This window comes from Nonomuraea sp. NPDC026600, assembly GCF_040638335.1.
In the GTDB taxonomy this organism is placed as follows: Bacteria; Actinomycetota; Actinomycetes; order Streptosporangiales; family Streptosporangiaceae; genus Nonomuraea.
The window spans coordinates 224974-278873 of sequence record NZ_JBEZYD010000010.1; the positions used below are offsets into that span (position 1 = coordinate 224974).

The window sequence follows — 53900 nt, forward strand, 5'->3', positions numbered from 1 at the left end:
GTGGCCACGGGCAGCGGCATCGGCCCGTGCCTGCCGCACCTGCTGTCCCGCGACACGCCGTCGCGGCTGGTCTGGTCGACACGGCGCCCCCGCACGACATACGGCGACGAACTGGTGGAGGAGATCCTCGCCGTGCAGCCAGACGCGGTCGTCTGGGACACCGATGCCAAAGGCAAGCCCGACCTGCTGGCCCTGGCCTACCGGGTGTACGTGGAGTTCGACGCCGAGGCGATCATCTGCATCTCCAACAAGAAGACCACATGGCACCTCGTCGAACAACTTGAGATGCGGGGTGTCCCCGCGTACGGAGCGATCTGGGATTCCTGACCTGACAGCGCATGCTCTCTGGAGGACGATCCATGGCTTTCCGAACACTGACGGTCGACGACAACGATGAGATCGTGACGCTCGCCATTGACAGGCCCGGCGTGCTCAACGCCCTGTCCCGGCAGACCCTCACCGAGCTGAAACGCTTCCTCACCGGCCTGACCGGCTTCCGCGGGATGATCCTCACCGGTTCGGGAGAACGCGCCTTCGTCGCCGGTGCCGACATCCGGGAGATGGCGGCGATGACGCCGGAAGAGGGCGAGGAATTCGGCAGGCTGGGCCAGGAGGTCACCCGGCTGATCGAGGCGGCGCCGTTCCCGGTGATCGCCTGCGTGAATGGGTACGCGCTCGGGGGCGGGTGTGAGCTGGCCATGGCCTGCGACTACATCTACGCGACGGCGGACGCCGTATTCGGCCAGCCGGAGGTACGGCTCGGGCTGATCCCCGCCTTCGGCGGATGCGTGCGGCTGCAACGTCACGTCGCCCCCGGCCGGGCCAGGGAGATGATCTACACGGGCCGCAACGTCGATGCCGGGGAGGCCCTGCGGATCGGCCTGGTCAACCGGGTGTTCGTGACCAGGGAGGAGATGCTGGAGGCGGCGTACGAGTCGTTGGCGCTGGTCTCAGCGAACTCACCGATCGCCGTGGCGTTGTGCAAGGAGGCCGTCAACGACTCGCGCGGCCGGGAGATCGGCGCCGCGCTCGACATCGAGGCGCACGCCTTCCGCCGCACGTTCACCAGTGAGGACATGCGCGAGGGCACCCAAGCCTTCCTGAGCAAGCGAAAGCCCGTTTTCCCGGGAAAGTAACCCCCTTCTCACATGGGTGTGGACATGACCGACGCGCATGCGGCACTCCTGCGGGCACTGTACGACGAGCACGCGCCCGCGCTGTGGCGCTTCGTTGTCCGCTTGACCGGCGACAACCAGTTCGCCCATGACGTCGTCCAAGAAACGCTGCTACGAGCGTGGAAGAGTCCGGAGGTCTTCCACAAGGGTGAGACGGCGTCGCGCGCCTGGCTGTACACCGTGGCCAGGAACGTGGTGATCGACCATAGCCGCAGCGCTCGGGTACGCCGGGAGGTCGGCACCGACCGGCTCCCCGAAACGTCCAGCGCCGACCAGATAGACGCCACACTCGACGCCTGGCTGGTCACCGACGCCCTCGCGCAACTGTCGGAGAACCACAGAACCGTCATCGTGCGCACCTACTATGGCGGCGAATCCGTCGCCGAACTCGCCGACGAGCTCGACCTGCCGCCCGGCACGGTGAAATCGAGACTGCACTACGCTCTCAGGGCCCTGCGACTCGCGCTGCAGGAAAGGGGGGTTACCACTCATTGATGGCCTCAACGGATCCGTACTCGGAATGGGACGCGGCGTACGTCATCGGGGCCCTGTCACCCCGCGAACGACTCGAGTACGAAGAGCACCTGAGCGGATGCGCCGCCTGCTCGCAGGCGGTCGCCTCGCTCGCCGGCATACCCGGCATCCTCTCGACCGTCCCGGCGGATCGCGCCCTGCACCCGCCGCACGCCGACCCCTCGCCTGCCGAGGTGCCGGCGAGTCTGCTGCCCGAGCTGATGAACTCCAGCCGGCGGGCCCGGCGGTGGGGCCGGATACGTGCCACCGCGGTCGCCATCGCGGCGGCCCTTGCCGGGGTGATGGCGTCCCCGCTCCTGCCCGAGCGGCAAGAGGCCGCCCTGCCGATGCAGGCGTCCCCGCTCCTGCCCGAGCGGCAGGAGGCCGCCCTGCCGATGCTGCAGACGATTCCCAGCCCTGTCACCGCCGAGGTGCGCGTCATCCAGGAACCCTGGGGCACCCGAGTGGAGTTGACCTGCCGTTACGCCATGCCCGCCGACCCGGCCCCGCCCAAGACGTTCGAGTACGCCATGTACGTCACCGACCTTCTGGGCAGCAGTACCAGGCTTGCCACCTGGATGGCGTCGCCCAACACCACGACTATGCCCGTCGGCACGACCGGGCTGACCATGAAGCAAATCAGGAGCATCGACGTCCGGCTTACCAAGAACGGGCGCATCCTCCTCGACAGGCACCTGTAGCGGCCGACTCCAAGGGCGACGCTCCAGTGAGCGACGCCCCGAGGCTCCCGGGGCGACGTCTCTGGGCCGGCCGATAAGGCCATCCGCGCAGGTCATCCGGCTTGCACGGCTACCACCTACGCTGCCTGGCCGATCTGCCGGTCGGCGGCGTGAAGTGATACCCCCTCCGTGGACGATGACGTGGGTGATTGAGCCCGCAGGCAACGCGCGGTACCTCTTGTACAACTCGGCGACGGTCACCGCGACGGGCGTCACGGCAGTCCCAGAGCCCTTGGGGCACATGGCCCGCTAGCTCCCCAAGGACACCACGGTGCACGCCGGCGCGTCGTTGCCGTTCCTGCTCATCCGCGCATACCAGGAGTCGACGCCGAATGAGCTGTGGCTCACTTTAGAAGAGGGCCGGTGGCCCGGATGGGGAGTCACCGGCAGGATTGGCCTTCCGAGGCTTGGTAGGCCTATGCCTGGACGCGCGGTACGCATCGACCGACTTGCGGGAAGATCTCCACACGCCATCCGGGCCCTGCACCGCGTTGAGGCGCCCCCGCTGGGCGGCCTGGCGTAGAGCGTGGATGCTGAACTCCTCGTCGACCAACGCGGCGAGTGGCACAAGCCTGGCAGGGCCAGCCACGTTGGGGACGATGAAGCGGTTGAGGTTGTCTTCCATGGCGCGAGCGATGAGTTCCCCCAACGCTCCGTAGTCGCCAGCATCAGCCCGGCGGAGGGCGGTGAGGTAGCTCTCGCGCTGTTTCTTGAACACGATGATCGGCGGGTAGCCGAGACGTACCAGGACGAGGTTGAGCACAAGGCGACCGGTGCGTCCGTTGCCGTCTATGAACGGGTGGATGCGCTCAAAGGAGTTGTGGATCCTGGCGAGTCCCTCTGGTAGCGGGTGGCCAAGATCCTCCTTGGCCTCCAGCTTTCTGCCCAGCTCGCAGACATCGTCCGCCCATCCCTGAATCTCGCTGGCGACGAGCATCCAGGAAGGCGGCGTCATCCCCTCCGCGAATGGGTGGATGTCGTGTTCGCGAAAGTTCCCGGGCCTTTCGCGATCAGAGGCCTCGGGGTGCGGGTCGATGTCCCAGACAGGGGTCATGGCCGTGTGGTGGATGTGGCGTAGCTCGCTGAGGCTGAGCAAGTGGCCGTCATTCCATACCTCGGGTTCCAGCGCTTGACCGTAGACCCATTTGGCGGCGTCCGCGTAGCCTTTGACTTCGTTGTACTCGCGGAGGGGCTTGGCACCCACGGCTCGTCCTTGATCGAGCAGTGCCTGCACTTCCTTGAGCACCAGGGTGTTGCCTTCAAGAGCGGTGGAGTGGTGGGCCTCGAGGTGCCAGATATCGGACCAGATCTCTTGGGCTTCGGTAGGGCTGGGCAGGCCGCCGAGGCGCTGGTTAAGTTCCTGGATGGCACGGTCGAGTCGTTCGTAGAATGTGGCCCGGCTCGGACGACCTCTCCCTGCCACTGAATCCCCCGTGTAGACGCTAAATCCGAAGTTTGATAAGCCATCCTAAGACCTAATTGAACTAATCAAACTCGACGCTCCATGGTGCATCGCACGTCCAACGCCGTCCTCCGAAGGGGCTCCAACAGTCGCCGAGCTGGCCTGCCACCTTCACCCAACGCGCGTGGGCCCTTGAGCACCGTGGATGGACCGGGGAGCCCTTGGCAGGCCACATCATCCACGAGCAAGCGGCCACGGCGCCTTCGCCAAGGCCGTCGATGAGCGATGGGAGCCACCCGCTGTCAGCAAGGGTGTTAGCAAGATCTCGACATTGTCCTGACAAACAGGAAACCCCTGACGGCATAACGCCTGTTCAGGGGCTTCCTCTTGTAGAGCCGACGAGGGGAATCGAACCCCTGACCTTCTGTTTACAAGTCCCCAAAGGATCTTCACTGGCGTTCGCAGGCGTCCGCCACCTCGTCTGGCGGCATCCTCACCGTTCGCCTCTGTCCGCCGCAGTTCGTAATCGTCCACTCGGGTGGCTCCCAAAGTGGCTCCCAGAAACCTCGGTGGATCACCTGCTTGCAAATCGGTCTGATCTTCGATTACCACGGCCTCGACCTGGGCGACCGGCAGTCCGCCAGTGACCGTGACTAACCCCTGTTGACCGGCCTTAATGGCACGCTAATGGCACGGCGATCACGTGTGTGGTCACAGGCTCTGTTCTGCCGGACCTCTGTCCTACGGTGTGCGGTCACCGTATTTTTCGATGATCGAACTGAGCGAGCGTGAGCCTGACGGCATCTCCTGCACCAGTGGATCCGGTGAGGTGAAGCCAGTGTGTACGGATCGCATCCATTCGTCGTCGACCACAGCCTGGCATAGCGCTTCGGCGGTGATGAGCGTGGCGAGACCATAACTGTTCTCCCAGGTCTCCCGACCCGCTGGGCTGGCAGCGATCCATTGCTCGACGCTGGCGAGATCAGGAACTGGATACCAGTCCCAATCACTCATGTCGAACTTGACCACCAGGCCGCTTTCCGTCCGATAAGAGACCAAGGCTGGGGCTTCATCGATCCATACAGCGCTCAGGCAGGGGCCGTACTGCGCCAGAATGGGAAGAGCCCCCTCGGTGACAGAATCGACGCGGTAGTCCATGATGACGGTGCCATTGCCGAGGCGCCCGATGAGCATGTCGACGTCGTCTGCGTTGAAGCGTGCCGGCTGAGTGCTCTCGGGTGAGATGTCGTACGCCGCCAGGACGTCGTCAATCTTGGTGGCGGAACACCACGTCAAGTCGACGACCAGCCGGGTTCGCAGGCGAAACCACTCGCGGTAGGTTGAGTCGATCACGGACGTTTCCTCTCAGCTGACACCGCCATGGGCACGCTCAATGATCTTTGCGCATCCACGTGCCGTCCGCCGCCGAACCGCGATCAGCCACGTTGCTCGGTGAGCCAGGGTGAGGAACGAACCCTGGATCGTCGATCGCCCCCAAGCACGTACGGCGTCCAGCCATCCAGTGGCGATCGTAGGGCTGCGTCTGTGCGGCGGTGCGGCAACCCCTGCCGGAGCGTTCGGTTGGTACGGCGCGGCAGGCGTGCGGTGCCCGGCCCGGTTCCCGCCGCCGTCCGGGACCGGCCCCCAGGCCGCACGCCCGGACGGCGGGCGGGCGGAGGGCCGGGGGTACGGCGGCGCGCCGCGCCGCCGCTTGATCCCTACAAGAGCAATTCGGCAATTCGGCAGACCTGCGGGCAGGCCCGCGTCGCGTTCAGTCGAGCAGTTCCGGGCGGCGGCTGGTGAGGGCTCTGCGGGCGGTCACGAGTCGTTCGTGGAACTGCCCGGCGAGGGCTTCTCGTCGGTAGCGCTGCCGTAGTACGCGGTCGAGGTCTCCGGCGCGATTGACGAGGTCGGTGAGGGATCGTCGGTCGATGTCGAAGGCGACCATTCCCTCGTCAACAGCCGCGTCGAGGTCACCGCGTCGGGCGTACACAATCCCAAGGTCTATATGGGCGTCAGCGACGCGCATGGGAGCGTTGGAGGTGCCGTCTGGGCGGGTGTGCATCTGGATGGTTTCGCGGGCGTGTTCTTCGGCCCGGTCGTCGTCGGCGAGCCAGGTGTAGCAGGTGGCTGCGTAGAACACCCACTTGGCGTGGTCGAACACGAAGTGGTGATCCGGGTGGTCGGGCATGGGCAGGCTGCCGAGGACTTCGGCTCCGCGGGTGAGGGCGCGGTCGGCTTCGCGGCGGTCACCGATGCGGGCCAGGCCGCGAGCTTCTTGCAGGGTGAGTTGGACCATGGCGCTGCTGGTGCCGGCTACGGCCTGGCCGGTCCTGGCGGCGGTGACGACGTCTTCGTAGCGGCCTTCGACCAGGGCGAACCACGCCGACATCTCGTGCGCCCAGCCTATGAGCTCACCGTGCCCCACCTGGCGGCCCATCTCGAAAGCGGCACGTCGGGCGGTCTCGGCCTCTTCCCGCTCCCCCAGGTCGTAGTGCACGCACCCCAGCAGGGCAGTGAGCCAGCCGGAGATCACGAGCAACTCGCGGTGCTGGTCAAGGGTGAGACGCCCGGCGAGGAGGTGGTTGATCTGGGCGAGGCGCTTTTGTGTGCGGTCACGCAGGGTGCCTGCGGGCACGACCGGATAGGCGCGGCACAGGAGATCGACGGCCTCGGCTAGAGCCTCCAGTGTGCCCGTTCCCACGTCGGACGCTTGGAGCTGCTGGGCAAGCTGCATCGTCCCGTACAGGTCGGCTTCGGCCCGCAGCGCATCGGCCGGCATCACGGTCGCTTCGATGAGACGGCTGCCTGCCTGCTTGTTGGGCGTGAACCCGAGCGCTTCCGGCTGCACGCCGGTCAGTTGCGTCAGTGCCAGCCGGTAGGGGGTGTGCGGCCACTTGACTTCGCCGGCCTCCCAGCGTCGGACCCGTTCCACGTCGCATAGCAGATGCTCGGCGATGCCTACCGGTGTGGCGTTGATCCGATCCGCCATCTCCGCGCGGGAGAGGTGGTTCTCGTTGCGCCAGGCGCGAAGCCGAACGTTCGGGATGTAGTCGGGCATCTGCGGGTCTTCCTCCCGGCTGGGGGCTCGAAAGGGGGAACAAGGGGGACCGTTCAGGGGTCCTGCTGAGACGCGGTTGCCGGTGGACTTGTCATCAAGCAACCACGGTACGTCACGCGGCCTCCCGCCACAGGGAACGCCGGATGAACGAGGAGATGGTGACGGTGATCCGGCCAGACGAGACCAGCGAGACGTCGCCCTGCCATGCCTGCCGGGGGCGCGGGAGCAAGCTGCGCGACTCGCGTCGCGCGCTCCTCATCGGCGACAGCAACGGAGACGAGATCTCCAGAGGGGAGCGGCAGTGTCTCGACTGCCTCGGAACCGGCCGGGCCGAAAGGAGCGGGAGATGAATTCGATCATGGCGGCGGCAACGGCCGGCTTCACGCACAACGACGAAGAGGGCGACATGCTCATCCGACTGCGTGACCAGCTCACCAACCTCGGCGTCAATGCCGAACTGCGAGACAACAACAGTGCGCTCATGGTGCACCGGCCGCAACTGGGGCTGCCGGTGTGGGTGTTCGTCGGGTACGGCGGGGCCTACTACTCCTGGCAGAGCGCCGAGAAGCGCCACCCGACCAGCGATCCAGCGGGCGCGGCAAACGTCCTGGCGGACTACATCGCCAGGCGATGACGGGCGCGACGAGGCAGGCATGGGCCCCCAGCCGGAGGGGGCGGGTGCTCATCGTTCCTGCCTCGTCGCGTCTTCTCTCCCGGCAGGCAGTTTCAGTGGCATCCCCCGCGGCGTCCTTCCCGGCCCGGCTGCTGTGCTGTCTGCCGGGTTTCTTGCGTACGGCTTCCGCTTGGGCCAACGGCGTGGACACGCGGCGGCAAGCCGGATACGCTCAAACTTGGTAAAACAACCTGTCAGCTGTTGGACGGTCATGATGTCGCTAGAGTCCGTGCCGCCGAAGTATGCGCAGCTTGTGCAGACTCTTCAACGGCGCATCGAGGCTGGAGACTACCCACCGGGCACGCTCCTCCCCAGCGAGAACCAACTCATCCAAGAGTTCAGCGTCTCCCGTCCCACCATCGTCGCCGCCCTTCGTGTGCTGCGCGAGCAGGGCTGGATCGAGTCCCAGCAGGGCAAGGGCCGCTTCGTACGCGGCCGTCCAGCCATGGCCTCCCACGAACAGAAACGCCCCGGACAGGCATACCTCACCAAGCCAGAAACCGAATCCACCGGCGAAATCGTCGAAGTGGGCGCGGTGCCCGTACCGAATCGGGTCGGGGTCTTGCTCGACATACCGCCCAAGAGCAAAGTATTCGTTCGTCGGCGGTTGATCACACGCGATGGCGAACCAACCGAGATGGTGGCGCTCTGGCTACCGTTGGAACTCTCCGAAGGAACGGACCTCACCAGCGGCGAGCCATTGCGACAAGGCTTCCGCGAGCATCTCCAAGCGCGCAAGGACGTCCGCTTCGATCACATCGTGGAGCAGATCACCGCCCGCATGCCCTCGGCCGACGAGGCCAAGCAACTGGCCATGCCAAAAAACAGGCCCCTCCTGGCCGTCTTCGGCGCCGTCCGTGACGCCTCCGGCCGGCCCTTGGCGGTCGTCGAGGTTCTCCTTCCGGCCGACCGGCACGAACTGGAAGACGCCTACCCGATCGCATAGGAATCCATCCGGCTCGACACGCGAGGCCATCGATCCGTTTCGCTCTACATGCAGCGCCAGTCCCAGTCCCAGTCATGGGAGTCGTACACCTCGACAATGACTCGGCGTCCGCCGGCAGGTCCCTCGTCTTCGAAGAACAGGGAGATCATCGCCTTTTCCTCGGCGCCCGCGATCGATGCGCTGCCATAGTGGCGATGGATCTCCTGCGGCGTCAGCGCAGTCTGCAGCGTGATCCTTACGCGATAGTCACAGTAGGCTCCGCTCCCCTTGGCCAGGTTCTTCCCGAAGGTCACGTCACGATCCATCGGAAAGACGTCTCCGGTACGTGGCGGAAGAGGATAGGCGAGGACACGCTCGTACAAGGCTTCGAGGCGGGCGTTGTCCCGCCACACGGGCATCATGACCAAGACGAACACCGCGGCAATCAGCGCGAACACAGCCGTCAGGGGGATCCACAGACTTCGTTTCATGAAGTCGAACCGTAAGGCCCTACGGCAGCCGCACCTACGCCAAATCGGGATCTATCACACCTGAATGGCTCGCCTCGTTCCGGGCGCTCACTCAACCTGCGACGCCCAAGTTCACCTAGGAACTTGACCTACCAAGCTAAACAGAGTCACTCTCGGATCACTCGATAGATTAAGTGTCTGTCAGCCAAGAGAGGACTCCGGCGCGTCGCTCATGCTCCCCAGGACACTCCGCTTCACGTCGTCTCCGCAGTCCTCGGCCACGCGAGCATCGCGATCACCAAGGACATCTACGGACACCTGCTGGAGGGCGACCGCCGCGCCGCGACCGAAGCCATTTCCAGTGCTCTCCTGGGGAAACAGTCCCCGATGGCTCCCAAGGTGGCTCCCAAAGACACCGAAGACACCGGTTGAAGATCGGAAAGCAGAAGGCCCCTGACGGCGTAATGCCTGTTCAGGGGCCTTTCAGTTGCAGATCCGACGAGGGGAATCGAACCCCTGACCTTCTGTTTACAAGCGCAGGGCAGAAGGCCCGTCGATGCGCTACTGGCCTGCTCGAGTGGTGATCGTCGACAGCCGGCATGCGGTCGGGTGAGACGGTGTTGCTGTACGCGGTGCTGTACAGCAGGAAAGAAGCGTCTCCAGCACCGACTCGACCCTTGAATCGTAGGGCGATCGAGCCCTAGGAACACAAGCTGGGCTTCCCTCATCGTGAGTCAGCCGCTGGTCATCCGCAGATCGCCGGCCCAACTCTCTGCGACCACAGTCCCCGAGTCGAACACGAACTCCGCTCCCACCCGCTCGGCGCCGTCCACTCCGCCGCCGAATCGCTCGACAACGCGGATGAGTCGTTCGCCGATGTGCCCCACGAAGGGAATGTCATCCGGGGCGGCGATCACATCGACGCGGCTGCCCAGCTCTTCTATCGCGTAGTTCAGTCCTGGTTCGCCTCGCTCGATCCGAAACGACCAATCGGCGGCTACTTCGACGCCGATGATCACCGACTCCAAGCGAAGCCACACATCGATGACTTCAGGGGTGTTGGTTCCACGCACGAGCTGGGCGATTACCACTCCGATCAGACGCTTGTCCGCCAGACCCGCAAGATCCATGAAATCGGCTGCCTTGCTCTAGTCTCAGTTCCGGGGGGCGATCTATGCCAGGGTACGCGCACCTGAACGGGGTACCCGACGACCGGTAGCAACCGACGCAGTCGGTCTGCGACAGTGATCGCCTCAGCCATCGACAGCAAGTCCGGAAGCGGGCATCGGCACGGCCTCGACCACTTCGATGCGAAGCCACCTAGCCATGATCGTCAACAGGGACGATATTGCCCGTAACCTGCTTCGAGAGTCTCCGAAAGTCCGTGAGCATCCCAGGGCGTGTGCCTCGATCGTCACTCAGTGTGTCACTCAGCAACAACGGGCCCCAGCGCCCGCCCCGTTTCTCTAGCTCAACTGGGACCGCCTCGGTAATCTGGCGTGAATCATCCATGATGCGTCAAACCAGCGGAGAGCATGCGATGTTGTTGCACTGCAGGCGAGTATATCTACTAGCCAGACATCCAATCACTTTCATATGTCTCATAATCACATTGTGCTCCTGCGGCACATTATGGTTTCACAAGACGCTAGAGGTTGACCCTGCAGCCATAAACGATGCTCGCCAGATTGGTGCAGTAGTCCTGCACACCAAATCGGAATACACCTACAAGAACAGTACGCAGATCGACGAAATTTTGGTCATGGACGTTGGAGCATCGGACTTCATGGAAGCCGAGGCAGAAGCGCACTCGCGCCTGATTCAGCAAGGATGGACCGACCTGGGAGCCCACAATGTGGAGTCACGCAAATGGAGATATGTGATTGTGTCGCTTGATTCATTGGATGGCCTGGACGCATATGGCGCCACTCTGCAGGCCGAGATAGAGAAGGCGGTCCAGGCAGCCTCAAAAGAGGCTGGCTCTCTGGTGATCGTGGACCTAGCTCCAATGGAGTAGAGCCAGGCTGACCAATGATTTGGCTCCTGAGGCTGGGTTGGCCTCCGCCCCCGCACTCGCCTCCTGATCACCTCGTACGCCGTCGACTCATCGCCGAGCGGCAGCGGGCCGGGGACGGAGTGTAAAGCTCGGCTTCGCGTGTACGTTCGCCGGTCACCGTTCCTCGATCATGCGTTGTCCTGCGGTCAGAGCCGGGCTTGATATGGAGGAACCGGTCTGCCGGGCTTGCCTGAGTCGATGGTGTGCGAGGCGATCAGCCCCCAGCCACTCATCAACGTTCAGGGCCGTGTGACGATCACCTCGGTGCCGGAGCACTCCCGCCCGAGGCATGCTTTTTGGCCTTTGCTGCTGGCCCGATGGCTGACTTCCTGGATCATGACGACTAGAGTCCTCGACGATCCCCGAGTCATAAGGGGAATCACTACTGCCAGTGGCTGGAAATCGAAGGACACGTTCCTGATGAGAACTACCCTTGCAGGGCTCCCCATGTGGCAGCCGCTCTTTCAAGTCGTCAGGTTGACCATGGCTTTCATGTTTGCCATCCCACTTCTCTCTGGTTGCCGCTCCGAGTTTTTCCCAAGCGAATCACGGGCTGCCTCCGGAGTCGTCGCCGACCTGCGTAGCGCGGGAAAGGTGCTGGCGGCGACCACGACCGAGTGGTACTGGGACGGTCACACCGACATCACCGATGTCCTGGTCGTCGACGTCGGCGCTTCAAGTTCCCGGGGTGCCTTCGACAAGGCGTTGAGCCTCTTACGAAAGCGCGGTTGGGAGGTCAGCGATCCGTCGGTCCTTGGACGCACACAGATGAAGTCGGATAAGTGGGAAGGCGCGTGGGTAGCGGTCGCGCCACTGGCCGGCTACGAGGTCGAGGCTCCAGATGGGTCAAATGAACAACTCGACACTCTGAACGAGGCACTCTTCAACAGACTCCAGGAGCAGAACAGATCGGGGCGCTTGGTGGTCCTGGAAGCCCACCCTGATCCAGACAGCTGATCCTGGACCTTGTCCTCGGCCTCCGCCGTGGCGAAGTTCTCGGGCTGGCGCGGGACTGCGTGGACCTCGTCGGTGAAGAGCTCCACATCGTCCGCCAGCTCGCCAGAGTCGGGGCCAACTCCTACACCGCGACAAGACCAAGACCGACGACTCGTCTGCCTCGCTTCCACTTCTCGGCCTGTGCATCTCGGCTCTGAAGCAGCGTTGCGAGTTGCAAGAGCAGGCCCGCAAGGAGGCTGGCACTAAGTGGAAGGACTCAGACCTGGTGTCCAGCACTCGGTACGGCACGCCCATCGAACCGCGCAACCTCAACCGTGCCTTCGACTCTCACTGCAAGAACGCCGATGTCCCACGCATCCGCGTCCACGACACCCGCCACACCTGCGCCTCGCTCCTGGCCGCTCTCAATGTCCGTCCACGCGTGGCGATGCGGATCCTCAGGCACTCACAGATCAGCGTGACCATGAACGTCTACACTCAGATCCCAAGCCCTGAGACCCGCAAGGCACTCGACCGGCTCAACGCCAGGCTTGCTAACGGTGATCAAGGCCAGGACCACAAACGCTAACGCGGTTGCTGTACCGCACTGCTCTATAGAGATCAAAAGGCCCCTTCCAAGTGCTGGAAAGGGCCTTTGAGCTGCAGAGCCGACGAGGGGAATCGAACCCCTGACCTTCTGTTTACAAGACAGATGCTCTGCCGATTGAGCTACGTCGGCGCGGCCTATCAGTGTAGACGGTCAACGGCGCCGATGACGAGCGACCTCGTACAACGCCACGCCGGCCGCCACCCCCGCGTTCAACGACTCCGCAGCCGCCCGCATAGGAATCCGTGCCACAACGTCGCAATGCTCCCGCACCAGCCGCGACAAGCCCTTGCCCTCGGACCCCACCACGATCACCAGCGGCTCGCCCAGCAGGTCGACATCACCGATGTCCGCACTGCCTTCGCCGTCGAGCCCGATCACGAACAGTCCAGCCTCCCGATACTCCCGCAACGCGGCCGTGAGGTTGGCCGCCCGCGCCACGCGCAGGTTGGCCAGCGTACCCGCGGACGTCTTCCACGCCCCGCCCGTCACGCCAGCCGAACGCCGCGACGGAATCAGCATCCCGTGCGCCCCGAAGGCAGTCGCTGAACGCGCGATAGCGCCTAGGTTGCGCGGATCGGTGACCCCGTCGAGCGCTATGACCAACGGCACTTCTGCCGCGTCCTGCGCCAATTCGATCAGTTCAGAAGGGTGCGCGTAGTCGTAAGCGGGGATCTGGAGCACGATCCCCTGGTGAACGGCACCCTCAGTGAGCCGGTCAAGCTTTTCGCGGGTCGATTCGAGCAGCGCGATGCCTCGCTCCGTCGCGACCTTGATCGCGTCGCGTACGCGGTCATCGGCCTCGATGCGCTGCGCGACATACAGCGCGTTGGCCGGCACCCCGGCGACCAGCGCCTCGAGCACCGGGTTGCGTCCGCCGATGTGTTCGGGCGCGTCCTCGGAACGCCGCTGCCGAGCCGGGCCGGGCCGCTGCCCACCTCGCTCTTCACGGGCGACCCGCTCGGTACGGGCCTTGTCCTTGAACCAGTGACGCATCTCCGCAGGCGGGGTGGAACCCTTGCCCTCGAGCCCGCGGCGCCCCTGCCCACCGGTGCCCTTGGACGGGCCCTTCTTCTTCGCGGGCCTGCCCGATGCCCTACCCCCAGCTGCCATGGCATCAAGGGTACTCGGGCCACCACCCACCTCACGCCTCACTCAAGATCACAACCCCTAGAACACGCTCTCGTACGCGTACGACCTGCATGCCCAGAACTGCAGGACCGGCACCTGACCTTGCTCCAGTGATGTCGTGCGCTATGAACCCTGGTGCGCTGTACAGCTGTTGCTGTGAGGTACGCACAGGGCGACGGGTTGACCGCTGCCAAGAGGACAGCCGCGGCCAGACAGCCGCGGCCGGGCACGGGTCCGGGGAGACGACGGCCCACTGCAGGATCGGCCGCAGGTGATCGATGGCCGCCCCAACGACACCAGGCTGGTTCTCGACTGTCACATGGAGCGCTCAGTCTGCTGTGCGGGTGACCTGGCTTGGTGCGCGGCAACGACCATGACGATGACGGAGGTCAGGGCGATGCCGGCGCCGACGTACAGCGGCGCGGCATAGCCGAGGCCCGCGGTGATGGCCAGGCCCCCGAGCCAGGCGCCAAGGGCGTTGCCGATGTTGGACGCGGACACGTTGGCGCTGGCGGCCAGTGCCGCCCCGTGGGCGAAGTCGGTGACGCGAATGATCATGCCGGGCACACTGGCGAACCCGAACAGCCCCATCAGAAACACCAGTACCACCGACGCGGTGGCACTGCCGGCCAGCAGACCGAACATGCCCAGGGTGATCGTGAGTCCGAGTAAGGCGAGGACCAGAGCGCGGTCACGGTCCCGGTCGGCCGCTCGCCCGCCGATCAGGTTCCCGACGACCAGACCGACGCCGTACACCATCAGCAACCAGGCGACATCCGCCGAGGAGAAGCCGCCGACCTCGGTGAACGTGTAGGCGATGTAGCTGAACGCGCCGAACATCCCGCCATAGCTGAGCGCGGTGGCCGTCAGGGTCAGCCAGACCTGCCAAGACCGGAACGCACGAAACTGCGCCCGCAAGCCGCTGGGCGGTATCGGATCGGAGTCGCCCGTCGCTGTCGGCCGCCGCGTCTCTCCCGCCCAGCCGGGAACGAAAGCGGCGATTCCCGCCAGCGCGAGCACGCCGATTCCGGTGACCGCCCAGAAGGCCGCTCTCCAGCCCCAGCGTTCACCGACCAGCGCGCCGAACGGCACGCCCAGCACGTTCGCCACCGTCAGCCCGGCGAACATGACCGCCACCGCGCGGGCCTTCTTCTCCGGCGCGACCAGACTGCGAGCGACCAGCGAACCGATACCGAAGAACGAACCGTGGCACAACGCCGCGACGATCCGCCCAAACAGCATCACCGGATAGCTCGGCGCGACAGCGGACAACAGGTTGCCGATGACGAACAACGCCACCAAGCCGACCAGGATCCCCTTACGAGGCAACCGCGCCGTCGCCGCGGTCAGCGCGATCGCGCCGATCGCGACGCTCAACGCGTACCCGGAGATCAGCCAGCCCGCTGCCGCCTCGGACACCGCGAAACTCGACGCCACCTGCGGCAGCAGCCCGGCGATCAAGAACTCGGTCAGCCCGATGCCGAAACCGCCGAGTGCCAGCGCGATAAGTCCCCTCGGCATCCGTCGCTCTCCGATCGCGCGCCCAACAAGTCACGGGATACGGCGCTTCCTACCGTGGCGGGTGGATCGCCCGGATCCCGAAACGCACACATTTAGCCCGATTCCGGACCGCGCGGCGCCGAGGCCCCACTATGTCATCACGGGGTGCGAAGAGTTCGTACGGGCGTCCGTCGCCTGAAATACACGGATTCACGAAGTACGCGGAGCAGCACATCACAGCCCCCCGAATCACGAGCAGCGAACCACCCGACTAATCCCTGAATCCCCAGCTAAGAAGCCCCTTGCCCACCCGTCCGAGCCTCCGGCTGAGGGAACCGGAACAGCCCGTGCAACCTTCCCAAAGCCGGAAGATCACCAAATGCCCGAGCAGCCCCGCTCTTGATCGCGTCACCAAGCGTCGTCTTCCCCTCCCCCATCTCCACCAGAACATCGTCATCCATCTCAATAACCGCATCCGGCCGCTGAGCGGGTCCGTGTACCGTCTCGATCGTCCCGTCATCGATCCGAGCGTGAAAAACCTCATCGCCGACCCGGAACTCGTACACCGTCCGCATCCCCACCGCCGCCTCCGGATCAAAGCCGACCCGCAACGCCAGCACCGCCCACCCTGCGTGGAACGCCTCCCCTTCGCGACGCTCCCCCATCGCCCACTTCATGCCCCACCGCGCCAGAGCCAGCACCGCAGGCGCCAGCTCTTCACCGGCTTCGGTCAGGGCGTAAGCAGGTGTACGTGCCGGCGCAGGCAACACGATCTTGCGCACCAGCCCCTCGCGCTCGAGATGCTTCATCCGAGCCGCCAGCAGCCCGGTGCCCAGTCCGCGAAGGCTGTGCTGCAGATCCCCGAACCGCTTCGGCCCGGTCAGCAGCTCGCGCACGAGCAGCAGCGTCCACCGCTCGCCGACGAGGTCCAGGGTCCGGGCAGTGGCACAGAACTGGTTGTACGATCGCTGATCCACTTCAACATTCTAAGCTTCGAGCTTCCTGTTTCTGAACCTCGCACTCAGAAGTACGCCAGCAACAGCACCCGGATCAGTGAGCATCACATCATGCGGCCCGTCCAGCGCGACGGTCCGATACCCGACCGCCTCGGCGAACCTGTCGAAGGCGAAAGTCTGCGGCCTGCAGTAGACCGCCGTCCCAGGAACCCGATCGACGGCCCCGGTCAGGCGCGTGCCTTCGATGAAGGTACGCAGCGGCTGCGGACGCAACCGTTCCTGGAGCCACTGAGCGTCGTCCGGATCGGTGATGCCGAAGAGCGCCGGCACGGGAGCGGGCACCTGCCAGCCCTCAGGCGAACTCCTGGCAGAGGTACGAGCCGAGGCCCCCTGACCGGTGGGCTCCGCCGAATCCTGGACGAACTTCACGAACCCTTCGGGAGCCAGGCTGAACATGCTGTCCCCATCTGCCCCAGCCCAGCCCTCAACCATGATCACATGGTCAACGAGTTCGGGACGGAGGTCGGCTGCCTGCCGCACCACCAACCCCGCGTAACTGTGCCCAACCAGCACCACACCGCCACCAGCATGCGCATCAGCCACGTGCTGGGTCTCACGGATGTCAGCGTCGTGATGACCCTCACGAACACCAGCGTTGCGACGCGTCTCAGGACCAGTGCCGACGCCCGTGCCCGTGCCCATGCCCGTGTCGGCGCCCATACCCGTGCCGGTGCCGGTGCCCATGCCGGCGCCAGTGCCCATGCCGGCGCCAGTGCCCACCCCGGTGCCGGTGCCAGTGCCCACCCTGGTGCCAGTGCCCGCAGCGGCGAGTGCGGCGACGACCTGTGCCACATGGTCGTGCAACCCCACGTCCCGACCGTACGCGAGGTCAGGAACGATGGTTCGCGCTCCAGCACGTCCGAGCAACGGAATGACGCGATCCCAAGCCCAGGGACCATGCCAAGCACCGGCGACCAGCACAAAGGTGGTCACGAGCAGACCTCCACATGCAGCCTCGGCAGCACCCGCTCGGCGAACTCCTCCAAGGCCCCGCGATAGTCATCGACCGCGAACCGGATCACCACATGCCGCACCCCAGCCAACGCATACGAGTTCAACCAATCGACCGCATCATCCGCAGATCCCGCGAACGTGGCCTGAATGGACTCGATGAACTCGAGCGGCGCGTTGTAGTACCGCTCAATACTGGTCCGCAGTCGGCCTCGCGCCCGCTCGGGGTCCTCATCGAGACAGACCGTCGCATACAACGCAGGCGTGACCACGCCCACCCTCTCACCCAAACCAGGCTCGACCAAGGACCCCGCCTCGCTCGGCACAGGGCAGTGCGGAAGTGACCCACCGACAACCGCATGGACTCCAGAAGCCGCCGCCTCACCCGCAACAGGGCCGCTCGGAAGCGCCACATCGGCAGTCGCGTGAGCGCCGCGAGTCGACGACTCGCCGGACGCGGGACCGCGCAGGCGTGCCACCTCCTGGACCACGCCCCATTCATCGGCGTACGTCTGGCTTGTCGGCGGATAAGGGAGCCACCCATCGGCCAGTCGTCCCACGCGCCGCAGCGCAGCCGCGCCGCTTCCCGCCAGCCAGATCGGCGGCCCTCCTACCTGTGCGGGCTTGGGTTCCAGCGTCACGTCGTGGAAGGCGAAATGCGTCCCCTGGTACGACACCGTCGCACCCGCCCCGTGTTCGATGACCTCGGCCACTTCGAATGCGCGGTCGCTGCGGCCCGAGTACTCGAAGTCGATGACACGGACGTCGGTCCCGTCCCACAGGTAGTTGGCCAGGTTGGCGTCACCGGTGCCGAACACCGCAGTGCCCAGCCGCGCCAGCAGCTCCGCCAACCTCGGTTGTTCCACCCAGTTCGCCGCCTCGCGAAGCGCGTCCGCGACCGCGTCTGCGGACGCGGTCGTGGACGCGGGCGTGAGCGTGAGCGTGGACGCGGGGTCTCCGTCAGAAGGCGCCGTCGCGGACCACGCTCGCACTTGCTGGAGGTGTTCTACCGGATGGCCGGCACGCGCGGGGAGCCGCTCCAGCACGGGCTGAGGGACCGCCTGCTGGACTCTCGTGACGGCCTCGGCCAATGCGCCGGCCAAGTGCCCCCGGATCGGTTCGTGCACGGAGGCACCGCCATGTCGAGACATCACCACCGTCGGCGGATCAGCAGCCAAATCGGCGGTCAGCGGGGCGGGCGCCAGACCGGGCGCGTACTGGTTGAGCAACTCCAGGGCGCGCCATTCCCGCTCGGGCTGGCCATGGTCCGTCGAACGGTATCGCTTGACGACCACATCGAACCGCACGTCGATCGAGTGAGTGCTCGCCCGGCCGCCCATGCACCTGCTGATCCTGCTGATCCTGCCGAGGGCTACGGAGAGGGCTAGCGGGACAGCTCCCAACGAGCCCCATGCGGAGTGTCCTCCACCGTGACCCCGGCCGCCGCCAACTGGTCCCTGATCGCGTCGGCCGCCGCATAGTCCTTACGCGCCCGAGCCGCCTTACGCTGCTCCAGCGCCACAGCGACGAGCGCGTCGACCACCGGCTTGAGGTCGGACTTCGCGGAGCGCCACTGCGGTGAACGCGGATCGAGACCCAGCACGTCGAGCATGTTCTGGGTTTCGGCCAGGAGCCGGGCCACCGCTTCCTTGTCGCCTCTGGACAGTGCCACGTTGCCCTCGCGCACCACCTCGTGCACGACCGCGAGCGCCTGCGGGGTGCCCAGGTCGTCGTCGAGCGCGTCGGTGAACGCCTGGGGCAGCGGCGCGTCGGCGTCGACGTCGTGGATCACTTCGGCGGCTCGGGTCACGAAGCCCTCGATGCGCTGGTAGGCGGCCGCGGCCTCCCGCAGCGCCTCCTCCGAGTAGTCGATCGGCGAACGGTAGTGCGGTGCCGCGAGGTAGTAACGCAGCTCCACCGGGCGCACCTTCTGCACCATCTCCGGGATCAGCAGCGAGTTGCCGAGCGACTTGCTCATCTTCTCGGCGCCGATCTTGACCAGGCCGTTGTGCATCCAGTAGCGGGCGAAGCCGTCGCCGGCCGCCTGGGACTGGGCGAGCTCGTTTTCGTGGTGCGGGAAGATCAGGTCGAGGCCGCCGCCGTGGATGTCGAACGTCGCGTCGAGGTATTTGGTCGCCATGGCCGAGCACTCCAGGTGCCAGCCGGGACGGCCGAGGCCCCAGGGGGTCGGCCAGGTCGGCTCGCCGGGCTTGGCGCCCTTCCAGAGGGCGAAGTCGCGCGGGTCGCGCTTGCACGACTCGTCGTCGGTGTCGGCCGCCGGTCGCATGTTGGCCAGCTTCTGGTTGGAGAGCGTGCCGTAGCGGTCCTCGTAGGAGACGACGTCGAAGTAGACGTCGCCGCCCGACGCGTAGGCGTGGCCGCGGTCGATGAGCCGCTGCATCAGGACGATCATCTCGGGCACGTGACCGGTCGCGCGGGGCTCGACGGTCGGGGGCAGGCAGCCGAGAGTGTCGTACGCCCAGGTGAAGGCGCGCTGGTTGCGCTCGGCGACCGTGAACCAGGGGACGCCCTCCTCGGCGGCCACCCGAATGATCTTGTCGTCGATATCGGTGACGTTGCGGCAGAACGTCACCTCATATCCGCAACGCATCAGCCAGCGGCGCAACACGTCGAAGTTGACCCCCGAGCGGATGTGCCCGACGTGCGGGGGAGCCTGCACGGTCGCCCCACACAGGTAGATCGACGCCCGGCCGGCTTCGACCGGAACGAATTGGCGAGTGGCGCGTGCGCTGGTGTCGTAGATGTGCAGGCTCACGAAAGAAAGGCTAACGCCTACGCCACCATCGCAGGCCCTTTAATCACTCACGCATGGTGACCTTCTCTGGCCTTATCCGGACAATTAGTCGCTCAACTCCTGGCTTGTCCTCCCAGGGCTTACCGGTGTACTTGACCGAGAGCTCCTGGATGAGGTCGCCCGCGGGGTCGTCCTCCATGGTCACGTGACCGCGCACCTCGGCGTAGCGGTATGGGTTCGCCGGGTCGATGATGAGCAGGCTGGCCCGGGGGTCGCGGTCGAAGTTGCGCGGCTTGCGCCGGCCCTTGGCGGTGGAGAAAAGCACGTCGTCTCCATCCGTACGCACCCATACGACCGTCGACTGCGGCCCGCCGTCGGGATTGAGGCTGGTCACCGTCGCGTAGTTGGGCCCGTCGAACAGCTCGCGCACGCCCTCTGAGAGCTCGGCCATGTATCTCCCTTGATCGGTCCTGACCACCATTCTTCTGTAGGCTCGAACCGCCATGGACGTGACTCCCCCTTCTACGCTCCGACGCCTGGGCATCGCCCTCGCCGGTCTCGCGGTGGCCGGCCTCACGGCGGTCGCCTGCGTGCTCTCCTTCGACGACCTGCGGGCACTGGCCATCCGCGGCCAGTCCCGACCCGACCTCGCCTTCCTCTATCCGGCCGGCTTCGACGCGCTCCTGGTCGTCGCGCTGATCGGCGTCCTCCTGCTGCGCTCGGCCCATCTGCTGGTACGCGCCCAGGCGGCGGTCGTGCTGGTCCTGCTCATCGTGGCCGCCGCCGCGTCGAACGTCGCGCCGGCGCTCCAGATCCAGTTCGACGTACCACCTCTCGCGGTGGGGGTGGCGGTCGCCCCGTGGGTCATGCTGGCGCTCGCCCTCTGGCTGTGGTTACTGCTCATCAAGCACGTTCAGGGCCGCAGGACGTCCATGGACGACGATGACGACGGTACGGCCGAGCAGGACATCGTGCCCTTCCACCGGGGCCGCCCCGCCGACACGCCGCCGCCGCTCACCAAACCGCTGCACCCCGTGCTGGAGACCACACCGGTCGTCGGCCCCACAGCCGCTCCAGAAACCCCGCCCATCTCCGCCCAGGTGACCCGCTGGCCCGCCACCCCGGACCGGGAGCCGGACACCGCACCGGCGCAGCAGCCGGCACGCAGCCCCGAACCGACCCGCCAGACGGAACGGGCCCAGCAGGCAGAGCGGGCCCAGCAGACGGAGCGGGCCCAGCAGACGGAGCGGGCCCACCGGTCAGAACGCGACGCCGGGCCGGGAGCCCGCTCCGGGGCGCGTGGCGAGCCTGACGCCCTGGAGCCGGAGTTCGAGGACCGTCGCGAGCGTGAGGCGCTGACAGAGTCGGCAGCGCCACCACGCCCGCAGCGCGACCGGTCGCCTGAGCCGGATCCCCGCGCTCAGGCCCGCAGAGGGGACGATGCCCAGCGAGCGAGTCCGGCCTCGCGGGCTACCGCGCCGTGGCAAGAGCCAGAGCCGAGCAGCCGTACCGAGCCAGGCGCCCGCACTGAGCCAGGCGGATGGACTGAGCCGAGCGCACGCACCGAGCCAGGTGAACACACCGAGCCAGGCGGATGGACTGAGCCGGGCGCACGCACCGAGCCAGGTGAACACACCGAGCCAGGTGAACGCATGGAGGCGGGCGGGCGCGCGGGATCGAGCGGGCGCACAGGGTCGCAATCCGCCGACGCTCCCACGCGGGCGCCAAAGCTCCGCCGTGGCCTCCGCAAGCGCGCTCAGGAACCCACCTTCGAAGAACCCCGCCCGGACCCGGAACCCCGCCCCAGCCCAGCGCCCGAGCCAGCCCCGGAGACAAACCACCGTGAGGCAGGCCACCGCGAGGCAGGCCACCGCGACGCAGGCCACCGCGACGCAGGACCCGAGACAGGCGGAGAATCACGGCCCGACACTGCCCGGGAACCACGGCCAGAAGCCGCAGCCCACACCCCACAGCCAGAAGCAGAGCCGGAGCCTGAGTTGAAGCGCCCCGTGCGCTGGGGTGATCGGATCAAGCCGACCGACGTCCTGGTCCACCCCCGCACCCCCACCGTCTCCGACCGAGACACCGACACCCAACCGGTCCGCGTCTTCAGCGACATCCCGGACACCCCAGCCCGCACCAGCCAGACCGCCGAGCCGGCCGCGCCCGCCAACCCCGACCCCGACCACGGCCCGGAAGCCGCCGACCCCGCCGAGGACGCCACCGCCCGATCCAGTCCGCTGGAAGACCGGGACCTGGAGGACACCGCCCCGCACCCGGTCATAGAAGACGACGCCCCCTCAGGCAGGCTCCGCAGCACCCCCCTCCCCCCGGAGGGATGAGCCGAGGACGCAGAAGACCCGCCCGGTGTGAGCACCGGGCGGGTCTTCGCGTACCGTCCCGCGCCGAAGGGGATTCGGCACAGTCGCGGAACCGTCTAGCCATCGTCTAAACGTTCGTACCACTGCCCCGCTTCAGCCCAGCCACGAGCCCGACGCCGACAATGGCGAGAACGACCTGCATGACCAGTTCGATCCAGTCGATGCCATTGGTGGTGGCGACGCCGAGGACCTGGGCGATGAGTGTGCCCACCAGGGCGGCGACGATACCGACGACGATGGTGAGGATCCACCCGATGGCCTGTCTGCCGGGAAGCAGCAGACGACCGAGGGCGCCGATCACGGCGCCGATCACGATGGCGCCAAGGATGGACTGGATTGTCATGACCAAACCTCCCAGTGAGAGTGAGCCGTTCACTCTCGAGGGAGATCAGTACCCGGCCATGGACGAATATTCGCGGTTGACGCGAAACGGCAGGTCAGATCGGAGTTCCTCCGGTTCGGCCGGTTCTCCCGGTGGTTATCTTGGTGACGATCAGGACTCCGATGACGGCCAGGACGAGCTGGAGTATGTGTTCGATCCAGTCGATGCCCCTGGTGTCGGCCCAGCCGAATGCCTGGGCGACGAGCGTGCCGACCAGAGCCGCCACGATGCCGACGATCAGCGTCAGGCCTATGGACATGTTCTGCTTGCCGGGCACTATCAGCCGGGCCAGCGCTCCGACAATGGCGCCGATGACGACCGCGGATACAATCGCGCCGATCATGTGTTGCTCCCCCCGAAGACGTTCCACATGTCTACGAAGGACTTACCCGACATATCGGGAAGCTACCCATGGGAAGGCGGCGATCCGTACCGCGCCAGTAACGGACCGCCGCCCCGTTCGACTCGGCGGGCCGGAGGCAGCACCCGCCGGGATACCCTCAACGGATCCCGCAAGAAGACGCGGCAGTGCGGCTGAAGGTTGACCAAGCGCTGGAGAAGAACAAGCGCTAGAGCAGAACGAGCGCGGTCGCGATGGCCGCCACCCCTTCGCCGCGCCCGGTCAGCCCGAGCCCGTCGGTGGTGGTCGCGCTGACGCTCACAGGCGCCCCCAGAGCGGCGCTGAGCGCCTTCTCGGCCTCTGTACGCCGAGGAGCCAGCTTGGGCCGGTTACCGATGACCTGAAGGGCCACGTTGCCGATCTCGAAGCCCGCCGAACGCACCTGGCGCGCGGCCTCCTCCAGCAGGGTGACACCCGAGGCGCCCGCCCAGCGTGGATCGACGGTGCCGAACAGGCCGCCGAGATCACCGAGTCCGGCGGCGGACAGCAGGGCGTCGCAGGCCGCGTGCGCGGCGGCATCGCCGTCGGAATGGCCCGCGAGTCCGATCTCGCCCGGCCAGTACAGGCCGGCGAGATGCAGGTCTCGCCCTGAAACGAACGGGTGGACGTCGACCCCGACGCCCACCCGTGGAAGTTTCGTGTTCAGGAGTTGAGAACCTCGTCGAGCAAGGCTTCCGCCTTGTCCTCATTGGTCTTCTCGGCGAGGGCCAGCTCACTCACCAAGATCTGACGGGCCTTGGCGAGCATGCGCTTCTCACCGGCGGACAGGCCGCGCTCGCGGTCCCTCCGCCAAAGATCCCGGACCACCTCGGCGACCTTGTTGACATCGCCGGACGCGAGCTTCTCGAGATTGGCCTTATAGCGCCGGGACCAGTTGGTCGGCTCCTCGGTGTGCGGCATCCGAAGAACATCGAAAACCTTCTCAAGGCCTTCCTGGCCGACAACATCGCGCACGCCGACGAGTTCCGCGTTTTCAGCTGGCACCTGGACGGTAAGGTCGCCCTTGTCGACCTTGAGCACCAGGTAGGTCTTTTCCTCACCCTTGATGGATCGCTTCGTGATTGCTTCGATCCGAGCAGCCCCATGGTGGGGGTAGACGACAGTGTCGCCGACCTGGAAAGTCATGTGACAAGTACCCCTTCCGCTGTACTCCAGAGTACCACGCATCCGCAGGCTCCCGGAACAGTGAAATCATCATAACTGCAGGTCAAAGCGGCATATTGGGGGTTGACAAGCGGTCAACTCTATGAATCGCATATGCGGGCATAGCTAATGACCTGCAGGGGTGCGGATATGACCATGGATTCGGGTGGATATGGTGGGCGCTGCCCTACACGCATGTGCAAGACCCTAGGAGAACCCGCTCGTGAGCCGCCGCCGCTGGATTGTCGCCGCCGCCGTCTTCCTGGCTGCCCCTGTGCTAGCCGGTTGTTCGGCTGGATTCGACGCCAACACCAACAAGCCGTATGCACCCAATGAGGCAGGGGTTCTCTTCGATCAGGCGAAGAACTACGGCATGCACGGCATCCAGATCCCCCAGGCGTTCATCCTCGGCCCCGACTCCGGCGCGCAGCTCGCCTGGCGCGGCTCCGCCCCGGTCTACCTGAACATCCTCAACACCAACGGCGCCCCCGACACACTCACGGCGGTCAGCGCCGGCACCATGGCCGGCGTGAAGGTGACGGCGCCGATCCAGTTGCCGAGCAACCAGCTCGTCAACACCGGCAAGCCGAGCCCCCAGATCATGCTGGAAGGCATCTCCAGGGCCCTCAGAGGCGGCGAGAGCATCCGTCTGGACCTCCAGTTCGCCAACGCCGGGGTCGTGTCCATGAACGTCCCTGTGGTCACGCGCAGCCGCGAGTTCAAGGACTACCCGCCGGCGCCCAACGCGACCGCCGCGCCGACGCCTTCGCCCTCGGCCTCCGCCGAGGCCACCGAAGCGGCCCACTGACAAAGCGGGAGCCCCGGTACGTACCGGGGCTCCCGTCAGCTCGTCACCGCGTAAACACGTAGAACCGTCAGCTCTCCACCGCGTCGAACTTGTAGCCCAGGCCACGCACGGTCAGGATGCAGCGCGGGTTCGACGGGTCCGACTCGATCTTGGCGCGCAGCCGCTTGACGTGCACGTCGAGCGTCTTGGTGTCGCCCACGTAGTCGGCCCCCCACACACGGTCGATGAGCTGGCCCCGGGTGAGCACCCGCCCGGCGTTGCGCAGCAGCACCTCCAGGAGCTCGAACTCCTTCAGCGGCAACTGCACCTGCTCGCCGCGTACGGCCACCACATGCCTGTCGACGTCCATGCGCACGGGCCCCACGGCCAGCACCGCCGACTCCAGCTCGTCCACGACGTCGCCCTGGCGGCGCAGCACGGCGCGGATCCGGGCGACGAGCTCGCGCGAGGAGAACGGCTTGGTGACGTAGTCGTCGGCGCCCAGCTCCAGGCCCACGACCTTGTCGATCTCGCTGTCCTTGGCGGTCAGCATGATGACCGGCACCTTGGAACGCTGCCGCAGCGAGCGGCACACCTCGGTGCCCGGCAGGCCGGGCAGCATCAGGTCGAGCAGCACCAGGTCGGCGCCGCTCCGGTCGAATGTGTCGAGCGCCTCTGGCCCGGTCGCCGCGACGGAGACCTCAAAGCCTTCTTTGCGCAGCATGTACGACAAGGCGTCGGAGAACGACTCCTCGTCCTCAACCACGAGAACTCGGGTCATTTTGCGGCCTCCAGGGTGTTCGGGGGTGGAACGACCACTGCGGTGCCGCCGAATGCGGGCAGCCGCAGCGTGAATGTGGAGCCGGAGCCTTCCTTGCTCCAGACGGAGACCTCGCCGGCGTGCGCCGCGGCAACGTGCTTGACGATCGCGAGGCCGAGACCGGTGCCACCGGTCGCCCGGGACCTGGCCGCGTCGACGCGGAAGAAGCGTTCGAAGATGCGTTCCAGCGATTCCTCTGGAATGCCGATGCCCTGGTCGCTGACGCTGATCTCGACGGAGTCGCCCGCCGGTCTGACGCTGACGACGACCCGGGTGTGTTCGGGGCTGTAGGCGACGGCGTTGTCGATGAGGTTGCGCAGGGCGGTGACGAGCAGTTCGTCGTCTCCCCAGATGCGCAGGCCCTCCGTGCCGCCGGTGACGAGCGTGATGTCCTTGGCGATCGCCCTGGTGTTGCAGTGGTCGATGGCGTCGTTGATGGTTTCGTCGATCGCGACCTGGCCGGGGGTGGGGATGGGCTCGGCGCCCTGGATCCGGCTCAGCGTGATCAGGTCCTGCACCAGGTAGTTGAGCCTGGCGGCCTCGTGCTGCATGCGCCCGGCGAACCGGGTGACGGCTTCGGGATCGTCGGCGGCGTCCTGGATGGTCTCGGCGAGCAGGCTCAGCGCGCCGACGGGGGTCTTGAGCTCGTGGCTGACGTTCGCCACGAAGTCGCGGCGGACGGCCTCGACCCTGCGCCGCTCGGTCTGGTCCTCGGCGAGCACCAGGACCTGGCCGTGCGAGCCGAGCGGGGCCACGCGGACCGCGAAGTTCGTGATCTCCTGGCCGAACTTGTGCCCGGCGACGTCGATCTCGCTCTCCCGGATCTCGCCGTCCCGGCGTACCTGCCTGGCCAGGGCCAGCAGTTCGGCGGCCATCAGCCGGTCGCCCTTGACCAGCCCGAACGCGCGTGCGGCCGAGCTGGCCCGCAGCACGCGGTCGTAGGCGTCGAGCACGACCGCGGACGAGGGCAGCACGGCCAGCACCGAGGCCACGCCCTGCGGAAGGGCGCCGGGCTCCTGATCGCCGGCCGTCGCGGACCTGTTCTGGGCCTCGATCTGGTTGCGGTAGAACAGGACCGCCAGCGCTCCCACGACGAACCCCGCCAGGGCCGTCAAGCTCATGGCCATCTCACTCATGTCTCCGATGGTAGGTGGCCTTCCTCAAGGGGCACCCCTCTCACCTGGGGATGAACGTCTCTTTCCAGGAAAGTTCATCTGGCGGTAGGAGTTCGTTCATCGAGAGCCACGTACGGTGACGGCATGCGCGACGCGTACCATGAAGAACTCGATTCCCTGACCGCCAAGCTGGTCGAGATGACCAGGCTGGTCCGCTCGGCCATTTCCAGGGCCACCACCGCCCTGCTCGACTCCGACCTCCAGCTCGCGGAGAGCGTGATCTCCAGGGATGCGGAGGTGAACGCGACGTTCGAGGAGATCGAGACCTCCATCTTCGAGCTGATGGCCAGGCAGCAGCCGGTGGCCGTGGACCTGCGGATGGTGATCACGGCTCTGCGGATGGGCACGGACCTGGAGCGTATGGGCGACCTGGCGGTCCACGTGGCCAAGGTCGCGCGGCTGCGCCACCCCGAGACGGCGATCCCGGCGGAGGTGCGGCCCACGATCCTGCAGATGGGCCAGATCGCCGAGACCCTGGTGACGAAGGCGGGAAGCTGCATCGCCTCGCAGGACGTGGAGTCGGCGATGGAGCTCGAATCCGACGACGACGCCATGGACAAGCTGCACCGGCGGTTGTTCAGGAACATCCTGTCCAAGGACTGGCCCCACGGCGTGGAGCCGGCCATCGACATCACGCTGATCGGCCGCTACTACGAGCGTTACGCCGACCACGCGGTCCGCGTGGCCGGTGACGTCGTCTACCTGGTGACGGGCGCCCGCCCGAGCTGACATCGGTGGGGCGCTCTCAGGCGCCCCACACAAGGTGTCAGCGGCCCTGATTGGCGACCGCCTCGATCGCCGCCTTCGCCGCCTCGGGGTCGAGGTATTCGCCGCCGCGCCGGAGCGGCCGGAACTCGGCGTCCAGCTCGTAGCGCAGCGGGATGCCCGTGGGGATGTTGAGTCCGGCGATCTCCTCGTCGGGGATGCCGTCGAGGTGCTTGACCAGCGCGCGCAGCGAGTTGCCGTGCGCCGCCACCAGCACGGTGCGCCCGGCCGCGAGATCCGGGACGATCTCGTCGTACCAGTAGGGCAGCATGCGGTCGACGACGTCCTTGAGGCACTCGGTGCGCGGCATGAGCTCGGGCGGCAGCAGGGCGTAGCGCGGGTCGCCCGCCTGGGAGTACTCGTCGCCGTCGGCGATCGGGGGCGGCGGGACGTCGAAGGAGCGCCTCCAGAGCATGAACTGCTCGTCGCCGAACTCCTCGCGCGTCTGCGCCTTGTCCTTGCCCTGGAGCGCGCCGTAGTGGCGCTCGTTGAGCCGCCACGAGCGCTTGACCGGCAGCCAGAGCAGGTCGGCCTCGCCCAGGGAGAGCTGGGCCGTCTGGATGGCCCTGGTCAGCAGGCTGGTGTGGACCACATCGGGCCGTACGCCGGCCTCCACCAGCAGCTTGCCGCCCCGGCGGGCCTCGTCCTCGCCCTTGGCCGAGAGGCTCACGTCCACCCACCCGGTGAACAGGCCTTTCGCGTTCCAGTCACTCTCACCGTGCCGTAGCAGCACCAAAGTCGCCATGCGGGCAATCCTATGGCGGGCGTCAGTCGCCGGTCCGCGCCGGATCCGCGAAACGGGCGAACGCCTGAAGGTTGGCCAGCGACTCGCCGCGTTTGGCGCGCCATTCCCACTCGCGCCTGATCGACGAGGCGAAGCCCAGTTCCAGCGCCCGGTCGAACCAGTCGTCGGAGTAGGTCAGCACGCAGCCGAGCAGCCGGTCGATCTCCTCTTCGGTGATCGCCGTGAGCGGCACCCGGCCGACGAGGTAGACGTCGCCGACGGTGTCGATGGAGAAGTGCACGCCGTACATGCCGCCGTTCTTGGCGAGCAGCCACTTGTAGAACTCGGTGTGGTTCTCGTCGGGCTGGCGGCAGAAGAACGCCTCGACGTGCAGCGCCTGATCCCCGATGATCAACCACGTCATCGTGGCGAGCTTGTGCTGCCCGGGTAGCTTCACCAGGAACGCCCCTGGTCGCGGCTCGTCAAAGGAGACGTCCGCGGCCTTGAGCGCGGTTTCTACGACATCGCGCATGTCGTACAGCCTACGAAATGACGGCAACCGGCAACCTGTTCAGGTCGGCGACGGCGCCCGCGTAGACCTCCATCAGCTGAGACGACGTGGACTGCCAGCCGAACGCCGCCGCGTGCGCGCGGGCGCCGGCCGACAGGCCGTCGCGCCAGGCCGGCGCGGTGACGAAGCGGCGCAGCGCGCGTGCCCACTCGTGCGAGTCGTGACCGTCCACGAGCACACCGGACACGCCATCCCGTACGGCCGTGCGCAGCCCGCCCACGGCGGCCGCGGCGACAGGGGTGCCGCAGGCCTGTGACTCCAGGGCGACGAGCCCGAACGACTCGCTGTACGACGGCACGACGGTCACGTCGGCCGCGCGGTACCAGTCGGCCAGTTCCTGCTGCGGCGCCGGCGGCACCAGCCGGACGACGTCGGAGATGCCCAGCTCGGCGGCGAGATCGACGAGGAGGGACGGCCTGGCCAGGCCGTTGCCCGACGGACCGCCCACGCACGCCACGACCAGGCGGCCGCGCAGCGAGGGGTCGTCGATGAGCATCCGCGAGGCGGCGCGCAGCAGCACGTCGGGCGCCTTGAGCGGCTGGATCCGGCCCACGAACAGCAGCACGTGCGCGTTCTGCGGCAGTCCGAGCCGGCGCCGGGCGGCGCCCTGTGAAGCGGGCTGGAAGAGGGTGAGGTTGACACCCGGGTTCACGACCGCGACGCGCTCCTCCTGCGCGCCGTACAGCTCGATGAGCTCGCTCGCCTCGTCACCGGTGTTGGCCACGAGCCGGTCGGCGATCTCCACGACCTGCTGCTCGCCCACCACGCGGGCCTGCGGCTCGGGCTGGTCGTCGGCGGCCAGCAGCAGGTTCTTCACCTTGGCCATGGTGTGCATGGTGTGCACGAGCGGAACGCCCCAGCGCTCCTTTGCCAGCCAGCCGACCTGGCCGGACAGCCAGTAGTGCGAGTGGATGACGTCATAGCGACCCGGGTCGTACATCGCCTCGGTCCGCAGCACGCCCGAGAGGAACGCGCAGAGCTGAGCGGGCATGTCGGCCCTGGTCAGCTCCTCGTACGGGCCGGCGGTCAGGTGGCGCACCAGGACACCGGGGGCGAGTTCGGCCACCGGTGGCAGGTCCCGGCCGGTGGCCCGGGTGAAAATTTCCACCTCGACGCCGGACTCGGCCAGCCGTTTGGCCGATTCGACGATGTACACGTTCATCCCGCCGGCGTCGCCCGTGCCGGGCTGTTCCAGGGGAGACGTGTGCATGCTGATGGTCGCGACCCGGTTGACCCGTTGTCGCCTCACCCGACACCACCTCCAGAGGAAGTACAACTATGCCGAACATTCCGACATTCCCGACAAGCGGGGTGTCATGAGCGGGCTGGCAAGATGTGTGCCATGAAGAAGACGGCTGTGGTGACAGGTGCGAGCAGCGGGATCGGCGAGGCGACGGCCAGGCGGCTGGCCGCCGAAGGCTATGACGTGGTGGCGGGCGCGAGGCGGCAGGACCGGCTGGACAAGCTGGCCGCCGAAGTGCCCGGGATCCGTCCCGTGTCCCTGGACGTGACCTCTCAGGAGTCGGTGGACGCGCTGGCGGCCTCGCTCGACCGCTGTGACGTTCTGGTCAACAACGCCGGCGGCGCGCTCGGCACGGAGACGGTGGCCGAGGGGCTGGTCGACGACTGGCAGCGGATGTACGACACGAACGTCCTCGGGTCGCTGCGCATGACGCAGGCCCTGCTGCCCAAGCTCGTCGAGTCGGGCGACGGGGTGCTGGTGATGCTCACCTCGACCGCGGCGCTGGTGGCGTACGAGGGCGGCGGCGGCTACGTGGCGGCCAAGCAGGCACAGCGCTCGATGGCCGAGACGCTCAGGCTCGAGCTGGTCGGGCAGCCGGTGCGCGTCGTGGAGATCGCGCCGGGCATGGTCCAGAGCGAGGGCTTCGCGGTCACCCGCTTCCGCGGCGACGAGGCGGCCGCCGCCCGCGTCTACCAGGGCGTGCCGGACCCGCTGTCCTCCGACGACGTGGCCGACGCGATCGTGTGGTGCGTCACCAGGCCCGCGCACGTCAACATCGACCGCGTGGTCATGCGCCCGCGCGCCCAGGCCGCCCAGCACAAGGTGCACCGCGTCGGTGGCTAGGCCGGTCGGCTCCATCACCCGAGGGACGACCGGGCACAACCGGCTACGCCGCGCCGACCGGTGGATCGCCGCCGCGCACGGCCGCGTGCTGCGCGCCACCGCCCGGCCGCTGGCCGTGGACCTCGGCTACGGCGCCTCCCACACCACCACGCTGGAGCTCTTCACCCGGCTGCGCCGGATCAGCTCCGACATCGAGGTGGTGGGCATCGAGATCGACCCCGCGCGGGTCGCCCTGGCCAAGCCGTACGAGCGCCCTGGCCTGAGCTTCGCGCTGGGCGGCTTCGAGCTGCCGGTCTCGCGTCCCCCGCTGCTGATCAGGGCCTTCAACGTCCTCAGGCAGTACGGCGAGGCGGACGCCTGGCGCTACTGGGAGGCGCTGCGCGGCAAGCTGGCCCCCGGCGGCCTGCTGGTGGAGGGCACCTGCTCGGAGACCGGCCACCGGGCGATCTGGGCCGGGGTGGATCGGACCGGCCCGCGCACGCTCACCCTGTCGGCCAGGTTCGACGCCTTCGACCGCCCCTCGGACCTGGCCGACCGCCTGCCGAAGACCCTCATCCACCGGAACGTCCCAGGCGAGCGCATCCATGCGTTCCTGAGCGACTTCGACCGCGCATGGGCGAGAACCGCCCCCTATGGCGCCCACGGCCGCAGGCAGCGCTGGCTGGCCGCGGTGGACGTCCTGGCGGGCACCTGGCCCATCCATCGCACTCCGCCGCTCGGCGGCACGGCCAGGTGGCGCCTCGGGGAGCTGACCCTCCCCTGGGAGGCGGTCGCGCCGCGCTAAAGAGCCGCCGAGAAGGCGGCGAAAGCCACCGCGTCGAACAGCACGAACCGCACTTCGTCCACAGCTGTGGAAAACTCCCGCACGGTACGCAGCGCGATGCGGGCGCCGTCGTCCAGCGGCCACCCGTAGAGACCGGTCGAGATCGCCGGAAAGGCCACCGACCGAGCCCCCAGTGAGTCGGCGACCCGAAGCGACTCGCGATAACACGAGGCCAGCACGTCGGATCGATCATCCGTCCGCGAATAGACCGGCCCGACGGTGTGGATCACCCAGGTCGCGTCGAGCCGTCCGGCGGTCGTGGCCACGGCCTGTCCCGCCGACAATCCCTTTCCGTAGTGGGAGGCCCGCAGTGCCCGGCATTCGGCGAGGATCTCCGGGCCGCCCCGCCGGTGGATCGCGCCGTCGACCCCGCCCCCGCCCATCAACGATGAATTGGCGGCATTGACGATCGCGTCGACTGTCTGCGCGGTGATGTCCCCCTGGACAAGCGTGACGTCCATCTCACCAGCATCCCGGATGGCTGCTCGACGCTTTGTAGTACTACGCTGATGCGTGTGAAGGGTCTTGGCGAGCTCGAACGCAGCATCATGGACATCATCTGGGCGGAGAGCAGCGCGCTGACGGCCCGTGAGGTCGGCCGTCTCATAGCCGACCGCGACCTGGCCCCGACCACCGTCATGACCGTCCTCGACCGTCTGACCCGCAAGGGGTTCCTCGAGCGGACCCGCGACGGCCGCGCCTGGCGCTACGAACCGGCGGCGAGCCGCGACGCGTACATCGCCGAGCTTATGCTGGAAGCTCTGGACCTGACGGGCGACCGCTCGGCCGCCCTCACCCGCTTCGCCCAGGCCGTGTCGGGCTCGGAGGCGGAGATCCTGCGGAGAGCTCTCACGGAGCTGGAGGAAGAGTGATCACGGCAGCGACGCTGGCAGCGCTCGCCATGGCGTGCGGGCTCGGCTCCTGGCGTCTCACGACCGCCCGCTGGACGTCCCGGGCCCCTCGGATCGCCATCATCCTCTGGCAGTCCCTGGGCGTGGCCTGGGGGCTGGCCACGACGGGCGCCATGCTGGCCTACGCCGTCCAGCCGTACAAGCTGGGCGTGCTGCAGAGCATGATCGCCTTCGCGAGCGGCGAGCCGCCGCGCGAGAGCTGGGATCCGCTGCACGTGGCGGCGATGATCGCCGGACTGGCCGCGCTGGCCGTGCTCGTCGTGGTGCTGATCACCGCGGGCGTGCAGGCACTGCGGGCTCGTCGGCGCCACCGCGTGCTGCTCGCCCTGATCGCCCGCGACGACCCGGGCGTGCCCGGCGTGCGGGTGCTCGACCATCCGAGCGCGGCGGCCTACTGCGTGCCGGGGCTGCGTTCGCAGGTGGTGATCAGCGAAGGCGCGCTCAAGCTGCTGTCCCACGACGAGCTCACGGCCGTGCTCGCGCACGAGGCCGCGCACGTACGGGAGCGCCACGACCTGGTGCTGCTGCCGTTCGCCGCGCTGCGCCGGGCACTGCCCTGGTCCAAGGTGGCCTCCGACGCGCAGGGGCAGGTCGAGCTGCTCATCGAGATGGCCGCCGACGACCGCGCGCGCCGCTACTGCTCGCCGCGCAGACTGGCCACCGCCCTGCTCAGGTTCGGTACGGCGGGCGCCATGCCGACACCGCAGGGCATGCTCGGCGTGCACGCCAAGAACGTCATGGCCAGGGTGGACCGCCTGATCAAGCCGGGTCCCGCGCTCCCCGCCGCGGCGCGCTACGGGATCATCGCGCTCTCCGTGGCGTTGGTCACAGCCACGCCGTTCCTGTGGACCATCCAGCTCTAGTGCTTGCAGGTGTTAGCTTTGCGTTTGCAATTGCAAGCACTCTGAGGCAGACTGTCGGTATGGCACTACCGAAGGTCGGCTCGATCGGCGAATACATCCGCGAGCAGCGGCAGCAGGCGAAGATCTCCCTGCGCCAGCTCGCGACGGCCGCGGGGGTGTCCAACCCCTACCTCAGCCAGATCGAGCGCGGTCTGCGGAAGCCGAGCGCGGAAATTCTCAACCAGATCGCCAAGGGCCTGCACATCTCTTCGCAGGCGCTCTACGTGCAGGCGGGCCTCATCGAGGATCGCGAGCCGCCGAGTGACGTGATCACCGCGATCCGCGCCGACCCGCTCCTGAGCGGGCGGCAACGCCAGGTGCTGATCGACATTTATGAGTCGTTTCGCAAAGAGAAGCATGCCGAAGACGAGCAGACCTCCCAGAACGCTCATCTCCGGCACGACTCCGAATCGGACGACGAGCCGCTGCCCGAGGAATATCTCGCCGCGCTTGAGCCTTTCGCGGCGTCCACCGGCAACGGCACCGCCAACCAGGAAACCAAGGAAGGTTAACCCATGACGCTGGCCACCGAGGTCAAGAAGCTCACCGACTCCAAGCCTTTCTACGCGGTGGCGGGCGTGGGCGACTACGCCGTGGAGAAGCTGCGCGAGCTGCCCGAGCAGCTCCTGAAGCTGCAGTCCCGCCGCGCTGAGATCGCCAAGGACCTGCCGGAGAAGGCCCGCACCTACGCCGACAAGGCCGAGGGCTTCGCCAAGGAGTTCCCCGAGAAGGCGCGCACCTACGCCGACCAGCTGACCGTCCTCGCCACCGAGGTCTACGAGGACTTCGCCACCCGTGGGCGCAAGGCCGTCAGCAAGGCGAGCGGCGAGGCCGCGCTGGAGCTGGAGGAGGTGTCGGAGGCCGCCGAGCCGCCCGTCGCCACCCCCGTCAAGAAGTCCCGCACCACCAAGGCCGGCACGCCCAAGGCCTGACCGCCGGCGAAGGCCCGCCTCCACGAGGCGGGCCTTTCCGCGTTGAGAGTGCCCGTTTGTCAGAGGTCCCTACTAGGCTGGGGCCGTTTCATCGCGAGCGTTGGGCGGACTCACATGGAAATCATCAACGGCGGCCTGAATCTTCTCTTTCTGCTGCTCGCGGCCGGCATCCTCGGCATGTCGATCTACGCGCTGGTACACGCGCTACGGGTGCCGACCAACGCGTTCGTGTCGGCCGGCAAGCTGCAGAAGAACCTCTGGCTGGTCATCTTGGTCCTGGCCACGCTGTTCGCCGCCGCGGGCTCGTGGGACTACTACAACGCCTTCATGGCCGTGGGCGGCACGCAGTTCATCGGGATCGGGCTGGGGTTCTTCTCGATCATCGCCGTCATCGCGGCGACGGTCTACATCGTCGATGTCAAGCCCGCGGTCAAGGGCATGGGCGGGCGCGGTGGCAACAACGGTCCTTACGGACCTTGGTGATCTTCCCCCCTCGATAGCTGGCCGATGGCGTCTGTCAGCCATCTGGCCAAGTGGAAATGGCCTTCGGCGGTGGGATGGATACCGTCGGGGAGCATCTGGGCCTTTGGGGTGCCGGTGATCCGGGGTTCCTGGAGCGGGTCCAGGAACGGGAGGGCTTCCTGCCGGGCCAGGCTCGACAGGGCGTCACGCACCTGATAGGCCCTGCGCGGAGTGTCGCGCAGCCAGATGGGGCCGATCACGAGGATGCGGGTTCGCGGCCAATGGGTCCTCGCCTCGGAGATGAGGCTTTCCGCCGCTCGCCGCACGCTCTCCGCGGACCAGCGGCAGTCGTTGTGGCCGCCTGAGATGACCAGCAGGTCGGGGGCGGGACGCCAGGCCAGCTCGGCCTCGAACGACTGCTGGAACGTACGGCCGACGCGGCCCTTGTTGAGATAGCCGGTGCCGCCCGCGCCCGCGATGACCGGTTGCCAGCCCAGCAGCCGAGCCGACTCGGCGGCGTAGGTCCGCCAGGTGGGCACCGGACCGGAGCCGACCGTGAAGCTGTCGCCGACGAACATCACGACGGGCGCGGCCGATCCGCTCTCCGGCCCCGACGGCCAGCCGCGCATCGGGGCGGGCGGTTCGGAGCGGAGCTGCGCCGGGCTTGGCCACGCTTCTCCTGCTCCACCACCGCATCCCGATATCGCGCAACAAATCCCCAGCATCGCGACAGCCGGTGCGATCAGGGCTCGATCCAGCAGGCCGCGCATATCCACCTCGGGGCTTTAAGCTGCCGACATGACTCATGACCTCCACGGGCGGACACAACGGCTCGAATTGTCGGATCAGAATCTGCGCGACTTCGAAGCCGTCGTCCTGGATTCCACACCCGACGGGATCGTTCTGAGTAAGTCGGCATTCTATCCGGGTGGAGGCGGCCAGCCGGCAGATCACGGAGTTCTGCTCTGGCAGGGAGTGGAAACGCGGATCGTCGGGGTGCGCAAAGCCGATGATCTGCACCTGATTCCGGCAGAGGGCGACCCGATCCCGCCGGCCGGCACGGTCGTCCAGGGGGCGGTGGCCGACGAACGCCGCTCGGCCCTCATGCGTACGCACTCGGGGCTCCACGTTCTGTGCGGCGTCGTGTTCCGCGACTACGGGTCGCTGGTGACGGGCGGCAACATGGACGTGCTGAGCGCGCGGATGGACTTCAACCTGCCGGAGGTGCCGCCGGGCTTCAAGGAGGCGGTCGAGGACGCGTGCAACGCCGAGATCGTCGCGGACCGGCGCATCGACGTGCGGGTCCTGCCGCGCGAGGAGGCTTTCGAGATCCCGGACATCATCCGGACGGCGACGAACCTGGTGCCGGAGCACGTGGCCGACGTCCGGATCATCGACATCGTCGGGCTGGACACCCAGGCCGACGGCGGCACGCACGTCGCCTCGACGAAGCAGATCGGGCACATCAGGGTGGCCAAGATCGAGAGCAAGGGACGCGGCTTCCGCCGCCTCCGCATCGCGATCTCCGACTAGTCCCGACCGGGCCGCCTCTCGATGATTCCGGCCAGTCCGTCGAGCAGTGATCGCAGGCCGAACTCGAAGAGCCGGTCGAAGTCGAAGTCGAAGTCGCCCCCCATCCGCTCGACGACGTCGACGAACGTGGGATAGGGCCCCGACGTGACGATGGCCGTCAGCTGGTCGTCCTGGGACCGCATCCATTCGTCGTCGGTGAGGCCGGTCGTGGCCCGCGCCTGGACCTCCGACTCGAAGTGGGCGGCGATGCCCTGAACGTAGGTGTACATCAGGATGTGCACGTGCATCATGGTCTCCGGGTCGAGGCCGTGGCCGTCGATCGCCGCCAGTGCCCATTCGGTGTGCTTGAGCAGGCTGGGTGACGGCAGCGGCCGGGCCAGCGAGGTGATCCTGCCCATCCAGGGGTGCCGCCGGTAGGCCGCCCACTGCACGCGGGCCGCCGCCTCCAGCCGGGCCCGCCAGCCGTGCGGAGGCTCGGCGGGGAGCGGGAAGTCGCCGAGCACCTGGTCGATCATCAGTTCTACCAGGTCGTCCTTGCTGCCCACGTGGCGGTAGAGCGACATGGTGGCCACGCCGAGCCGACCCGCCACGCCGCGCATGGACAGCGCGGACAGCCCTTCCGCGTCGGCGATCTCGACGGCGGTCCGCACGACCCGATCACGCGTCAAATCACGCGCCGCGTCACGTCCGGAGTCACGCGCCCGATCATGCGCGGAATCACCCGCCCGGTCATACACGGAATCACGCGTCGCGCCCCGCGCCGGGTCATGCGCGGGGCCGTGGCTCGCGGCACGGCTCGGGTCGTCGGGGTCGCCGTGCGGGCGTCGTGGTGACCGGCCCGGCGGCCCGGCGACGACCGTGCCGATGCGCGGCTCGGCCACGACCACGCCTTGCTGCGCGAGCCGGGCCAGCGCCTTGGCGGCGGTGGCCAGCGCGACGTCCCAGTCCCTGGCCAGTTGCCGGGTGGAGGGCACCCGATCCCCGGCCCGCAACTCGCCGTCCGCTATGCGGCGCTTGATGTCGTCGACGATCCGCACGTACGGCGGCGCGGCTTCCACGACCATCCGACCCCCTTCACTCCTGTACTAGTACAGAGATTAGCAGAAGCCCAGTTGCCAAGCCTGTCTGTACGCCGTACATTCACTTCGTACAGCGTCAACAGCAGACAAGGGAGACCCTGCCATGAACGTCCTCATTTCCGGCGCCAGCATCGGCGGCCCCGTCCTGGCCCACTGGCTGCGCGAGCACGGCTTCGACGTGACCGTCGTCGAACGCGCCCCCGAGCCCCGCCGGGGCGGCCAGGCGATCGACATCCGGGGCGCCGCGCTGGAGGTGGCCGCGCGCATGGGCATCCTGGAGCAGGCACGAGCCATGAAGACCGACATGCGCGGCATGTCGATGGTCGACGGCGACGGCAACGAGCTGATGCGCAGCACCGAGGAGACGATCAGCGGCGGCCGGCTGGACAGCCCCGACATCGAGATCATGCGCGACGACCTGACCGCGCTCGTCATCGCCGCCTCGGCCGGAGGCACCGAATACCTCTACGGCGACTCGATCGCGGGGCTCGACCAGGACGGCCAGGGTGTCCAGGTGACGTTCGAGAGTGGTGTGCGGCGGCGCTTCGACTACGTGGTCGGCGCCGACGGGCTGCACTCGAACGTGCGCGGGCTGGTGTTCGGCGAGGAGGCCCGGTTCATCAACCACCTCGGCATGTACGTGGCGATCTACAGCGCCGACAATTTCCTCGACCTGGACCGCTGGCAGGTGTGGCACCGGGAGGGCGAGGCCGGGTTCGGTCTCTACACCGTCCCCGGCAACGCCTCGATGCGGGTCAACATCGGCTTCGGCTCCGAGCCCGTCGCCTATGACCACCGCGACGTCGAGCAGCAGAAGCGGCTCATCGAGGAGCGCTGCGCGGAGCTGCGCTGGGAGACGCCCCGGCTGCTGAAGGCGATGTGGGAAGCCGACGACTTCTACTTCGACGCCATGGCGCAGATCCGGATGGACCGCTGGTCCGAGGGCCGGGTCACGCTGGTCGGCGACGCGGGCTACTGCGCCTCGCCGCTGTCCGGTCAGGGCACCAGCCTGGCCATGGTCGGCGCGTACGTACTGGCTCAGGAGCTGGCCAGGGACACCGACCAGGCGTTCGACCGCTACGAGCAGCGGATGCGGCCGTTCGTCGAGCTCAACCAGGCACTCGCCCTGGAGAACCCGGGCCAGGGCGCGGCTCCGGAGAACGTCCAGCGGGCCGCCAACGCCATCACGCTCGATTGATCCCGCCTGCCCGCACAAGGTGTACGAACCGCTACGATGTGCCGCCATGACGGGTATCAGGCGCACGCTGGCCATACTGGGGGCCGTCGCTCTATCGCTGACCGCCGTCCCCGCCACGGCGGCGGCCGGGATCACCGACGAGGTGACCATGAGCCTCGCCAAGGACGGCACGCTGCACGTGGTGGAGAAGATCAGCGACGGCTCGGGGGAGCTCAAGCGGACCTTCCTCACCAGGACGCGCTTCGACGACGACAACGACCGCCTGTACCAGATCTCCAACGTCAAGGGCGGCACGCTCGCCGGCGACGTGCTGACCATGAAGGCGCCGGGCACCGTCGAGTACGACGTCAAGGGGGCCGTGACGCCCGCGGGCGCCATCGAGGAGCTGCGCTGGTTCGCGGTGAACGGCTGGAGCACGCCGGTCGCCAAGGCGACGGTCAAGGTGAGCGGCCCCGGCCAGGTACAGAACCTGTCGTGCTTCGCCGGCGCGCTGACCTCGGCCATCGGCTGCACGTCCGCCTCCATGGACCACGGCGCCACCGAGGCCGCCTTCGAGCAGCAGAACGTGGGCCCCGGCCAGGCGCTGACCGTGGTCGTCGGCTACACCAAGGGCTCCACCAGCGGCGCGCCGATCCTGGAGCGCCGCTTCTCGCTGGCCGGCGCCTTCACACTGAACACCGTCACCGGCGGCGCGCTCGCCGCCCTGCTGGTGCTCCTGCTCGGCGGCGTCGGCCTGCTCTACTGGACGCGCGGACGCGACTCCAGGGCCGCCGGAAACACGCGAAACACGGTCGCACCCGTGCAGAACGGGCACTTCTCCCCGCCCGACGGGGTACGGCCCGGCCAGATCGGCACGCTCGTGGACGAACAGGCCGACGTGGTCGACGTCACCGCGACGATCGTGGACCTCGCGGTCCGCGGCTACCTGCGGATCGACGAGCAGCCGCGGCAGGCCTACGACGCGCCCGACTGGACGCTGGTCAGGCTGCCGAGCGCGCCGGTCAACACGTTGCTGCCGTACGAGCGGGCGCTCTACGACGCCATCTTCGACGGGCGCGACATGGTGCTGCTGTCCCAGTTGTCCGGCTCGTTCGCCAGCCATCTGGGCAAGGTCCGCGACGCCCTCTACACCGACGTGGTGACGCAGGGGTGGTTCGCCCGCCGTCCCGACACCGAGCGTACGCGCTGGACCGTCATCGGCGTGGCGCTCATCGGCCTGGGCCTGCTGGCCACGGTCGCGCTCGCCTGGTTCACCACGTACGGCCTGCTGGGCCTGGCGCTGGTCATCGCGGGCGGCGCCCTGGCGGTCGGCGGGCAGTACATGCCCGCCAAGACCGCCAAGGGCTCGGCCGCGCTGGCACACACGCTGGGCTTCCGCGAGTACCTGTTCTCCGGCGACCTCGGGGAGGTGCCCGAGCAGCACCGGGTGGAGCTGTTCTCCCGCTATCTCCCGTACGCCGTGATCTTCGACGGTGTGGAGCACTGGTCCCGGGTCGTCGCCTCGGTCACCGGCAACGGCCACAAGTCCGACAATCTGTACTGGTATCACGGCCCGGCCGAGTGGGATCTGTCCAAGTTCGCCGGGTCGATGCGTACGTTCACCACGACGACCTCGGGCGCGATCTCGGCCAGCCGGCAGTTCCGCACCCTGTAGGGGCCGCTCAGCAGACGCGTAGTTCGCCCACGGCGCGCCCGCCGCCCATCAGCGGCGGGCGGGCCATCGAGTCCAGCTCCGGGGAGTCCAGGCCGAGCGAGCGCAGGGCCACCACCGTGACGGGAATGCGGGCCCGCTGGGCGCCGTCCTCGACCTTGACGGCGCCCGCCCGCCCGTCCTCGAACACGAACGCGTCGAACCCCTCCGCACCCACCTTGACCATCAGCCCCGGCAGGGCCCGCATCAGCTCGGCCTCCGCCCGGATGGTGCCGGACGTCCACTCCGGATGCGCGCGCATGACGTCGAAGATCCGCCGCTCGTACGAGCCCGCCTCCCCCAGAGGCAGCGCGCGGAAGGCCCGCGTCACCCCCACCATCGAGACGAAGAACAGCGGCGCCCCGCACCCGTCCACACCCGAGGCCGCGACCCGCTCCCCCGTCAGCTCCTCCACCGTGCGGCGGATCGTCCGCTGCAACGGGTGCGCGGGCTCCAGGTATGTGGCGAGCGGCCAGTCGTTCAGTACGCAGGTGGCGAGCATGGCGGCGTGCTTGCCCGAGCAGTTCATGTAGACGCGGCCGTAGTCGGTCGCCGCCCGGTCGGCGGGGTAGTCCTCGGGGCAGAGCAACGCCGACTCGGCCAGCCCGGCCCCCGCCAGGATCTTCCGTACACCGTCCACGTGGTAGGGCTCACCGGAATGGGACGCGCAGGCCAGCGCGAGGAGTTCGCCGTCGAGCGCGAGCCCGGCGCGGAGCATGCCGACGGCCTGGAGCGGCTTCATCGCCGACCGCGGCGAGGCCGGCACGTGCACCGCGCCGTGCGCCTCGACCGGCTCGCCTGCCGCGTCCATGGTGAGCATGCGCACCTGATGGGTCGACTCCACGAACCCGGACCGTACGACCTCCACAACAAGCGACATCTCGCCCCCCCTTTCGGCACGCAGTCTACGAAGCTTTTGTCCTGGGCCAGAATGGGTTCCCATGCGAGCAGTCGTGCAGCGAGTGACCACCGCGTCCGTGACCGTCGACGGGGAGACCGTCGGAGCGATCGCCGAGCCGGGGCTGCTCGTGCTGGTCGGCGTCACGCACACCGACACGCGCGCCGAGGCGCGCAAGCTCGCCGCCAAGCTCTGGGGCCTGCGCGTCCTGGACGGCGAGAAGTCCTGCTCCGACGTGTCGGCGCCGCTCCTGGTGATCAGCCAGTTCACCCTGTACGGCGACGCCCGCAAGGGCCGGCGGCCCACCTGGCAGGCCGCCGCCCCTGGACCGGTCGCCGAGCCGCTGGTGGACGCCGTGGCCGAAGAGCTCAGGGCGCTCGGGGCCCAGGTGGAGACGGGCCGGTTCGGCGCGAACATGAAGGTGTCCCTGGTCAACGACGGACCGATCACGCTGGTGCTCGACATATAGTTCGCGCGCGTAACGGCGGGACGGATCGAGTTATCGGAGGCGGCGCCGCATAGCCGGGTCGATGGTGACGTTGCGGCCCGCGTCGGGCGGGACGATGACCTCCTGGGCGGCGGCGACGCCACCCGCGAGCAGCGGCGCGTCCACCGGCACCGTCCGCTTGACGATGGCCAGCGCGATCGGGCCCAGCTCGTGGTGGCGGGCGGCGGAGCCGACCACCCCCACCTCCTGGCTCTCGAAGATCACCGGCGCGCCGTGCACCGGCAGCGTGTCAACGCTGCCGTCGAGGTGCAGGAACACCAGCCGCCGCGGCGGATGCCCCAGATTGTGGACCCGGGCCACCGTCTCCTGGCCCCGGTAGCAGCCCTTGCTGAGGTGGAGGGCGGCGCCGATCCAGCCCACTTCGTGCGGGATCGTCTTGTGGTCGGTGTCGAACCCGAGCCGGGGCCGGTGCTGCTCGATGCGCAGCGCCTCGTACGCCCAGAGCCCGGCCAGCGGCTTGCCCAGGTGGTCGGGCAGCTCGGCGCGCGGCACCAGGAAGTCCTCGGTCGCGGACGAGAGCACCGCCAGGTCGTCGGCGCGCGACACCTCGACGCGGAGCATGAACCGCATCCGGTCGAGGTAGGCGACCAGGCTGTCGGCGGTGCCGGGCTCGACGTGCGCCAGCACGCTCTCGCCGTCGTCGACCAGCGTCAGGTGGTGCAGGACCCGGCCCTGGAGGTCGAGGTCGAGCGTCTGCGTCCACTCGCCGGGAGCCAGTGTGTCGAGCTTCTGCGAGGTCAGGTCGTTGAGCCATTTCAGCCGGTCCGCCCCGGAGACGCGGATCACCTCGCGGTTGCTGCGGTCGACGACCGCCTCGCCCTTGACCAGCGCCCGCTGCTCGGCGAACAGGTCACCGTAGTGGGCGGCTACATCGGAGTCGGGGCCGTCGGCGGCGACGGCACCGGGGAGGTCGAGCAGAGGGCTACGCATGCCTTCCAGGTTATCGGCAGTCGCGGCAGCGGCCGAAGACGGTCAGGTGGCGTACGTCGGCCACGAAGCCGAGCTCCTCGTCCAGGCCCTTGACCAGCCCGTCGGCGATCTCCGGGCGTATCTCGCTGACCGCGCCGCAGCCCCGGCAGACCAGATGCAGGTGGTCGGCGTCCGCCGCCAGGTGGTAGGTGGGGGCGCCGTGGCTGAGGTGGGTGTGGGTGACCATGCCGAGCTCTTCGAGCAGCTCCAGCGTGCGGTAGACGGTCGAGATGTTGACGCCGCGGGCCGTCTCGCGCACCTTGACGGAGATCTCTTCGGGCGTGGCGTGTTCGAGCGCCTTGACCGCCTCGAGCACGAGCTGCCGCTGAGGGGTCACCCGGTAGCCCTTGGCGCGGAGTTCTTCGTGCCACTGCGTCTCCGTCATACCTCCGAGTCTACGGCGGAGTATTAATCGCTTGCCCCCTCCGCGACCGAGCGCATAGCTTCTTGGGTACGCGGAAAGGAGGTGGTCCAAACAATGGTGATTCATAGTTGGACTAGCGAGGTGGTTGTCCGCTAACGACGCGGACTGATGTCTCGTCTGTTGGGCGAATTCGAGACAACCACCGGGGCCCCCGGCAGCCGGAGGGCGGGATTCCCATCCCGTCCGTGGTCCATCCGGCCCGCTCAATCACGAGTGGAACGCCGCCTGGGGCCCTTCTTCATGCCCTCTTGTCAGTGCTCGCCGGTCAATGCTCGCCGCGGGCCGGGATGCCGAGTTTGTCGCAGGCTTCGCGATAGAGGCGGACGACCGCCATCCGCACCTGCGGGCGCTCGGTCAGCGTCTCCCCCCACGACACCCTGACCCGCTCGCCGCCGTCGATCGTGAACTCGATCGCCTCGCCGTCGACCCCGCTGGTGAGCGCGGTCGTCGCGTCGGGCCGCCCGCCCAGCCCCCGCACGATGATCAGCGAGTCGCCCGCATGGTCGTCGTTCATGTGCCGCTTGATCGCCTCGACCGCCTCAGCGGTGAAAGGGGTGCTCATACGGATCAAGCTACCTTCTTGAGCTCCGCCGACATGTGCGATGTGAGCGGGTGCCCGACCGCGGCCATGTCGTAGGCCCACATGAGGTTGCCCTTGACCAGCCCGTACAGGCGGGTGGCCGCGGTGTATTCCTTGGCCGAGGCGGTCCGCGCCACCACGTCGGTGCGCAGCTCGATCTTGTGGAAGACGACCTCGCCGATGTAGATCTCCACGATGCCGGTCGGATGCGCCAGCAGCACCTCGATCTGCCGGTCGGGCTGCGGCCGCCAGTAGCCGGACTCGGTGGCGAGGGGTCTGACCCGGTTGCCGTCGTCGTCGAGCAGCCAGGTGCGGCTCACGTACGACAGGAACGGCTTGCCGTTGTGGCCGAACTCGATCTCCTGACCGAAGTTGAAGCTCTCGATCGTCGGATAACCCCCGACACCGGCGCCCTCCCAGCGGCCGATCAGGAACGCGATCGGCTCCAGAGCGGGATGCACCGGCACCTGGACATCAGCATCTTCCATGGCATCAAACTCTACTGGCCCACGGACCTGGCCGCCCCGCCCGAAGGCGTCCGGCGGGAAGGGGGGCTAGGGTGACGAACATGGCACGATCACTGGTGATCAAGGTGACCGCCGGGGCCGACGCCCCTGAGCGCTGCAACCAGGCGTTCACGGTCGCGGCCGCCGCGCTGGCGAGCGGTGTTCCGGTCTCTCTCTGGCTGACCGGGGAGTCCTCATGGTTCGGGCTGCCGGGGAGGGCCAAGGAGTTCAACCTGGCCCACGCCGCTCCGCTCACGGACCTGCTGGACGCCGTTCTGGCGGGCGGCCGGGTGACGGTCTGCACCCAGTGCGCGGCCCGGCGCGAGATCACGGCCGACGACCTCATCTCCGGCATCCGCATCGCCGGCGCCTCCACCTTCGTCGAGGAGGCCGTGGCGGAGGGCGCCCAGGCTCTCGTGTACTAGACACCGGGGCCTGTGTCCGGAGCGGTCCGTCGGTTCCGACGTCTCTGATGTGAGGCACCGCGGTGGTGCCGACCGGGAGGAGAAATCGTGAAGTACATGATCATGATGTTCGGTACCCAGCGCGACTACGACGACCTTGCCGGAAAGCCCGACAACCCGGCCTGGTCCGGGGAGGACGTCGCGGCGATGCACGCCTTCATGGAGTCGTGGAACAACGCCCTGGTCGAGTCCGGGGAGTTCGTGGACGCGCAGGGCCTGACCGCGCCCGTGCACGCCAGGAGGGTCCAGCTGAAGGACGGGGTGCCGGTCGTGACCGACGGCCCCTACTCCGAAACGCAGGAGGTCCTGGCCGGTTACACGATCGTCGAGTGCGCGAGCTTCGACCGGGCGACCGAGATCGCCGCGCGGCTGGCCGGCACTCCCCACCCCGCGAACGCGACCCTGACCCACGAATGGCACGTGGACGTGCGGCCGATCGCCGGGAGCTTCGAGGAGCTGTGACCGGCGGCGAGGTCGAGGACCTGCTGCGCGGGCTGGCGCCGCAGGTTCTCGGCGCGCTGGTACGGCGTTACGGGCACTTCGCCACGGCCGAGGACGCGACGCAGGAGGCGCTGCTCGCGGCCGCCCTGCAGTGGCCTGAAGAGGGCCTTCCGGACAACCCGCGCGGCTGGCTGATCACGGTCGCCGCGCGCCGGCTGACCGACCTGCTGCGCAGCGAGCAGGCCCGCCGGCAGCGCGAGGACACCGTCGCACGCTGGACCCTGCCCGACCAGTGGCTGGCGCCCGCCGCGGACCGGCCGGCGGCGGAGTCCGACGACACGCTCATCCTGCTGTTCCTGTGCTGCCACCCGTCGCTGCCGCCCGCGTCGCAGATCGCGCTCACCCTGCGGGCCGTCGGCGGCCTGACGACCGCGGAGATCGCCAGGGCGTTCCTGGTCCCGGAGGCGACCATGACCCGGCGCATCACCCGGGCCAAACACCGCATCAAGGACAGCGGCCTCCCCTTCGGCATGCCCTCCGGCGAGGATCGCGCCGAACGGCTCGCCGCGGTCCTGCACGTCCTCTACCTGATCTTCAACGAGGGCTACGCCAGCACCTCCGGCCCGGCCCTCCAGCGCACCGAGCTGACCACCGAGGCGATCCGCCTGACCCGCCTGGTCGACCGCCTGCTGCCGGACGACGCCGAGGTGGCGGGCCTTCTGTCGCTCATGCTCCTCACCGACGCCCGCAGACCGGCGCGTACGGGCCCGGACGGCTCCCTGATCCCCATGGCCGAACAAGACCGAACCCTCTGGAACACGTCCTACATCACCGAAGGCCTCGCCCTCATCACCAGCGCCCTCCCCCGCGGCCCGACCGGCCCCTACCAGCTCCAGGCGGCGATCGCCGCCCTGCACGACGAGGCCCCCACCGCGGCGGCGACCGACTGGCCGCAGATAAAGGCCCTGTACGAGCTCCTGATGCGGCTCTCCGACAACCCGGTGGTCACGCTCAACCACACCGTGGCGGTCGCCATGGTCGACGGCCCGGCAGCGGGTCTCGCCCTGCTCGAAGAGCTGGAGAAGGACGCCCGGATAGCCGAGGACCACCGCCTGCACGCGGTCCGGGCGCACCTGCTTGAGAGGTCCGGGGACCACCGGGCGGCCCGTGCGGCGTACGAGGCGGCCGCGCGGCGAACGAGCAGCCTCCAGCAGCAGCGCTACCTGCACGCCAAGGCCGGCGCGCTGACCACGCGGGCGGCCGAGGACACCTCGTGACGGCGCCCGGCCCTGTGCGGGATCAGCGGCCGTGTCCCTGGAGGCGCCCGGCCATGGTCGGCGACTGGGGCCTGCCGGGCTGTGCCGTAACGTGGATCAGTTGGCCCGAACGGCGGCCAGGCGCTCCTGTCGGAGCTGCTCATAGCGGGTGTCGTCGAGCGGGGCCAGGTCGCCCGCGCGCCACGACAGCAGCAGGTCGGCGAGCGCCGGGTTGCGGGCCAGCGCGGGCCCGTGCAGGTAGGTCCCGACGACGTGCCCCGCGTAACACCCCTCGAACCCGTCCCCGTTGCCGACCCCCACGGTCGTCCGGGAGAGCGCCTTGACGCCCGGGCCGAGGCGGGTGACGCCCATGTGGTTCTCGAAGCCGGTCAGCGTCGGCAGCCCCAGCTCGGCGTCCACCTCGGCCACCAGTTCGCCGACCGCCCGCTGGGGGCCGCGGGAGCTGGCGATGTCGAGCAGGCCGATGCCGTCGACCGGCTGGCCCTCCTCGCCGCCGAACGTACTGCCCATGATCTGGTAGCCCGCGCAGACCGCGAGCATCGCCGCACCCCGCGCGATGGCGCGGTGCAGCCCGCCGTCCTTGCGCAGCCGCGCCGCCGCGAGGATCTGCGGGCGGTCCTCACCGCCGCCGATGAGGTAGATGTCGCCGGTCTCCGGCACCGGGTCGGCCGACCGCACGTAGACGGTCTCGGTCTCGATGCCCCTGCGCTGAGCCCGCTGCTCCAGGACGAGCACGTTGCCCTGGTCGCCGTACGTGCTCAGCAGGTCGGGATAGATCCAGACAATGCGAAGGGCGCTGTCAGACGGCACGACCGAACTCCGATCGGATCTGCTGGAAGGCGGTGTAGTTGGCGATCACGTCGACGCGACCCGGCGGCTGCATGGCCAGCGCCTCGGTGAACGTGGCACAGAGCGAGAACGGCACGTCGGCCACGTCGAGCCGGAGCGCCAGGTCCAGCCGCCGCTGCCCGGTGACGAACACCGGGCGGCCACGCAGGATGCGGTAGTCGACGTCCCACAGCCAGGACGTGTCACGCCCGTCGGGCCCCTGCGCGTTGACCGAGAGGATGATCGGCTGCTGCGGATCGGAGACGTCGAACGCCTCCAGCCAGCCAGCCGGGTTCTTGGCCAGCAGCAGCCGCGCGTGGCGGCCGTTCCGCTCGACCGTGGTGTAGCGGCCCGCGACCGAGGTGACCTCGCGCAGCCGGGGCAGCGCCCGCTCGACCGGCAGCCCGAACGCCTCGCCCACCGCCAGCGCCATCGCGGCGTTGGACCGGTTGGCCAGGCCGGGTAGCTGGATGTCCAGCAGCCACCGCTGCCCGCGCGGATCGATCACCGCGTCGTCGTCGAGAACCCACTGCGGCTCAGGCCGGTGGAACGTGCACTCCCGGCACGCCCAGTCGGCGTCCTTTCGGTCGAGCGGCCCACCGCACTCGGGGCAGCACCAGGAGTCTTCCTTCCAGCGCTGGCCACCCGCGACCCAGGTCACCTTGGCCGCGGTCGAGGCGCCCCAGGTGACGAGCGGGTCGTCGCAGTTGGCGATGACGTGCGTCGGCTTGCCGGACAGCGCTCTGCGCCACTTCTGCGCGAGCAGCCAGATCTCGGCCGCGCGGTCCATCTGGTCGCGGCTGAGGTTCATCAGGCAGACGACGCCGGCGCCGGTGGTGTCGAGCACCTCGGGCAGGTATTTCTCGTCGACCTCCAGCACACCGTAGGGGGCGTCCTTGTGCAGGGAGAGCGCCGAGACGTGGCCCGCGGGCATGTTGGCGCCGAACGCGTTGGTGGCCACCTCGCCGAGCTCCAGCAACGCCGAGGTGATCAGCCGGGTCGTGGTGGTCTTGCCGTTCGTGGCGCTGACCAAGGCCAGCCTGCGGTCACGGGCGAGCTGCCGGAGCAGATCGGGCTCGAGCATCAGGCCGACCCGACCGCCGATCACCGAGCCGTCGCCGCGCCCGGTCATCCTCGACAGCGTGGCGGCACTGCGGCCCAGGGCGCTCGCGAGCAGAGCCCGCAGTGGAAGCTGGGTCATGGCACAGGATCCTAGTCGGCGTTGGGCGCTAGTCTGGTGACGCACACGAAAACGCGGCCCGGTTCGGTAGCCCGGGCGACGCTTCTCGTATCCGCCCTTCCAGGGATGTCCGGTGTGCCGACAGCGGCCTCGTCAGGCCGTCGTTCGGCATACCCGCTGGAGGGCAACCATGGTGACGCTGTCCGTCTATCTCGACGGGCCCTTCTGGGTCGGCGTGCTGGAGCTCATCGAGAACGGCGAACTGCGAGCCACCCGCTTCACGCTCGGCGCCGAGCCGACCGATCCGGAACTGCACGACTATCTGATGCGGCACGGCCTGGCCCTGCTGGCCCAGGCGTCTTCCGCGCCCCCCGTGCCCGCCGGCCAGGGCCGGGAAGACGGCCGGGTCAATCCCAAGCGGGCCGCCAAGCTGGCCGCACGGGCCGCGGCTCGGGTCTCAAGGGCTCGCCATCGGCGCTTCGCGCCCAGGAGCCTCGGCGTGCTCCCCGGGGCCTTCGGCCCCTCCCAAGCGAGGGCAAGCCCTCGCGCTCCCACGCTTCGCCACGGCTAGACCATGCAGGAGCGCCAGGTCCTCGAGGAGTCGAGCAGACCCTGTCTGACGTTGGAGAAGCGAAGTCATCACTTAAGGGTGACAATCTCTCGCCCATAGGAACACTTAGCTGCTAACTGTTCCTATGGGCGAGAGAGAACTGTTGAGATCGACGGTTGCGGCTGTTGGAGGCAGGCATTCACTCCCAGGCCGAGTTCGGGGAAGCGGTCGAGCCACAGGGGGTGGACGCGTGGGGGCAGGACCAATTCGGGCCAGAGCTTGCGCAGGACCGAGGCGCTGAGGAAGCGGCGCAGGTCGTCAAGCGTGCTGCTTTCCCGGATGACTCGCATGTACAGCAGTCGCGCATCGGCGATCAGGTCCAGGTCGTGCTGACGCTCCGGTCCCCAGTCGATATGCCTGGGCAACGTCAGAACACCCTTTACCGGCCCGGTGAGCTCGTCCAGCGTTGCGGGCACGACGTAAGGGCGGAGCACCCCGTACCCCCTGCCATTCAGACTTCCAGTGTGAATAGCGGACTTTGCCGGTCCGCGACCTTCTAATATGCCGGTCTCGCTGTCAAGCTCTCATGCATTTCGGGCGGGTGTTTTGGCCTTTGTGTCTTACGGGCCTTGAGGACTGAACGTGTTTGTCGCCCTGCCGTCTGGCGGCCGGACACGGTGAAGCTCAAGAGCAACATCGATCAAGTCGACCCGGTCGAGGTCAGTTACTTGATCGAGGTCTAGCCAGGCAGCTTGGTCGGTGCTGCCGTCGATCTCGTCCCTCAGTGTGCCGCCGATGACTCGAGCTGCGTAGATGATGCGAAGTCCGTGAAAATCGGCCTCACGCCCGGCTCCTCGGGGGTAGCGGCGACGAATCGTATCCATTCCCAGCAGGCTCTCGACCGCGATGATGCAACCGGTCTCCTCTTCCACCTCACGGATCGCCGCATCCAGGGGGTCCTCGGCGTGATCGATGCCGCCGCCGGGGAGTGTCCAGAGCCGTCCATCAGGCCCCACCCATCGAGCGAGCAGGATCTTCCCCTGGTCGATGCAGACGGCGTAGGCGGCGACTCTGAGCTCCTTGATGATTTGCGGTGGTTCGATCGTCATATTGATCAGATTTATCACCTATTGCGCAGGAAGTCTGATGATCTTTAGATGTCAGAAACTAGCCAGTCTCTGCCAGCGGTTCCTTGTGCTTGCCAGGGCCGAGCAGCGTACGAGTATCCAGGCGTTCGCGCTGCCGACGCTCCGGATCCGCTTCGCACCATCGGCGGCGACTGGGGGTCCAGGCCGCAGGAAACCTCACCCCTGGGTTCGATAGGGGACTGGACGCGCGGGCGGCGCCTGCCGTGTGTCGCCCAGAGGGCTGGCGAGTGCTCGCTCGAACCCTGTCAGGGCGTTGATGAGGTCGGGGGCCTCGAATGCGCGGTTGCGTCTGCCGATGGTGATCTGTCGGAGTACTCCTGCTGCTGCCAGTTGATTGACGGCGTCGTTGGCTCGCTGGCCGGATCTTCCGATCAGGTCGGCGGCGGTGGCCACTGTGAGCACAGGAGCGGAGGGCAGCACTCGCAGCAACAGATCGACGGAAGATCCCGCGCGGACTCTCCCCAGTTTCCTTCGCCAGTCCATTTCCAGGGCATCAAGTTCCGCGCCGAAGCGATCCGTATCGATGATGGCGCGAGCGGTGTCCGCGGTGAATCGATCGACGCACGTACCCATGGACTCCTGGGCTTCCGGGGAGTCGGCGGCTCCTTCATATCGGTATGAGGTAAGCGCGGAGATGTACGCATCCGCGTGTGACGCCAGGATGAGACTGATCGGCGGCACGAAGCGGGATGCCAGTCCCCTACGCCGGAGGATCAAGTGGATGAGTGCCCGCCCAGTGCGGCCGTTGCCGTCCACGAACGGGTGGATCGTTTCGAACTGCGCGTGCGCGATAGCCGCTTGGACGAGAGCGGGATGTTCGTCCCCCGACACGTACGCGCACAGGTCCTCGAGGAGCGCGTGCACTCGGTCCGGCGGTGGAGGGACGAAATCAGCACTGCAGGGTGACATCCCGGTTCCGCCGACCCAGTTCTGCTCAGTTCTGATCAGCCCACCGAAGCGTGCGTCCCGGGTCCCGTTGAGAAGCCTTCGGTGGAGCTCCAGCAAGTCGTCAACATGTACGGCGGGTGCGTTCGCGAGCTCGAGGGCTGATTCCATTGCCCGGACATTTCCGAGGACCGCGTGTGCCGTGTCGTCGCGCGCCTCTATGCCTGTACGTTCCGCCACGTCGGCTTTGGCCAGACGTCGCACGTTGATCTGCAGGCCTTCGATGAAGGAACTCGCTACCGCCTCGGCTCGTAGGAGAAGTCTGGCCAGTGCTTCAAGGCTGACCAGAGCGCGTTCGGAGGAGTTCAGCTCAATGAGCCGACGTTCGACGTCGCTGACGTCCGCTGCCCGCTGCCCCGTCAGGGCCAGCGGACGCCCCAGCAGGGGATCTGGGACGTAAGCTCTGTAGTCGCAGCGCTGACGTTCCGCTCGCGTGGCGCCGTTCGGAGTGCCCTCCCACGACAGGGGGATGTACTCGGCCACAAGCGTTACCACCTCTCACCCATACGAACACTTAGATGCTAACTGTTCGTATGGGAGTCGCGAGAGAACTGCTGGGATCAGAGGTGTGGTTGTCGGGGCAGTGACCAACTACACCAACAACCTGCGACGGCTCGGCCTCACGGACGCCGACCTCACCGAGTCCGGTAGCGACCGTCTCGTCGACGCACTCGTCCTGGAGGGCGACGACGCCGCCGTAGCCACCGACGTCGTGGCACACCTCGACGCCGGTGCGAACCACGTCGTCATTGCCGAGCCCGGCTCTGCGCGCAGCGATCGACCGGGAACCGGGCCAAGCGCTGGGAAGCATGATCTGAGCGCGGGCTTCGGCGCCATCTCTTGGAGAGGCTCTGCCAAGAAGGTGAAGGCGTGGTTCGGTTAGAGGTCTGATCGCCGCCAGCGGAGACCTGTCCTGGCCGGTGATGCTAGCGCCATGAGCACAACAGACTTGGCAGGGGATCACGTCGGTGGATCGCGGGCAGACGAGCAGTCACCGGTCGACGCCTGGGCGGTAATGGAGAGGTTCTACGCCGCCGAGGCCGCGTATGTGGCCGCCGGCGGATTCGGTAAGGCGAGCTATAGCCATGTCGCCGCGTACCTGGATCCAGAGGTGGTCTTGCATCAGGCTCCCGGACTGCCCTTCACCGGTGCTGGAACATGGCGCGGCCATGACGGCATGGAGCGGTTTCTGGCCCGTTTCAGTGAGGTGTGGGAGTCGATGGAGTTCGTGGAGCAGGAGCATTGGGGTGACGGGGACACCGTGGTTGTCCGGAACCGGGTGCGCTTCCGGGCCCGTTCCACTGGTCAGGAGATCGACACCTTGATCATGCAACTGATCACCGTCAGGGACGGACGCATGCTCGAATGTCGCCCCTTCTATTGGGACCCCCAAGCCATCGCCGACGCCTGCCGGCAAGGTGACGCTGGTGCATGACTCGGGCGGCGGGATCCACGCGCTGGACTTGGCAGAGAGCCACAACCAGGCGGACGCGGATCACTCGAACGCGGACGACATCTCCGATGTTCATCATTGCGAGTCGAGCTGAAGCTGGAAGACGATCCGGTCGACTTCTGGGCCGTCATAGTCGGGCACGGGACCCATGACCGTGAAGCCCATCGCGGTGTGGAAAGCGATCGAACCGTGGTTCCTGTCGAGGTAGGTCACCGGGCGGCTGCGTGGATCAGGCCGGTCAGCACCCCCTCGGCGTCCTGGGGTGCCAGCGCGATTCCGGGGATCTGCAGGGTGATCTCAGAGACGCCGGAACGCGCCAGCTCGGCCTCCTTCCCGGCGATGCCCAGTGCGACGTCGCCAGGAGCGCCGGCGATCGCCAAGCCGTCGAGCATGTCGTCCGGGACGAGCGCGGCGCCGATGGCGCGCCAGGAGGGGACGCCGTCGGCCGGCCAGGCTGATGAGCAGATCCGCTCCGCCGCGCCGGCCCACGGTGTGTGCTCGAAGTACGGCGCGAAGCCCGGCTGTGCCGCGTACAACGCGATCTGGGCCTTGGCCAGTTCTCTCGCCTCTCGCGCGTCGTCCAAGGCGCAGGCGATCAGCCATGCGGCGATCTCGGGCTCGCCGTCCCTGTCGGCCGCGGCCCGCCCGATCGTGGGCCGGACGACGCCATTGAGGTAGCCGGGCACGTGCCCGAAGGGGTGCAGGGCGATCCCGTCGCACGTGCGCGCGAGGGCGCGCAACGCGGTGGGGTTGAGGCCCGAGCCGTACACTTTCACGCCCGCACGCAGCGGCCGAGGATGGCCGAAGGCGAATCCGGGCATCGTGACGTCGTAGAAGCGGCCGTGGAACCGCAGATCGCCGTCTGCGTCGAGGGCGGCGCGCATGAGCGCGGCGTACTCACCGAGACGCGGCGCCGGATGGTCGAAGTCGAGGCCGAACTCGCCCCGGGTGTGGGCGGTGCCCGCGCCGATGCCGACGGTCAATCGCCCCGAACACGCGGCGAACCCCTCCATCGCGGCCGCCGCCATGGCCATGGGATGCCTGGTGAAGGCGT

General features: G+C 67.8%; 66 protein-coding genes and 1 tRNA gene (2 of these 67 only partly in view). 30 read left to right on the forward strand and 37 right to left on the reverse strand.

The features are described 5' to 3' along the window. The 4 genes in view from AB0F17_RS24640 to AB0F17_RS24655 are tightly spaced (at most 32 nt apart) and all read left to right on the forward strand, a layout consistent with a single transcriptional unit that may run on beyond the window. A protein-coding gene (locus tag AB0F17_RS24640; RefSeq protein WP_358026726.1) for a hypothetical protein crosses the window boundary here: on the forward strand, window positions 1–327 show its final stretch. Its footprint begins 954 nt before the window's first position; only the last 327 of its 1281 coding nucleotides appear in the window; its start codon lies beyond the left edge, outside the window; the stop codon is at window positions 325–327. A gap of 32 nt (window positions 328–359) precedes the next feature. Next, window positions 360–1136 (forward strand): enoyl-CoA hydratase-related protein, encoded by a 777-nt coding sequence (locus AB0F17_RS24645; RefSeq protein WP_358026729.1) that lies wholly within the window; start codon window positions 360–362, stop codon window positions 1134–1136. Between the two features lie 24 nt (window positions 1137–1160). After that, the gene (locus AB0F17_RS24650) at window positions 1161–1670 is read left to right on the forward strand and encodes a sigma-70 family RNA polymerase sigma factor (RefSeq protein WP_358026731.1); all 510 of its coding nucleotides are present in this window, start codon (window positions 1161–1163) and stop codon (window positions 1668–1670) included. Continuing rightward, window positions 1670–2389, forward strand: a complete 720-nt coding sequence (locus AB0F17_RS24655) for a zf-HC2 domain-containing protein (RefSeq protein WP_358026733.1) — start codon at window positions 1670–1672, stop codon at window positions 2387–2389. Before AB0F17_RS24650 ends, AB0F17_RS24655 begins: the two co-directional genes overlap by 1 nt. Before the next feature lie 388 nt (window positions 2390–2777). On the opposite strand, the gene AB0F17_RS24660 is transcribed toward AB0F17_RS24655, so the two are convergent. The 3 genes from AB0F17_RS24660 to AB0F17_RS24670 all read right to left on the reverse strand — a co-directional run bounded on the left by AB0F17_RS24660 (window position 2778) and on the right by AB0F17_RS24670 (window position 6891). Beyond that, window positions 2778–3632, reverse strand: coding sequence for a Fic family protein (locus tag AB0F17_RS24660; protein WP_358026735.1), 855 nt, complete (start codon window positions 3630–3632; stop codon window positions 2778–2780). A gap of 939 nt (window positions 3633–4571) precedes the next feature. Further along, window positions 4572–5183, reverse strand: a complete 612-nt coding sequence (locus AB0F17_RS24665) for a hypothetical protein (RefSeq protein WP_358026739.1) — start codon at window positions 5181–5183, stop codon at window positions 4572–4574. A gap of 418 nt (window positions 5184–5601) precedes the next feature. Continuing rightward, window positions 5602–6891 (reverse strand): hypothetical protein, encoded by a 1290-nt coding sequence (locus tag AB0F17_RS24670; protein WP_358026742.1) that lies wholly within the window; start codon window positions 6889–6891, stop codon window positions 5602–5604. Between the two features lie 143 nt (window positions 6892–7034). Here AB0F17_RS24670 and AB0F17_RS24675 point away from each other — a divergent pair, with 143 nt between their 5' ends. The 3 genes from AB0F17_RS24675 (at window position 7035) to AB0F17_RS24685 (ending at window position 8510) form a co-directional block, all read left to right on the forward strand. Continuing rightward, window positions 7035–7241, forward strand: a complete 207-nt coding sequence (locus AB0F17_RS24675; protein WP_358026744.1) for a hypothetical protein — start codon at window positions 7035–7037, stop codon at window positions 7239–7241. Continuing rightward, window positions 7238–7525, forward strand: a complete 288-nt coding sequence (locus tag AB0F17_RS24680; protein ID WP_358026747.1) for a hypothetical protein — start codon at window positions 7238–7240, stop codon at window positions 7523–7525. Before AB0F17_RS24675 ends, AB0F17_RS24680 begins: the two co-directional genes overlap by 4 nt. 250 nt (window positions 7526–7775) lie before the next feature. Beyond that, window positions 7776–8510 (forward strand): GntR family transcriptional regulator, encoded by a 735-nt coding sequence (locus tag AB0F17_RS24685; protein WP_358026750.1) that lies wholly within the window; start codon window positions 7776–7778, stop codon window positions 8508–8510. Between the two features lie 44 nt (window positions 8511–8554). Here AB0F17_RS24685 and AB0F17_RS24690 read toward each other — a convergent pair whose 3' ends face one another. After that, window positions 8555–8980: a hypothetical protein gene (locus AB0F17_RS24690; RefSeq protein WP_358026753.1), complete on the reverse strand. Its 426-nt coding sequence runs from the start codon at window positions 8978–8980 to the stop codon at window positions 8555–8557. 713 nt (window positions 8981–9693) lie between these two features. Continuing rightward, complete coding sequence (locus AB0F17_RS24695; RefSeq protein WP_358026755.1) at window positions 9694–10089, reverse strand: hypothetical protein; 396 nt, start codon at window positions 10087–10089, stop codon at window positions 9694–9696. A 482-nt stretch (window positions 10090–10571) separates the two neighbouring features. On the opposite strand from AB0F17_RS24695, the gene AB0F17_RS24700 reads away from it, so the two are divergent. The 3 genes from AB0F17_RS24700 (at window position 10572) to AB0F17_RS24710 (ending at window position 12540) form a co-directional block, all read left to right on the forward strand. Then, on the forward strand, window positions 10572–10976 hold the full coding sequence (locus AB0F17_RS24700) for a hypothetical protein (protein WP_358026758.1): 405 nt from the start codon (window positions 10572–10574) through the stop codon (window positions 10974–10976). A gap of 225 nt (window positions 10977–11201) precedes the next feature. Then, window positions 11202–11972 carry a hypothetical protein gene (locus tag AB0F17_RS24705; RefSeq protein ID WP_358026761.1) on the forward strand — a complete coding sequence of 257 codons (771 nt, stop codon included), beginning with the start codon at window positions 11202–11204 and terminating at the stop codon, window positions 11970–11972. A gap of 211 nt (window positions 11973–12183) precedes the next feature. Continuing rightward, window positions 12184–12540, forward strand: coding sequence for a tyrosine-type recombinase/integrase (locus tag AB0F17_RS24710; RefSeq protein WP_358026763.1), 357 nt, complete (start codon window positions 12184–12186; stop codon window positions 12538–12540). Window positions 12541–12617: 77 nt separating this feature from the next. Here AB0F17_RS24710 and AB0F17_RS24715 read toward each other — a convergent pair. The 8 genes from AB0F17_RS24715 to AB0F17_RS24750 form a co-directional block, all read right to left on the reverse strand. Further along, window positions 12618–12690 (reverse strand) — tRNA-Thr (locus AB0F17_RS24715). Window positions 12691–12711: 21 nt separating this feature from the next. After that, window positions 12712–13671 carry a 23S rRNA (guanosine(2251)-2'-O)-methyltransferase RlmB gene (gene rlmB / locus AB0F17_RS24720; protein WP_358026766.1) on the reverse strand — a complete coding sequence of 320 codons (960 nt, stop codon included), beginning with the start codon at window positions 13669–13671 and terminating at the stop codon, window positions 12712–12714. A gap of 333 nt (window positions 13672–14004) precedes the next feature. Further along, window positions 14005–15210, reverse strand: coding sequence for an MFS transporter (locus AB0F17_RS24725; RefSeq protein WP_358026769.1), 1206 nt, complete (start codon window positions 15208–15210; stop codon window positions 14005–14007). Between the two features lie 269 nt (window positions 15211–15479). Then, window positions 15480–16166 carry a winged helix-turn-helix transcriptional regulator gene (locus tag AB0F17_RS24730; protein WP_358026771.1) on the reverse strand — a complete coding sequence of 229 codons (687 nt, stop codon included), beginning with the start codon at window positions 16164–16166 and terminating at the stop codon, window positions 15480–15482. A gap of 9 nt (window positions 16167–16175) precedes the next feature. After that, window positions 16176–17138: an alpha/beta hydrolase gene (locus AB0F17_RS24735; protein WP_358026773.1), complete on the reverse strand. Its 963-nt coding sequence runs from the start codon at window positions 17136–17138 to the stop codon at window positions 16176–16178. Beyond that, complete coding sequence (locus AB0F17_RS24740; RefSeq protein ID WP_358026776.1) at window positions 17135–18496, reverse strand: LLM class flavin-dependent oxidoreductase; 1362 nt, start codon at window positions 18494–18496, stop codon at window positions 17135–17137. The genes AB0F17_RS24735 and AB0F17_RS24740 overlap by 4 nt, the downstream gene beginning before the upstream one ends. A 44-nt stretch (window positions 18497–18540) precedes the next feature. Then, window positions 18541–19932, reverse strand: coding sequence for a cysteine--tRNA ligase (gene cysS, locus AB0F17_RS24745; RefSeq protein ID WP_358026779.1), 1392 nt, complete (start codon window positions 19930–19932; stop codon window positions 18541–18543). 43 nt (window positions 19933–19975) lie between these two features. Next, window positions 19976–20362 (reverse strand): PPOX class F420-dependent oxidoreductase, encoded by a 387-nt coding sequence (locus AB0F17_RS24750; protein WP_358026781.1) that lies wholly within the window; start codon window positions 20360–20362, stop codon window positions 19976–19978. A 52-nt stretch (window positions 20363–20414) separates the two neighbouring features. On the opposite strand from AB0F17_RS24750, the gene AB0F17_RS24755 reads away from it, so the two are divergent. Next, on the forward strand, window positions 20415–22253 hold the full coding sequence (locus tag AB0F17_RS24755; protein ID WP_358026784.1) for a DUF2637 domain-containing protein: 1839 nt from the start codon (window positions 20415–20417) through the stop codon (window positions 22251–22253). 106 nt (window positions 22254–22359) lie between these two features. Here the strand turns inward: AB0F17_RS24755 and AB0F17_RS24760 are convergent, their stop codons facing one another. From AB0F17_RS24760 to AB0F17_RS24775, 4 genes are all read right to left on the reverse strand, one after another. Further along, window positions 22360–22635: a GlsB/YeaQ/YmgE family stress response membrane protein gene (locus AB0F17_RS24760; protein ID WP_358026787.1), complete on the reverse strand. Its 276-nt coding sequence runs from the start codon at window positions 22633–22635 to the stop codon at window positions 22360–22362. A gap of 94 nt (window positions 22636–22729) precedes the next feature. After that, a complete protein-coding gene (locus tag AB0F17_RS24765; protein ID WP_358026790.1) occupies window positions 22730–23017 on the reverse strand; it encodes a GlsB/YeaQ/YmgE family stress response membrane protein in 288 nt (95 codons plus the stop codon). A 226-nt stretch (window positions 23018–23243) separates the two neighbouring features. Next, the gene (gene ispF / locus AB0F17_RS24770) at window positions 23244–23699 is read right to left on the reverse strand and encodes a 2-C-methyl-D-erythritol 2,4-cyclodiphosphate synthase (RefSeq protein WP_358026793.1); all 456 of its coding nucleotides are present in this window, start codon (window positions 23697–23699) and stop codon (window positions 23244–23246) included. A 17-nt stretch (window positions 23700–23716) separates the two neighbouring features. Then, complete coding sequence (locus AB0F17_RS24775) at window positions 23717–24199, reverse strand: CarD family transcriptional regulator (RefSeq protein WP_189141336.1); 483 nt, start codon at window positions 24197–24199, stop codon at window positions 23717–23719. A 241-nt stretch (window positions 24200–24440) separates the two neighbouring features. On the opposite strand from AB0F17_RS24775, the gene AB0F17_RS24780 reads away from it, so the two are divergent. After that, complete coding sequence (locus AB0F17_RS24780) at window positions 24441–25025, forward strand: copper chaperone PCu(A)C (RefSeq protein WP_358026796.1); 585 nt, start codon at window positions 24441–24443, stop codon at window positions 25023–25025. A 67-nt stretch (window positions 25026–25092) separates the two neighbouring features. Here the strand turns inward: AB0F17_RS24780 and AB0F17_RS24785 are convergent, their stop codons facing one another. Both AB0F17_RS24785 and AB0F17_RS24790 read right to left on the reverse strand, forming a co-directional pair. Then, window positions 25093–25785, reverse strand: coding sequence for a response regulator transcription factor (locus AB0F17_RS24785; RefSeq protein ID WP_214642201.1), 693 nt, complete (start codon window positions 25783–25785; stop codon window positions 25093–25095). Beyond that, the gene (locus AB0F17_RS24790) at window positions 25782–26960 is read right to left on the reverse strand and encodes an ATP-binding protein (RefSeq protein ID WP_358026799.1); all 1179 of its coding nucleotides are present in this window, start codon (window positions 26958–26960) and stop codon (window positions 25782–25784) included. The genes AB0F17_RS24785 and AB0F17_RS24790 overlap by 4 nt, the downstream gene beginning before the upstream one ends. Window positions 26961–27083: 123 nt before the next feature. Here AB0F17_RS24790 and phoU point away from each other — a divergent pair, with 123 nt between their 5' ends. Continuing rightward, a complete protein-coding gene (phoU, locus tag AB0F17_RS24795) occupies window positions 27084–27728 on the forward strand; it encodes a phosphate signaling complex protein PhoU (protein WP_358026801.1) in 645 nt (214 codons plus the stop codon). A 37-nt stretch (window positions 27729–27765) separates the two neighbouring features. Here phoU and AB0F17_RS24800 read toward each other — a convergent pair whose 3' ends face one another. From AB0F17_RS24800 to mshA, 3 genes are read right to left on the reverse strand one after another with little or no spacing between them, the layout of a single operon-like run. Further along, window positions 27766–28509 carry a phosphoglyceromutase gene (locus tag AB0F17_RS24800; protein WP_358026803.1) on the reverse strand — a complete coding sequence of 248 codons (744 nt, stop codon included), beginning with the start codon at window positions 28507–28509 and terminating at the stop codon, window positions 27766–27768. 22 nt (window positions 28510–28531) lie between these two features. Next, window positions 28532–29020, reverse strand: a complete 489-nt coding sequence (locus tag AB0F17_RS24805; protein ID WP_214642197.1) for a YbjN domain-containing protein — start codon at window positions 29018–29020, stop codon at window positions 28532–28534. A 10-nt stretch (window positions 29021–29030) separates the two neighbouring features. Further along, on the reverse strand, window positions 29031–30269 hold the full coding sequence (gene mshA, locus AB0F17_RS24810; RefSeq protein WP_358027067.1) for a D-inositol-3-phosphate glycosyltransferase: 1239 nt from the start codon (window positions 30267–30269) through the stop codon (window positions 29031–29033). A gap of 132 nt (window positions 30270–30401) precedes the next feature. Between mshA and AB0F17_RS24815 the strand changes: the two genes are divergently transcribed. Continuing rightward, complete coding sequence (locus tag AB0F17_RS24815) at window positions 30402–31145, forward strand: SDR family NAD(P)-dependent oxidoreductase (protein WP_358026805.1); 744 nt, start codon at window positions 30402–30404, stop codon at window positions 31143–31145. After that, window positions 31138–31929 carry a class I SAM-dependent methyltransferase gene (locus AB0F17_RS24820; protein ID WP_358026808.1) on the forward strand — a complete coding sequence of 264 codons (792 nt, stop codon included), beginning with the start codon at window positions 31138–31140 and terminating at the stop codon, window positions 31927–31929. Before AB0F17_RS24815 ends, AB0F17_RS24820 begins: the two co-directional genes overlap by 8 nt. On the opposite strand, the gene AB0F17_RS24825 is transcribed toward AB0F17_RS24820, so the two are convergent. Then, on the reverse strand, window positions 31926–32429 hold the full coding sequence (locus AB0F17_RS24825) for an O-acetyl-ADP-ribose deacetylase (protein WP_358026810.1): 504 nt from the start codon (window positions 32427–32429) through the stop codon (window positions 31926–31928). The two genes, AB0F17_RS24820 and AB0F17_RS24825, sit on opposite strands and share 4 nt — an antisense overlap. A gap of 54 nt (window positions 32430–32483) precedes the next feature. On the opposite strand from AB0F17_RS24825, the gene AB0F17_RS24830 reads away from it, so the two are divergent. The 5 genes from AB0F17_RS24830 (at window position 32484) to AB0F17_RS24850 (ending at window position 35196) form a co-directional block, all read left to right on the forward strand. Beyond that, a complete protein-coding gene (locus AB0F17_RS24830; RefSeq protein WP_358026812.1) occupies window positions 32484–32840 on the forward strand; it encodes a BlaI/MecI/CopY family transcriptional regulator in 357 nt (118 codons plus the stop codon). Continuing rightward, window positions 32837–33742 (forward strand): M56 family metallopeptidase, encoded by a 906-nt coding sequence (locus AB0F17_RS24835; RefSeq protein WP_358026814.1) that lies wholly within the window; start codon window positions 32837–32839, stop codon window positions 33740–33742. The genes AB0F17_RS24830 and AB0F17_RS24835 overlap by 4 nt, the downstream gene beginning before the upstream one ends. Window positions 33743–33801: 59 nt before the next feature. Further along, window positions 33802–34293, forward strand: a complete 492-nt coding sequence (locus AB0F17_RS24840) for a helix-turn-helix domain-containing protein (protein ID WP_358026816.1) — start codon at window positions 33802–33804, stop codon at window positions 34291–34293. Window positions 34294–34296: 3 nt separating this feature from the next. After that, a complete protein-coding gene (locus AB0F17_RS24845; RefSeq protein WP_358026818.1) occupies window positions 34297–34713 on the forward strand; it encodes a hypothetical protein in 417 nt (138 codons plus the stop codon). A gap of 114 nt (window positions 34714–34827) precedes the next feature. Continuing rightward, window positions 34828–35196 carry a DUF2516 family protein gene (locus AB0F17_RS24850; protein WP_358026820.1) on the forward strand — a complete coding sequence of 123 codons (369 nt, stop codon included), beginning with the start codon at window positions 34828–34830 and terminating at the stop codon, window positions 35194–35196. Here the strand turns inward: AB0F17_RS24850 and AB0F17_RS24855 are convergent. Then, window positions 35181–35804 carry an SGNH/GDSL hydrolase family protein gene (locus AB0F17_RS24855; protein WP_358026823.1) on the reverse strand — a complete coding sequence of 208 codons (624 nt, stop codon included), beginning with the start codon at window positions 35802–35804 and terminating at the stop codon, window positions 35181–35183. The two genes, AB0F17_RS24850 and AB0F17_RS24855, sit on opposite strands and share 16 nt — an antisense overlap. Window positions 35805–35973: 169 nt before the next feature. Here AB0F17_RS24855 and AB0F17_RS24860 point away from each other — a divergent pair, with 169 nt between their 5' ends. After that, window positions 35974–36708, forward strand: coding sequence for an alanyl-tRNA editing protein (locus AB0F17_RS24860; protein WP_358026826.1), 735 nt, complete (start codon window positions 35974–35976; stop codon window positions 36706–36708). Here the strand turns inward: AB0F17_RS24860 and AB0F17_RS24865 are convergent. Further along, window positions 36705–37772, reverse strand: coding sequence for a TetR/AcrR family transcriptional regulator C-terminal domain-containing protein (locus AB0F17_RS24865; RefSeq protein ID WP_358026829.1), 1068 nt, complete (start codon window positions 37770–37772; stop codon window positions 36705–36707). The genes AB0F17_RS24860 and AB0F17_RS24865 overlap by 4 nt on opposite strands. Before the next feature lie 118 nt (window positions 37773–37890). Between AB0F17_RS24865 and AB0F17_RS24870 the strand changes: the two genes are divergently transcribed. Continuing rightward, window positions 37891–38985: an FAD-dependent monooxygenase gene (locus AB0F17_RS24870; protein WP_358026832.1), complete on the forward strand. Its 1095-nt coding sequence runs from the start codon at window positions 37891–37893 to the stop codon at window positions 38983–38985. A gap of 46 nt (window positions 38986–39031) precedes the next feature. Continuing rightward, window positions 39032–40639, forward strand: a complete 1608-nt coding sequence (locus tag AB0F17_RS24875) for a DUF2207 domain-containing protein (RefSeq protein WP_358026835.1) — start codon at window positions 39032–39034, stop codon at window positions 40637–40639. A 7-nt stretch (window positions 40640–40646) separates the two neighbouring features. Here the strand turns inward: AB0F17_RS24875 and AB0F17_RS24880 are convergent, their stop codons facing one another. Further along, window positions 40647–41555 (reverse strand): asparaginase, encoded by a 909-nt coding sequence (locus tag AB0F17_RS24880; RefSeq protein ID WP_358026837.1) that lies wholly within the window; start codon window positions 41553–41555, stop codon window positions 40647–40649. A 61-nt stretch (window positions 41556–41616) separates the two neighbouring features. On the opposite strand from AB0F17_RS24880, the gene dtd reads away from it, so the two are divergent. Next, window positions 41617–42042, forward strand: a complete 426-nt coding sequence (gene dtd / locus AB0F17_RS24885) for a D-aminoacyl-tRNA deacylase (RefSeq protein ID WP_358026839.1) — start codon at window positions 41617–41619, stop codon at window positions 42040–42042. 30 nt (window positions 42043–42072) lie between these two features. Here dtd and AB0F17_RS24890 read toward each other — a convergent pair whose 3' ends face one another. The 4 genes from AB0F17_RS24890 to AB0F17_RS24905 all read right to left on the reverse strand — a co-directional run bounded on the left by AB0F17_RS24890 (window position 42073) and on the right by AB0F17_RS24905 (window position 44542). Then, a complete protein-coding gene (locus AB0F17_RS24890) occupies window positions 42073–43011 on the reverse strand; it encodes a folate-binding protein (protein WP_358026842.1) in 939 nt (312 codons plus the stop codon). Between the two features lie 10 nt (window positions 43012–43021). Continuing rightward, entirely contained in the window at window positions 43022–43435 is a 414-nt protein-coding gene (locus AB0F17_RS24895; RefSeq protein WP_214642180.1) for a Fur family transcriptional regulator, read from the reverse strand. Window positions 43436–43739: 304 nt separating this feature from the next. Next, complete coding sequence (locus tag AB0F17_RS24900; RefSeq protein ID WP_358026844.1) at window positions 43740–44036, reverse strand: DUF2470 domain-containing protein; 297 nt, start codon at window positions 44034–44036, stop codon at window positions 43740–43742. Between the two features lie 5 nt (window positions 44037–44041). Continuing rightward, window positions 44042–44542, reverse strand: a complete 501-nt coding sequence (locus AB0F17_RS24905) for an FABP family protein (protein ID WP_358026847.1) — start codon at window positions 44540–44542, stop codon at window positions 44042–44044. Between the two features lie 80 nt (window positions 44543–44622). On the opposite strand from AB0F17_RS24905, the gene AB0F17_RS24910 reads away from it, so the two are divergent. From AB0F17_RS24910 to AB0F17_RS24920, 3 genes are all read left to right on the forward strand, one after another. Further along, window positions 44623–44985 carry a DsrE family protein gene (locus tag AB0F17_RS24910; RefSeq protein WP_219534684.1) on the forward strand — a complete coding sequence of 121 codons (363 nt, stop codon included), beginning with the start codon at window positions 44623–44625 and terminating at the stop codon, window positions 44983–44985. Window positions 44986–45081: 96 nt separating this feature from the next. After that, entirely contained in the window at window positions 45082–45486 is a 405-nt protein-coding gene (locus AB0F17_RS24915) for a YciI family protein (protein WP_358027070.1), read from the forward strand. Continuing rightward, entirely contained in the window at window positions 45483–46742 is a 1260-nt protein-coding gene (locus AB0F17_RS24920; RefSeq protein WP_358026850.1) for a sigma-70 family RNA polymerase sigma factor, read from the forward strand. Before AB0F17_RS24915 ends, AB0F17_RS24920 begins: the two co-directional genes overlap by 4 nt. A 96-nt stretch (window positions 46743–46838) precedes the next feature. On the opposite strand, the gene AB0F17_RS24925 is transcribed toward AB0F17_RS24920, so the two are convergent. Then, window positions 46839–47552, reverse strand: coding sequence for a glutamine amidotransferase (locus tag AB0F17_RS24925; protein WP_358026853.1), 714 nt, complete (start codon window positions 47550–47552; stop codon window positions 46839–46841). Beyond that, a complete protein-coding gene (locus tag AB0F17_RS24930; RefSeq protein ID WP_358026856.1) occupies window positions 47542–48771 on the reverse strand; it encodes a MurT ligase domain-containing protein in 1230 nt (409 codons plus the stop codon). The genes AB0F17_RS24925 and AB0F17_RS24930 overlap by 11 nt, the downstream gene beginning before the upstream one ends. A 169-nt stretch (window positions 48772–48940) precedes the next feature. On the opposite strand from AB0F17_RS24930, the gene AB0F17_RS24935 reads away from it, so the two are divergent. Next, window positions 48941–49321: a YjdF family protein gene (locus AB0F17_RS24935; RefSeq protein ID WP_358026859.1), complete on the forward strand. Its 381-nt coding sequence runs from the start codon at window positions 48941–48943 to the stop codon at window positions 49319–49321. A gap of 122 nt (window positions 49322–49443) precedes the next feature. Here the strand turns inward: AB0F17_RS24935 and AB0F17_RS24940 are convergent, their stop codons facing one another. The 3 genes from AB0F17_RS24940 to AB0F17_RS24950 all read right to left on the reverse strand — a co-directional run bounded on the left by AB0F17_RS24940 (window position 49444) and on the right by AB0F17_RS24950 (window position 51876). Then, entirely contained in the window at window positions 49444–49776 is a 333-nt protein-coding gene (locus AB0F17_RS24940) for a hypothetical protein (protein ID WP_358026862.1), read from the reverse strand. A 144-nt stretch (window positions 49777–49920) separates the two neighbouring features. Then, window positions 49921–50409 carry an NUDIX hydrolase gene (locus AB0F17_RS24945; protein WP_358026864.1) on the reverse strand — a complete coding sequence of 163 codons (489 nt, stop codon included), beginning with the start codon at window positions 50407–50409 and terminating at the stop codon, window positions 49921–49923. Window positions 50410–50604: 195 nt separating this feature from the next. Next, entirely contained in the window at window positions 50605–51876 is a 1272-nt protein-coding gene (locus AB0F17_RS24950) for a Fic family protein (protein WP_358026867.1), read from the reverse strand. 100 nt (window positions 51877–51976) lie between these two features. Here AB0F17_RS24950 and AB0F17_RS24955 point away from each other — a divergent pair, with 100 nt between their 5' ends. Next, window positions 51977–52276, forward strand: a complete 300-nt coding sequence (locus AB0F17_RS24955) for a hypothetical protein (protein WP_358026870.1) — start codon at window positions 51977–51979, stop codon at window positions 52274–52276. A gap of 51 nt (window positions 52277–52327) precedes the next feature. Further along, complete coding sequence (locus AB0F17_RS24960) at window positions 52328–52828, forward strand: nuclear transport factor 2 family protein (RefSeq protein WP_358026873.1); 501 nt, start codon at window positions 52328–52330, stop codon at window positions 52826–52828. 93 nt (window positions 52829–52921) lie between these two features. Here the strand turns inward: AB0F17_RS24960 and AB0F17_RS24965 are convergent, their stop codons facing one another. Together AB0F17_RS24965 and AB0F17_RS24970 are read right to left on the reverse strand one after the other, a co-directional pair. Beyond that, a complete protein-coding gene (locus AB0F17_RS24965) occupies window positions 52922–53059 on the reverse strand; it encodes a hypothetical protein (RefSeq protein ID WP_358026876.1) in 138 nt (45 codons plus the stop codon). Next, window positions 53056–53900: the 3' portion of an LLM class flavin-dependent oxidoreductase gene (locus AB0F17_RS24970; RefSeq protein ID WP_358026879.1), read on the reverse strand. Its footprint extends 184 nt past the window's final position; 845 of the gene's 1029 nt are visible here — the last part of the coding sequence; its start codon lies beyond the right edge, outside the window; the stop codon is at window positions 53056–53058. The genes AB0F17_RS24965 and AB0F17_RS24970 overlap by 4 nt, the downstream gene beginning before the upstream one ends.

Coding starts and splice junctions, on each gene's coding strand:
- dtd (WP_358026839.1), top strand. CDS start 41,617: ATGCGAGCAGTCGTGCAGCGAGTGACCACCGCGTCCGTGACCGTCGAC.
- AB0F17_RS24790 (WP_358026799.1), bottom strand. CDS start 26,960: ATGAGTGAGATGGCCATGAGCTTGACGGCCCTGGCGGGGTTCGTCGTG.
- AB0F17_RS24690 (WP_358026753.1), bottom strand. CDS start 8,980: ATGAAACGAAGTCTGTGGATCCCCCTGACGGCTGTGTTCGCGCTGATT.
- AB0F17_RS24645 (WP_358026729.1), top strand. CDS start 360: ATGGCTTTCCGAACACTGACGGTCGACGACAACGATGAGATCGTGACG.
- AB0F17_RS24815 (WP_358026805.1), top strand. CDS start 30,402: ATGAAGAAGACGGCTGTGGTGACAGGTGCGAGCAGCGGGATCGGCGAG.
- AB0F17_RS24860 (WP_358026826.1), top strand. CDS start 35,974: ATGACTCATGACCTCCACGGGCGGACACAACGGCTCGAATTGTCGGAT.
- AB0F17_RS24750 (WP_358026781.1), bottom strand. CDS start 20,362: ATGGCCGAGCTCTCAGAGGGCGTGCGCGAGCTGTTCGACGGGCCCAAC.
- AB0F17_RS24905 (WP_358026847.1), bottom strand. CDS start 44,542: ATGGAAGATGCTGATGTCCAGGTGCCGGTGCATCCCGCTCTGGAGCCG.
- AB0F17_RS24890 (WP_358026842.1), bottom strand. CDS start 43,011: ATGCGTAGCCCTCTGCTCGACCTCCCCGGTGCCGTCGCCGCCGACGGC.
- AB0F17_RS24855 (WP_358026823.1), bottom strand. CDS start 35,804: ATGCGCGGCTGGCCGTCGGGGCCGGAGAGCGGATCGGCCGCGCCCGTC.
- AB0F17_RS24910 (WP_219534684.1), top strand. CDS start 44,623: ATGGCACGATCACTGGTGATCAAGGTGACCGCCGGGGCCGACGCCCCT.
- AB0F17_RS24650 (WP_358026731.1), top strand. CDS start 1,161: ATGACCGACGCGCATGCGGCACTCCTGCGGGCACTGTACGACGAGCAC.
- AB0F17_RS24900 (WP_358026844.1), bottom strand. CDS start 44,036: ATGAGCACCCCTTTCACCGCTGAGGCGGTCGAGGCGATCAAGCGGCAC.
- AB0F17_RS24840 (WP_358026816.1), top strand. CDS start 33,802: ATGGCACTACCGAAGGTCGGCTCGATCGGCGAATACATCCGCGAGCAG.
- AB0F17_RS24800 (WP_358026803.1), bottom strand. CDS start 28,509: ATGGCGACTTTGGTGCTGCTACGGCACGGTGAGAGTGACTGGAACGCG.
- phoU (WP_358026801.1), top strand. CDS start 27,084: ATGCGCGACGCGTACCATGAAGAACTCGATTCCCTGACCGCCAAGCTG.
- mshA (WP_358027067.1), bottom strand. CDS start 30,269: ATGCACACGTCTCCCCTGGAACAGCCCGGCACGGGCGACGCCGGCGGG.
- AB0F17_RS24675 (WP_358026744.1), top strand. CDS start 7,035: ATGAACGAGGAGATGGTGACGGTGATCCGGCCAGACGAGACCAGCGAG.
- AB0F17_RS24875 (WP_358026835.1), top strand. CDS start 39,032: ATGACGGGTATCAGGCGCACGCTGGCCATACTGGGGGCCGTCGCTCTA.
- AB0F17_RS24865 (WP_358026829.1), bottom strand. CDS start 37,772: ATGGTCGTGGAAGCCGCGCCGCCGTACGTGCGGATCGTCGACGACATC.
- rlmB (WP_358026766.1), bottom strand. CDS start 13,671: ATGGCAGCTGGGGGTAGGGCATCGGGCAGGCCCGCGAAGAAGAAGGGC.
- AB0F17_RS24880 (WP_358026837.1), bottom strand. CDS start 41,555: ATGTCGCTTGTTGTGGAGGTCGTACGGTCCGGGTTCGTGGAGTCGACC.
- AB0F17_RS24850 (WP_358026820.1), top strand. CDS start 34,828: ATGGAAATCATCAACGGCGGCCTGAATCTTCTCTTTCTGCTGCTCGCG.
- AB0F17_RS24930 (WP_358026856.1), bottom strand. CDS start 48,771: ATGACCCAGCTTCCACTGCGGGCTCTGCTCGCGAGCGCCCTGGGCCGC.
- AB0F17_RS24895 (WP_214642180.1), bottom strand. CDS start 43,435: ATGACGGAGACGCAGTGGCACGAAGAACTCCGCGCCAAGGGCTACCGG.
- AB0F17_RS24775 (WP_189141336.1), bottom strand. CDS start 24,199: ATGACTTTCCAGGTCGGCGACACTGTCGTCTACCCCCACCATGGGGCT.
- AB0F17_RS24680 (WP_358026747.1), top strand. CDS start 7,238: ATGAATTCGATCATGGCGGCGGCAACGGCCGGCTTCACGCACAACGAC.
- AB0F17_RS24825 (WP_358026810.1), bottom strand. CDS start 32,429: ATGGACGTCACGCTTGTCCAGGGGGACATCACCGCGCAGACAGTCGAC.
- AB0F17_RS24935 (WP_358026859.1), top strand. CDS start 48,941: ATGGTGACGCTGTCCGTCTATCTCGACGGGCCCTTCTGGGTCGGCGTG.
- AB0F17_RS24785 (WP_214642201.1), bottom strand. CDS start 25,785: ATGACCCGAGTTCTCGTGGTTGAGGACGAGGAGTCGTTCTCCGACGCC.
- AB0F17_RS24670 (WP_358026742.1), bottom strand. CDS start 6,891: ATGCCCGACTACATCCCGAACGTTCGGCTTCGCGCCTGGCGCAACGAG.
- AB0F17_RS24725 (WP_358026769.1), bottom strand. CDS start 15,210: ATGCCGAGGGGACTTATCGCGCTGGCACTCGGCGGTTTCGGCATCGGG.
- AB0F17_RS24945 (WP_358026864.1), bottom strand. CDS start 50,409: ATGACGATCGAACCACCGCAAATCATCAAGGAGCTCAGAGTCGCCGCC.
- AB0F17_RS24765 (WP_358026790.1), bottom strand. CDS start 23,017: ATGATCGGCGCGATTGTATCCGCGGTCGTCATCGGCGCCATTGTCGGA.
- AB0F17_RS24685 (WP_358026750.1), top strand. CDS start 7,776: ATGATGTCGCTAGAGTCCGTGCCGCCGAAGTATGCGCAGCTTGTGCAG.
- AB0F17_RS24915 (WP_358027070.1), top strand. CDS start 45,082: ATGATCATGATGTTCGGTACCCAGCGCGACTACGACGACCTTGCCGGA.
- AB0F17_RS24870 (WP_358026832.1), top strand. CDS start 37,891: ATGAACGTCCTCATTTCCGGCGCCAGCATCGGCGGCCCCGTCCTGGCC.
- AB0F17_RS24760 (WP_358026787.1), bottom strand. CDS start 22,635: ATGACAATCCAGTCCATCCTTGGCGCCATCGTGATCGGCGCCGTGATC.
- AB0F17_RS24805 (WP_214642197.1), bottom strand. CDS start 29,020: ATGCGCGATGTCGTAGAAACCGCGCTCAAGGCCGCGGACGTCTCCTTT.
- AB0F17_RS24960 (WP_358026873.1), top strand. CDS start 52,328: ATGAGCACAACAGACTTGGCAGGGGATCACGTCGGTGGATCGCGGGCA.
- AB0F17_RS24740 (WP_358026776.1), bottom strand. CDS start 18,496: ATGGGCGGCCGGGCGAGCACTCACTCGATCGACGTGCGGTTCGATGTG.
- AB0F17_RS24755 (WP_358026784.1), top strand. CDS start 20,415: ATGGACGTGACTCCCCCTTCTACGCTCCGACGCCTGGGCATCGCCCTC.
- AB0F17_RS24655 (WP_358026733.1), top strand. CDS start 1,670: ATGGCCTCAACGGATCCGTACTCGGAATGGGACGCGGCGTACGTCATC.
- AB0F17_RS24845 (WP_358026818.1), top strand. CDS start 34,297: ATGACGCTGGCCACCGAGGTCAAGAAGCTCACCGACTCCAAGCCTTTC.
- AB0F17_RS24695 (WP_358026755.1), bottom strand. CDS start 10,089: ATGGATCTTGCGGGTCTGGCGGACAAGCGTCTGATCGGAGTGGTAATC.